The sequence below is a fragment of the Winogradskyella eximia genome, from assembly GCF_003386165.1.
GTDB lineage: Bacteria > Bacteroidota > Bacteroidia > Flavobacteriales > Flavobacteriaceae > Winogradskyella > Winogradskyella eximia.
On the sequence record NZ_QRDV01000001.1, the window covers coordinates 1,010,856 to 1,068,526 of the forward strand.

The 57,671-nt window shown below is 32.3% G+C and carries 50 protein-coding genes and 1 pseudogene; 29 read left to right on the plus strand and 22 right to left on the minus strand.

The genetic code is table 11. The features are described from left to right. From DFQ10_RS18655 to DFQ10_RS04240, 20 genes and pseudogenes are all read left to right on the plus strand, one after another. A pseudogene (locus DFQ10_RS18655) lies at positions 1 to 358 on the plus strand (MBOAT family O-acyltransferase); the annotation flags it as partial. A gap of 6 nt (positions 359 to 364) precedes the next feature. Then, a complete protein-coding gene (locus DFQ10_RS04150) occupies positions 365 to 1,315 on the plus strand; it encodes a hypothetical protein (RefSeq protein WP_115816102.1) in 951 nt (316 codons plus the stop codon). Positions 1,316 to 1,328: 13 nt separating this feature from the next. Then, positions 1,329 to 2,408, plus strand: a complete 1,080-nt coding sequence (locus DFQ10_RS04155; protein WP_115816103.1) for a sulfotransferase family protein — start codon at positions 1,329 to 1,331, stop codon at positions 2,406 to 2,408. Positions 2,409 to 2,421: 13 nt separating this feature from the next. Beyond that, on the plus strand, positions 2,422 to 3,564 hold the full coding sequence (locus tag DFQ10_RS04160; protein ID WP_115816104.1) for a glycosyltransferase family 4 protein: 1,143 nt from the start codon (positions 2,422 to 2,424) through the stop codon (positions 3,562 to 3,564). After that, positions 3,557 to 4,717 (plus strand): glycosyltransferase family 4 protein, encoded by a 1,161-nt coding sequence (locus DFQ10_RS04165; RefSeq protein WP_115816105.1) that lies wholly within the window; start codon positions 3,557 to 3,559, stop codon positions 4,715 to 4,717. Before DFQ10_RS04160 ends, DFQ10_RS04165 begins: the two co-directional genes overlap by 8 nt. After that, a complete protein-coding gene (locus tag DFQ10_RS04170; RefSeq protein WP_115816106.1) occupies positions 4,714 to 5,496 on the plus strand; it encodes a sulfotransferase domain-containing protein in 783 nt (260 codons plus the stop codon). The genes DFQ10_RS04165 and DFQ10_RS04170 overlap by 4 nt, the downstream gene beginning before the upstream one ends. Then, complete coding sequence (locus DFQ10_RS04175) at positions 5,486 to 6,493, plus strand: glycosyltransferase (RefSeq protein ID WP_115816107.1); 1,008 nt, start codon at positions 5,486 to 5,488, stop codon at positions 6,491 to 6,493. The genes DFQ10_RS04170 and DFQ10_RS04175 overlap by 11 nt, the downstream gene beginning before the upstream one ends. Continuing rightward, complete coding sequence (locus tag DFQ10_RS04180) at positions 6,493 to 7,584, plus strand: glycosyltransferase family 4 protein (RefSeq protein WP_115816108.1); 1,092 nt, start codon at positions 6,493 to 6,495, stop codon at positions 7,582 to 7,584. The genes DFQ10_RS04175 and DFQ10_RS04180 overlap by 1 nt, the downstream gene beginning before the upstream one ends. Continuing rightward, entirely contained in the window at positions 7,577 to 8,740 is a 1,164-nt protein-coding gene (locus tag DFQ10_RS04185; RefSeq protein ID WP_115816109.1) for a glycosyltransferase family 4 protein, read from the plus strand. The genes DFQ10_RS04180 and DFQ10_RS04185 overlap by 8 nt, the downstream gene beginning before the upstream one ends. An 85-nt stretch (positions 8,741 to 8,825) precedes the next feature. Beyond that, positions 8,826 to 9,284, plus strand: a complete 459-nt coding sequence (locus DFQ10_RS04190; protein WP_115816110.1) for an acyltransferase — start codon at positions 8,826 to 8,828, stop codon at positions 9,282 to 9,284. Between the two features lie 44 nt (positions 9,285 to 9,328). After that, the gene (locus DFQ10_RS04195; RefSeq protein ID WP_147299171.1) at positions 9,329 to 10,492 is read left to right on the plus strand and encodes a hypothetical protein; all 1,164 of its coding nucleotides are present in this window, start codon (positions 9,329 to 9,331) and stop codon (positions 10,490 to 10,492) included. After that, positions 10,489 to 11,457 (plus strand): acyltransferase family protein, encoded by a 969-nt coding sequence (locus tag DFQ10_RS04200; protein ID WP_115816112.1) that lies wholly within the window; start codon positions 10,489 to 10,491, stop codon positions 11,455 to 11,457. Before DFQ10_RS04195 ends, DFQ10_RS04200 begins: the two co-directional genes overlap by 4 nt. After that, positions 11,457 to 13,595, plus strand: coding sequence for a bi-domain-containing oxidoreductase (locus DFQ10_RS04205; RefSeq protein ID WP_115816113.1), 2,139 nt, complete (start codon positions 11,457 to 11,459; stop codon positions 13,593 to 13,595). Before DFQ10_RS04200 ends, DFQ10_RS04205 begins: the two co-directional genes overlap by 1 nt. Next, on the plus strand, positions 13,576 to 14,778 hold the full coding sequence (locus DFQ10_RS04210) for a delta-aminolevulinic acid dehydratase (RefSeq protein ID WP_115816114.1): 1,203 nt from the start codon (positions 13,576 to 13,578) through the stop codon (positions 14,776 to 14,778). The genes DFQ10_RS04205 and DFQ10_RS04210 overlap by 20 nt, the downstream gene beginning before the upstream one ends. A gap of 1 nt (position 14,779) precedes the next feature. Beyond that, positions 14,780 to 15,478 carry a WecB/TagA/CpsF family glycosyltransferase gene (locus DFQ10_RS04215; RefSeq protein WP_115816115.1) on the plus strand — a complete coding sequence of 233 codons (699 nt, stop codon included), beginning with the start codon at positions 14,780 to 14,782 and terminating at the stop codon, positions 15,476 to 15,478. Between the two features lie 259 nt (positions 15,479 to 15,737). Continuing rightward, complete coding sequence (gene wecB, locus DFQ10_RS04220) at positions 15,738 to 16,835, plus strand: non-hydrolyzing UDP-N-acetylglucosamine 2-epimerase (protein WP_115816116.1); 1,098 nt, start codon at positions 15,738 to 15,740, stop codon at positions 16,833 to 16,835. A 119-nt stretch (positions 16,836 to 16,954) separates the two neighbouring features. Beyond that, on the plus strand, positions 16,955 to 18,055 hold the full coding sequence (locus DFQ10_RS04225) for an MraY family glycosyltransferase (RefSeq protein WP_181897571.1): 1,101 nt from the start codon (positions 16,955 to 16,957) through the stop codon (positions 18,053 to 18,055). Between the two features lie 102 nt (positions 18,056 to 18,157). Further along, complete coding sequence (locus DFQ10_RS04230; RefSeq protein ID WP_115816118.1) at positions 18,158 to 18,919, plus strand: polysaccharide biosynthesis/export family protein; 762 nt, start codon at positions 18,158 to 18,160, stop codon at positions 18,917 to 18,919. 2 nt (positions 18,920 to 18,921) lie between these two features. After that, on the plus strand, positions 18,922 to 21,258 hold the full coding sequence (locus DFQ10_RS04235) for a GumC family protein (protein ID WP_115816119.1): 2,337 nt from the start codon (positions 18,922 to 18,924) through the stop codon (positions 21,256 to 21,258). Between the two features lie 99 nt (positions 21,259 to 21,357). Beyond that, the gene (locus DFQ10_RS04240) at positions 21,358 to 21,777 is read left to right on the plus strand and encodes a CBS domain-containing protein (RefSeq protein ID WP_115816120.1); all 420 of its coding nucleotides are present in this window, start codon (positions 21,358 to 21,360) and stop codon (positions 21,775 to 21,777) included. A 26-nt stretch (positions 21,778 to 21,803) separates the two neighbouring features. Here the strand turns inward: DFQ10_RS04240 and rpe are convergent, their stop codons facing one another. From rpe to rpsO, 6 genes are all read right to left on the minus strand, one after another. Then, positions 21,804 to 22,466, minus strand: a complete 663-nt coding sequence (gene rpe / locus DFQ10_RS04245; protein ID WP_115816121.1) for a ribulose-phosphate 3-epimerase — start codon at positions 22,464 to 22,466, stop codon at positions 21,804 to 21,806. Between the two features lie 331 nt (positions 22,467 to 22,797). Continuing rightward, entirely contained in the window at positions 22,798 to 23,661 is an 864-nt protein-coding gene (locus DFQ10_RS04250) for a sigma-70 family RNA polymerase sigma factor (RefSeq protein ID WP_092466645.1), read from the minus strand. Positions 23,662 to 23,756: 95 nt separating this feature from the next. Next, positions 23,757 to 24,131 (minus strand): hypothetical protein, encoded by a 375-nt coding sequence (locus DFQ10_RS04255; protein ID WP_115816122.1) that lies wholly within the window; start codon positions 24,129 to 24,131, stop codon positions 23,757 to 23,759. A 48-nt stretch (positions 24,132 to 24,179) separates the two neighbouring features. Next, positions 24,180 to 25,616 carry a glycosyltransferase gene (locus tag DFQ10_RS04260; RefSeq protein ID WP_115816123.1) on the minus strand — a complete coding sequence of 479 codons (1,437 nt, stop codon included), beginning with the start codon at positions 25,614 to 25,616 and terminating at the stop codon, positions 24,180 to 24,182. Positions 25,617 to 25,851: 235 nt separating this feature from the next. After that, positions 25,852 to 28,107: a polyribonucleotide nucleotidyltransferase gene (locus DFQ10_RS04265; RefSeq protein ID WP_115816124.1), complete on the minus strand. Its 2,256-nt coding sequence runs from the start codon at positions 28,105 to 28,107 to the stop codon at positions 25,852 to 25,854. A gap of 221 nt (positions 28,108 to 28,328) precedes the next feature. Continuing rightward, positions 28,329 to 28,598 carry a 30S ribosomal protein S15 gene (gene rpsO / locus DFQ10_RS04270; protein WP_115816125.1) on the minus strand — a complete coding sequence of 90 codons (270 nt, stop codon included), beginning with the start codon at positions 28,596 to 28,598 and terminating at the stop codon, positions 28,329 to 28,331. 194 nt (positions 28,599 to 28,792) lie between these two features. Between rpsO and DFQ10_RS04275 the strand changes: the two genes are divergently transcribed. Next, positions 28,793 to 29,899: a sensor histidine kinase gene (locus DFQ10_RS04275; protein WP_115816126.1), complete on the plus strand. Its 1,107-nt coding sequence runs from the start codon at positions 28,793 to 28,795 to the stop codon at positions 29,897 to 29,899. 113 nt (positions 29,900 to 30,012) lie between these two features. Here DFQ10_RS04275 and DFQ10_RS04280 read toward each other — a convergent pair whose 3' ends face one another. The 4 genes from DFQ10_RS04280 to tamL all read right to left on the minus strand — a co-directional run bounded on the left by DFQ10_RS04280 (position 30,013) and on the right by tamL (position 35,737). Then, positions 30,013 to 30,552, minus strand: coding sequence for a hypothetical protein (locus DFQ10_RS04280; RefSeq protein ID WP_147299172.1), 540 nt, complete (start codon positions 30,550 to 30,552; stop codon positions 30,013 to 30,015). Positions 30,553 to 30,681: 129 nt separating this feature from the next. After that, entirely contained in the window at positions 30,682 to 31,539 is an 858-nt protein-coding gene (gene accD / locus DFQ10_RS04285; RefSeq protein ID WP_115816128.1) for an acetyl-CoA carboxylase, carboxyltransferase subunit beta, read from the minus strand. Positions 31,540 to 31,790: 251 nt separating this feature from the next. Beyond that, entirely contained in the window at positions 31,791 to 32,858 is a 1,068-nt protein-coding gene (gene fbaA / locus DFQ10_RS04290; RefSeq protein WP_115816129.1) for a class II fructose-bisphosphate aldolase, read from the minus strand. A gap of 224 nt (positions 32,859 to 33,082) precedes the next feature. Further along, positions 33,083 to 35,737 carry a translocation and assembly module lipoprotein TamL gene (tamL, locus tag DFQ10_RS04295; protein ID WP_245940613.1) on the minus strand — a complete coding sequence of 885 codons (2,655 nt, stop codon included), beginning with the start codon at positions 35,735 to 35,737 and terminating at the stop codon, positions 33,083 to 33,085. An 89-nt stretch (positions 35,738 to 35,826) separates the two neighbouring features. On the opposite strand from tamL, the gene DFQ10_RS04300 reads away from it, so the two are divergent. Next, a complete protein-coding gene (locus DFQ10_RS04300; protein WP_115816131.1) occupies positions 35,827 to 36,561 on the plus strand; it encodes a TrmH family RNA methyltransferase in 735 nt (244 codons plus the stop codon). Here DFQ10_RS04300 and porT read toward each other — a convergent pair. Both porT and ubiE read right to left on the minus strand, forming a co-directional pair. Next, positions 36,548 to 37,264: a type IX secretion/gliding motility protein PorT/SprT gene (gene porT, locus DFQ10_RS04305; protein WP_115816132.1), complete on the minus strand. Its 717-nt coding sequence runs from the start codon at positions 37,262 to 37,264 to the stop codon at positions 36,548 to 36,550. The two genes, DFQ10_RS04300 and porT, sit on opposite strands and share 14 nt — an antisense overlap. Position 37,265: 1 nt before the next feature. Continuing rightward, positions 37,266 to 37,997, minus strand: coding sequence for a bifunctional demethylmenaquinone methyltransferase/2-methoxy-6-polyprenyl-1,4-benzoquinol methylase UbiE (gene ubiE, locus DFQ10_RS04310; RefSeq protein WP_115816133.1), 732 nt, complete (start codon positions 37,995 to 37,997; stop codon positions 37,266 to 37,268). A 291-nt stretch (positions 37,998 to 38,288) separates the two neighbouring features. Here ubiE and trkA point away from each other — a divergent pair, with 291 nt between their 5' ends. The 5 genes from trkA (at position 38,289) to DFQ10_RS04335 (ending at position 42,437) form a co-directional block, all read left to right on the plus strand. Next, positions 38,289 to 39,641, plus strand: a complete 1,353-nt coding sequence (gene trkA / locus DFQ10_RS04315; protein WP_115816134.1) for a Trk system potassium transporter TrkA — start codon at positions 38,289 to 38,291, stop codon at positions 39,639 to 39,641. Between the two features lie 14 nt (positions 39,642 to 39,655). Then, complete coding sequence (locus tag DFQ10_RS04320; RefSeq protein WP_115816135.1) at positions 39,656 to 41,158, plus strand: TrkH family potassium uptake protein; 1,503 nt, start codon at positions 39,656 to 39,658, stop codon at positions 41,156 to 41,158. Between the two features lie 334 nt (positions 41,159 to 41,492). Further along, positions 41,493 to 41,741 carry a hypothetical protein gene (locus DFQ10_RS04325; RefSeq protein WP_115816136.1) on the plus strand — a complete coding sequence of 83 codons (249 nt, stop codon included), beginning with the start codon at positions 41,493 to 41,495 and terminating at the stop codon, positions 41,739 to 41,741. A 188-nt stretch (positions 41,742 to 41,929) separates the two neighbouring features. Continuing rightward, a complete protein-coding gene (locus DFQ10_RS04330; RefSeq protein ID WP_147299173.1) occupies positions 41,930 to 42,148 on the plus strand; it encodes a hypothetical protein in 219 nt (72 codons plus the stop codon). 28 nt (positions 42,149 to 42,176) lie between these two features. Further along, complete coding sequence (locus DFQ10_RS04335) at positions 42,177 to 42,437, plus strand: hypothetical protein (protein ID WP_115816138.1); 261 nt, start codon at positions 42,177 to 42,179, stop codon at positions 42,435 to 42,437. Positions 42,438 to 42,498: 61 nt separating this feature from the next. Here the strand turns inward: DFQ10_RS04335 and DFQ10_RS04340 are convergent, their stop codons facing one another. Both DFQ10_RS04340 and DFQ10_RS04345 read right to left on the minus strand, forming a co-directional pair. Beyond that, positions 42,499 to 43,683, minus strand: a complete 1,185-nt coding sequence (locus tag DFQ10_RS04340; RefSeq protein ID WP_115816139.1) for a pyridoxal phosphate-dependent aminotransferase — start codon at positions 43,681 to 43,683, stop codon at positions 42,499 to 42,501. 32 nt (positions 43,684 to 43,715) lie between these two features. Further along, positions 43,716 to 44,813: a fatty acid desaturase family protein gene (locus DFQ10_RS04345; protein ID WP_115816140.1), complete on the minus strand. Its 1,098-nt coding sequence runs from the start codon at positions 44,811 to 44,813 to the stop codon at positions 43,716 to 43,718. 149 nt (positions 44,814 to 44,962) lie between these two features. Here DFQ10_RS04345 and rsmG point away from each other — a divergent pair, with 149 nt between their 5' ends. Beyond that, entirely contained in the window at positions 44,963 to 45,592 is a 630-nt protein-coding gene (gene rsmG / locus DFQ10_RS04350) for a 16S rRNA (guanine(527)-N(7))-methyltransferase RsmG (RefSeq protein WP_115816141.1), read from the plus strand. A gap of 80 nt (positions 45,593 to 45,672) precedes the next feature. Here rsmG and DFQ10_RS04355 read toward each other — a convergent pair whose 3' ends face one another. The 4 genes from DFQ10_RS04355 to DFQ10_RS04370 all read right to left on the minus strand — a co-directional run bounded on the left by DFQ10_RS04355 (position 45,673) and on the right by DFQ10_RS04370 (position 50,778). Further along, on the minus strand, positions 45,673 to 46,404 hold the full coding sequence (locus DFQ10_RS04355; RefSeq protein ID WP_115816142.1) for a T9SS type A sorting domain-containing protein: 732 nt from the start codon (positions 46,402 to 46,404) through the stop codon (positions 45,673 to 45,675). Positions 46,405 to 46,528: 124 nt separating this feature from the next. Next, positions 46,529 to 48,457, minus strand: coding sequence for a T9SS-dependent choice-of-anchor J family protein (locus tag DFQ10_RS04360; protein ID WP_115816143.1), 1,929 nt, complete (start codon positions 48,455 to 48,457; stop codon positions 46,529 to 46,531). A 140-nt stretch (positions 48,458 to 48,597) separates the two neighbouring features. After that, a complete protein-coding gene (locus tag DFQ10_RS04365; RefSeq protein ID WP_115816144.1) occupies positions 48,598 to 50,247 on the minus strand; it encodes a DUF6029 family protein in 1,650 nt (549 codons plus the stop codon). A gap of 45 nt (positions 50,248 to 50,292) precedes the next feature. Beyond that, a complete protein-coding gene (locus DFQ10_RS04370; protein ID WP_115816145.1) occupies positions 50,293 to 50,778 on the minus strand; it encodes a TlpA family protein disulfide reductase in 486 nt (161 codons plus the stop codon). A 101-nt stretch (positions 50,779 to 50,879) separates the two neighbouring features. Between DFQ10_RS04370 and DFQ10_RS04375 the strand changes: the two genes are divergently transcribed. After that, positions 50,880 to 51,935: an Omp28-related outer membrane protein gene (locus DFQ10_RS04375; RefSeq protein WP_115816146.1), complete on the plus strand. Its 1,056-nt coding sequence runs from the start codon at positions 50,880 to 50,882 to the stop codon at positions 51,933 to 51,935. 82 nt (positions 51,936 to 52,017) lie between these two features. On the opposite strand, the gene DFQ10_RS04380 is transcribed toward DFQ10_RS04375, so the two are convergent. From DFQ10_RS04380 to DFQ10_RS04395, 4 genes are all read right to left on the minus strand, one after another. Further along, entirely contained in the window at positions 52,018 to 53,691 is a 1,674-nt protein-coding gene (locus tag DFQ10_RS04380) for a T9SS type A sorting domain-containing protein (RefSeq protein WP_115816147.1), read from the minus strand. Between the two features lie 190 nt (positions 53,692 to 53,881). After that, the gene (gene pruA, locus DFQ10_RS04385) at positions 53,882 to 55,507 is read right to left on the minus strand and encodes an L-glutamate gamma-semialdehyde dehydrogenase (RefSeq protein ID WP_115816148.1); all 1,626 of its coding nucleotides are present in this window, start codon (positions 55,505 to 55,507) and stop codon (positions 53,882 to 53,884) included. A gap of 321 nt (positions 55,508 to 55,828) precedes the next feature. After that, positions 55,829 to 56,215, minus strand: coding sequence for a Co2+/Mg2+ efflux protein ApaG (apaG, locus tag DFQ10_RS04390; protein ID WP_115816149.1), 387 nt, complete (start codon positions 56,213 to 56,215; stop codon positions 55,829 to 55,831). Positions 56,216 to 56,387: 172 nt separating this feature from the next. After that, the gene (locus DFQ10_RS04395) at positions 56,388 to 57,641 is read right to left on the minus strand and encodes a type IX secretion system plug protein (protein ID WP_115816150.1); all 1,254 of its coding nucleotides are present in this window, start codon (positions 57,639 to 57,641) and stop codon (positions 56,388 to 56,390) included. Positions 57,642 to 57,671: the final 30 nt, after the last annotated feature.

Genomic DNA, 57,671 nt, shown 5'->3' on the forward strand with positions numbered 1-57,671 from the left:
TGTTGCTTCAAATAAAATGTTGCCAAGTATAAAAGAGATTTTTCAAATAGGTGTCACTTTTGTATTAACATGTTTTGCATGGATATTTTTTAGGGCAGACAACATTGCACATAGTATAGATTATATCAAAAATATTTTTTTAATTAATAAGGGACAATCAATAGTTCCTACGGTTTTGATAGTTTTAATATTTTTCTTAATTGGCATAGAGTGGTTTGGGAGAAAAGAGACTCATTCTTTAAGTAGATTAATTAAATTACCTTTCGTGTTTCGGTACATGTTATATGTCCTAGTGTTACTTTTAATAGTATTATTTATGCCAAACGAAGCTAATTCATTTATATATTTTCAATTTTAAGTTATAATGAAGTTATTTTTATATAAATCCGTTGCTCTTTTAATTGTTGTTACAATTCTTTTTAAATTGTTAGATGTCCTGGCTGTATCTGGTTTATCTAATTTGAAGGATGATGATTATAAAGATTTAGATTTACTCTATAATAATAAAATAGACGACGAGCTTTTGATTCTTGGTTCATCAAGAGCATGGAACCATTTTGATATAAAAGTAATAGAAGAGCAAACAGGAATAAAATCTAGAGTAATTGGTTTGTCTGGTGCAGATTTTAACATGCAAAGAGCGCTTTGGGAACAAGCCTTAAGTTCCGAGAATGATGTTAAGTATATTGTGCATGTTGTTGGCGCCTTAGAATTTTCTAGAAGAGAAGATGGCATTTTTAAGAAGTATAAATTTTTTCCATATTTTAATAACCAATATGTATATTCTAATTTATCGAACATTCAACCTGATCTTTGGAAAGATAAGTATGTGCCACTGTATAAGTTCCATGGGAACTATAAATATTTTTTAAAAGGGATAAAGTCTAAGTTCAAACCAAATACATCAAGTTTATATACTAAGTATAAGGGATATAGAGGTTTTGAAGATATATGGGACGGTGAGATTAAGGTAGACTCAAAAGTGATTTCTCAAGATGATATATCTTTAGCTACTAGTTTTATAAGAGATGAGGCTCAATTAGCCAATGAGAAAGGGAAAGTTTTGATTATAGTGTATGCTCCTGAGTTTAGTCAAACTAATGCCATTTTTAAAGGAAAACAGACTATTTTAAATAAATTAGAAAGTGTAGCGTCAGAAAATGATAATGTTTACTTTTTTAATTATAGTGAATGGGAAGGAAATACAGATGTTAAATTATTTCATAATGCAACACATTTAAATGCTGTTGGAGCAAAGATCTTTAGTCAATCATTTGTTAAGGATATGATTGAAGTCTTAGATATAAACAATTAAAATTATAATGTAAATGTCAATAAATACCTCTCACATAGTTTTCATTATTAGCAATGCGCGTTCGGGAAGCACAATGTTAAGACAGTTATTAAATACAAATCCGTCTATAGGAATTCCTGAACGAGAGTATGGATCATTACTTTCTATATTAAAAAAAATAGAGGTTTATGGTGATCTTAGTATTAAAGAGAATTTTGAGAAGTTTTATCTAGACAATGAAAATATTGCAGAATTAGACTTAAAAAAAGGAGGGTTTGAAAATGCTAATACATTTAAGCTAGAGGAGTCGTTGTGGTTTAATAGTCTTTCTGAATTTAGTTTTCAATCCGTTTATGCTAAGCTCTTATATCACCATTCAGAGATCTTTGGAAAATCGCAAGAAAATTTAAAATGGTTAGGGGATAAATCTCCACAACATATTAAGAATATAAATTTGCTTATAAAACATTTTCCTAATGCAAAGTATATTTTATTAACACGTAACCCAATAGACATAGCACTTTCTCAGGATAAATTTTCATTTAGGCACTATAAATTTATAAATAAGGAGTCCCTAAATAAAGCTTGGAAAAAGCTAAATAAGAAAGATAATACTGTATTGCTAAAGAGAATTGGTGCGTGTATTAAAAACATCACTAAGGCCAGGCAGATTTTTCAAGATAAAAATATTGATTATATAGAAGTGAATTATGAAGAGCTTTTAGGGGATTCTAATACCTTTTTTGATACGGTTTCCGAGTTCTTAAAAATTGATAATGAGTTTGATTTAAAAAAATTAAGAATCAAAGAAAGTCAGTCAGGAACAAAAAAAGGGACAAATGAATTACTTGTTAACAATATTGATAAATATAAATTACAATTATCCCCTAGTTTTATAAAGAAAATCGAATTAGTTTTTGGTAAAGAGTTATATAAAGCAACAGATAAAAAGGCCACTTATATAGACCTAAAAAGTCTTAATTTAAATTATAATTACTGGGACACTTTAAATTACATAAAAAATATATTTATGTCATTTGTACCAGTTGTAGGTGTTTTTAAAACCGTAAAACTTGTGTTTAAAAAATATGTTTCTAAAAAGAGGAACCTTTAAATTAAATTAATCAATGAAACTAGCCATACTAGCACAAGCTTATTTATTTGATAAAACAGCTCCAATTAATGGCACTTTAGTGCAGCTTTATAATTTGACGCAAGGGTTTAAATCAAAAAATATAGATGTTAACTATATCGCAGTTACCAAAGACACCACCAAACCAAAAGATGAGATTATAGAAGGCGTGCACTTTTATTGGATACAAGCGCGACCAGGCATGTTAGGTTGGAAAAAAACAATGAATGATTATAGGTCTATCCTCAACGAGGTAAAACCAGATGCTGTATATGTGAGAGGAAGAAATGTAATGCAATATGTGGCTGGTACTTATGCTAAAGCGCATAACATCACATATGTTTGGGGTACAAATGGAGATGATAGTGCCGAATTCAATAAAAATGTAAAACGCTTAAGAGAGTCTGGTAAATCAATATTAAAAAAAGCATTTTTATACCCTATTAAGGCTTACGAAGATAAGTATATCAATAAAGGTATGAAAATGGCGCAATCTGTTGTTAACCAATCTGAAGAGCAAAAATTAGCAACCAAAAAGCATTTAGGTAAATCTGGTACGGTAATATCGAGCTACTTTTTTATGCCTATTCAAAAAATTGAGACCAAAGAAAATGTAATATTATGGTTGGCTAATCTGTCTAAAGTTAAACAACCAGAACTTTTTGTTGAAATTATAAAGAAAATTAAGGTCTCCGATTGGAGTGCTGTTCTAGCAGGTGGAACAAATGTAGCATCATATCAAACACACATAGACGAGTTGTCTGCAGGAACAATAATCAAAACTCTTGGAAGAGTAGATTTTAAAGCATCGTTTCAATATTATAATCGCGCAAAAATTTATATCAATACAAGCCAACCAGATGCAGATGGTTTACCAAATGCCTACATTCAAAGTTGGTTGAGTGGAGCAATAGTATTATCATTGCATCATGACCCAAATCAATGGATGAAAACACATAATATTGGGTATTGTTCAAACGGAGATGTCAATAAATTAGCACTAAAATTACAAGAGTTAATTGAGAGCCCTGACATGTTATCCCAAATGAGTGCAAATGCAAAAACATTTGCAAAACAGCAATTCTCTAACGATAGTATCATTGAAAGCTATGTAAAGTTATTTCAACAAAATGCATAAAGAACATAAAATAACCTTTGTAATGCTTTGGCATATTAGTGAGCGTGGTGGTGGTGCAGAAGTGCAAGCCAATTATTTAGCACAAGAGCTTGCTGAGCGTGGTTATAATGTGTCTTACGTTTGCCAAACTACGAAAGCAAGTAAAGTCAATACAACGAGTATGGTTAATGGAGTAAATGTGCTTTGGCTTAAGCCTGCTAATAAGTTTGTATGGCTAAATTGTAAAGCGTATTTAAAGGCATTTAAGTCATTAACTCCAGATATTATTATTCAACGCAACTCATCTCCACTCTTATGGGCTTCTGCACAGTATAAAAAGAAGTCATCCGCTAAATTAATATGGGTATGCACCGATAATTTAGCTCCATTTAATAATTTTTTCACCAAGCGTTATAAGGCTAGAAATAACAAAAAAGAAGTGGGCTTAATAAAATATAGTATATTTTATATAAATGCAGTGATTAGTGATAAACTAAGAAATGCAGCCATGAAAGGAGTGAGTAGGGCCTTTTCTCAAAATGAATTTCAAAGACTTAATATTAAAAAGAATTTTGGTTTAGAGAGTTCTAAAATGATTTCAGGACATCCAACTCCAGAAAATAGGTCTCGAGAATTAAATGTGAAAGGGATTAAAAACATCTTGTGGTGTGCCAATTGGGGAAAGCATAAAAGACCAGAATTATTTGTAAATTTGGCGCGTAATATGGCAGACAGCAAGTACAATTTTATAATGATAGGTGGACATAGTGATAAAGGGTATGTGGATCAATTATTAAAAGATTGTCCTAAAAATTTAAAAGTTACTGGTCAGTTGCCTTTTGAGGAGGCTTTATCTTATTTTAATGAAGCATCACTGTTTGTAAACACATCAACTCCAGATGGAGATGGTTTTCCAAATACATTTATACAAAGTTGGTTAAGAGGAGTGCCTGTGCTAAGTTTTGGGTTTAATCCAGATGAGGTCATTACCAAAAATCAATTAGGATTTGTAGTACAGTCTGTTGAGGAGGCTAAAGATACTTGCATTCAATTATTAGAAAATGATAAAGCTTTTGTTGATCTTTCGAGTGGTGTATCTGACTATGCAAATAAAAATCATACCGTTACAGTAATGACGGACCATTTTATAAATACATTAAGTAAAAATTCATGAAATATTTTTTTATAACATCATTAGGGAGATCAGGAACCAAATTCTTTGCGAATATGTTAAATCATTCTAATGAGGTCATGTGTTTTCATGAACCGTATAGAGAGGATTATGTGAGTCTACCTTTATCTTATTATGCTAGTGACTTAAAAGTGTTAGAGAGCAATCTGCAAGAGCGGTTTAAAGATGTTGAGCTCAAAACGAGTGCAGAGTCTAGCTGTAATTATTATGGTGAAGTCAATTCATTATTGCGCTATAACACCACTTGGTTAAAGAATAACCTCAATGCTAAAGTAGCACACGTTGTAAGAGATCCTAAAAAAGTAGTGCCTTCTATTTATTCAAGAAATGTATATAAAAACGGAAGTTCACATTTAGAAATTGTGCCTCAAAATTCAGATCCTTATGCTAGCCAATGGGGAAAAATGAGTAGATTCGAAAAAATTTGTTGGTACTGGACGCATACAAACAATAGGCTTTCTGATGATTTAGATAGATGTTTCAAATTTGAAGACTTAATTTCAGACTACGGTAAATTTCAAGAACTCATTAACTACCTAGAGATTCCTATGATACCAGAATCCGTATGGAAAACGGAAGTTTCAAAGCCTAAAAACACGTCTAAAACAGCAATTTTCAGAGTAAAAGCAAAATCAATGCTGCAGTTTAAAGAGTCAGACGTTGAGCTTATTGGTGGCTATAACGAGTGGTCCGAAGATATGAAGAAGAGCTTTAATGCTATTTGTGGAGACACAGCAAAAAAAATGGGCTATGGCATCTAACATAAAGATCGAATGGCTTACCAAGTCTTTGGCCATGTACAATGCTTTTGTTTCAGAAAAAAGCGTAGCGCATGTTAGGGGAGGGCGAGTTTATGAGTTGTTAGCTATAGATGTTTTAAAGAAAAATTATGAGGTGGCTATTAATAAAGCGTTAATAAAAACCACGAATACAATAAACTATATTTTTCAAAATCATAAGTCAAAAATTAATGGAGATATATGTGTTATTGATCCATACCTTCTGGCTTTAGGGAAATTCAATGGTAAAAAAAAGAATATTGCAATTGTGCATCATATAGACGAAGACATTTTTAATAAAAATCTGATGTCTAAAATCTTTTACTTCAATTTAAAGAGAAATCTAAAAAAGATGAATGCCGTTGTGGTAGTGTCTGAAGTATGGAAGACTACACTTACCAACATAGGTGTTAATAATGTGAAAGTCATATACAATGCATTTGATATTAAAGATTATGAGTTTTCATATGACGAAAAAGAGATTTTTAAAAAGAAATACCATTTAGAAGGCATCAAACCAGTAGTTTATATAGGGCCAAATAGTCCAGGTAAGGGTATTAGTGAAATATTAGAGGTAATTGATCAAGATAAATACAACCTTGTAGCCACAGGCAAAGTAGATGTCAGTAATAAAAATGTAAAAACCTTCTTTTTTTCTGAAGAAGAGTTTCCGCTATTTTTAGCATGTTGCGATGTGGTATTATGTATGTCAACCATGACTGAAGGTTGGAACAGAATTGCCCACGAAGCCTTATTGTCTAAAACACCAGTAATTGGTTCTGGTACAGGTGGCATGCTAGAATTATTAGAGAATGCAGACCAAATTATGGTTAAGGATATAAATGAGTTAGATAAACATATAGCACGTAGTATAGAAAACACAGATCAATATACCACCGCAGGTCATAAATACGCTAGTAAATTTGATTTAAACTATTTTAAGTCAAGTTGGAACGCACTAATAGAAGAACTCGCATAATGAAAATACTCTGGCTCGCACCAAATTTTAATCACTATAAAGCACGTTTTCTTAATCATTTAGCAGAAGAGAATGGTATTAATCTTACCATTTTATCGGGTACGGGAAGAGATAACATGGGAGATGAAGAACTTCATACACAATGGAGTTTTAAGCAGCTTAAAGTCAATGTATCTAAAAAAGACTTCGGAAATTCAAAAGTGGTAAAACAGGAATTGAAAAACGTATTCGGTAATTTTGACTGGATTTTAATTCCTGCAGAAAAAAAGAACCTACCCTTATTTTTATATGCTAAAAATCTTAGAAAGAAAAACTCAGGCGTAAAGTTGTTTTCCTATAACCATCCTATTTTAAAATCAGGTAATGGGAAAATTACATTTATAGATAAAGTGTTGACGAAGTTTTATTATAAGAGTTTTGATCGCGTAATTTTTTATACACATAAAAGTTGTGATTGGGCTGTTGAGAATAAACTAATTAATTCTAAAAAAGCCTATTGGGCTAACAATACAATAGATAATACTGAGGTAGAAAAGTTTTATACATTTCAATTACCTCCAGAAAATGAAACCAGAATAGTTTTTATAGGACGACTCATTGCATCAAAAAAAATCGAAGTACTTATAGAATATATTCAAAAACTTAAAAGAACAATTCCAGATTTAAAACTAGATATTATTGGTGATGGTCCTGAGAAAGCTATTGTAGAACATGCTTTAAAAGAAAACGAAGACATATATTGGCATGGTACTTTGGTAGATGAAGCTAAAATTGCGCCAATTATGAAGAAGGCAAGTCTAGTGTTTATTCCAGGGCATTCAGGATTGTCTATTAACCATGCCTTTGCTTATGGTAGACCTTATGTCACTTTAGAAGGGCCTAGCCATGCGCCAGAGTTAGAGTATATTGAAGAAGGTAGTAATGGTTTTGTGCTTAAAGAGGATGTAGATGCCAATGTGAGCAAGATTGAAAATCTATTAGTAAATCGAGGTGTATTAGAACAATTCTGTGAAAATGCGAAACTAAAAGGTATGGACTTATCTGTACAAAACTGGGTACAACAAATAAAAACGAGTTTATTAGATGAGTAAAAAGCCAAAAATACTATTTATTGGACCGACACCTCCTCCATATTCTGGTCCCGAATTAAGTATGCAACAGTTTTTAGAGTCTGAAACGTTAAATACAGCCTTTGATATTAAGTTTCTTAAAACCAACTTTAGAACTGACAATACAAAGAAAGGAAAGTTAGATCTATCCATGCTGACTAACTTTTTTATTTACTTTTCTAAACTATTAAAGCTACTCATTACAAATAAACCTAAATGTGTATATTATCCCATTACACCAACACAAATTGGTTGGATTGGACGAGATGTATGGACCATTTTATTAAGTAAATTATTTGGAGCAAAAGTCATTATTCACTTAAGAGGTAGTCACTTTAAACTTAATTTTCAACAATTTAATGGGCTTATAAAAAAAATGGTTGGTATAAGTTTAAAAAAGGTGGATTGTGCTATAGTGCAAGCCAATTACTTAAAAGACCAATTTCAACCCTTTGTTCCGGAGCATAAGATGGCAGTGTTATATCAGGCTATGGATATAGAGCAATACGCTAAAAGTGATGATAGTCAGATAGAAGAAGGTAAAATATTGGTCATGGGTCATATGACGAAAGCCAAAGGTTATACGGATATTTTAAAAATAATTCCTCAAATTTGCCAAGAGTTTCCATGGGCAACCTTTTGTTTTGCAGGTAATATAAGAAAAGGGGAACGTGGTGTATTTTATAATCAGTTTACAGGCGAGAAAATCACGTATGAAGATCCGTTTGAAGCAGAGGCAAAAATTTTAAACTCAGAGTACAAAAAGAATTATGTGAACCTGGGCATTATTAGTGGTGAGGATAAAATGAAACATTTGCAGTCAACTGATATATTTTTAACAGCGTCTTACTCGGAAGGGTTTTCACGTTCACTTTTAGAAGCCATGTCTATGGGCAAACCAGTAGTGTTTACACCAGTAGGCGCACATAAAGAAGTGTTTAAGGATAAGGTGCATGGGTTTTCGTTTGTGCCAGGGGAATTAGAACAGTTAAAGAAGGCTTTGCAAGAGGCTTTAAGATATAATGAAAAGCGCAGAGCCATAGGAGAAGAAAATAGAGCGTATGTAGTTTCTAATTTCTCTATTGAAAAAATTGCGAATGATTTTAAAATTATTATTTCAAATACATTGACAGCATAATACATTCATAATTAAATTTCAATACCCAAAGAAATGATGATATGGATGTACCATGTGACCATTGAAAAACAATAAATATATACACATGAAAACTATAATTCGAAAATTAATACATTATTTAGGTAATGTGCTTCGTTTTTTTCAAATGTCGTTTTTAAAAGCATCTGGAGCTACCATTGGAAAAAATTCGATGATCAGTTTAGGGGCTAAAATAGATGTAAGACGTGGTAAAGTGACTATTGGTGATCATTGTTTAATTACGCATGGTTGTTACATACTATCACACGATGGTGCGGCACATATCATTAATCCAGAAGATAATGGTACAGGGTATGTAACTATTGGAGATCATGTGTTTATTGGTGTCAACTCAGTAGTGATGCGTAATGTTACTATCGGTAACCATGCCATCATTGGTGCAGGTTCCGTAGTGAATAAAGATATTCCTGAAGGAGTGGTTGCTGCAGGAAATCCAATTAAAATATTAAAAACCTTAGACAAGCCATATAGACCTTTACCTAAAAAGCATATGGACGTATCATGATAATCATACCAATATTAATACTCTTTGCTATAATCTTGGCCAAATTGAAAAAAGGCATATTTGCGGCCTTTTTGGTTTTGGTGGCTACGAAATCAATAGTAGATGCATTTTGGAATATTAGAATGGGACCGTTATCTTTTGGCTCCATAGGTGGTTTATTAATTCCTATTTTGTTTTACCCTACCCTTTTAAATAGAAAAAACTTCCCAAAATCATGGAGGTTAAATGCAACATTTTTATTTCTAGCCTTATCTTTGAGTTTTATTCTGGCATTGCCTGTAAAGCTTTCTGCGACTTTAGAGTTGTTGATTTTGAATCTCAATATTTACATGGGTTTTTTTTTAATTCCATCGTTAATTACTAATAAAAAGAGATTAAAGCAATTACTTTTGGCTATTATAATTTGTGGACTTTTCCCAATAGCAGTTAGTCTGTTTCAGTTTCAAACGGGTATTATTTTTTATGCCAGAGAAACGGTTGGTTTAACGAGATATGTGGGCTTTTATCATGATGCATTTCCAGTTCGGTTTTATGGTTTAATGACCTTATTGGCAATCTTGATGTATTTTCAGTTTTTCAAGCCTCAAAGATTTTTAAAATATTTTTTATACGGAGTCACATTTTCTGCTTTATTTTCAGTTTATCTGGTTTTTAGTAAAGCTGGGGTTGGGATTACTGGATTATGGATAGCGTTAATAATGTTTTTTTCTAAATCTAAAGTTAAGCAAACAATTGCAATTGCTGTTGCTCTAATAGTGGTGTCTGTAATGTTTGGAGATGTTATCTATGGGAATATTGAGCAGTTATTTAGTAAAGAAACAGGCTATCAGGCAGGAGAGATAAAAGATGCGAGATATACGTTGGCAGGTAGAGGTTATGTTTGGCAAGAATATTGGGATTTTTGGACAAACGAGCAGCCTTTGTTTTTTCAGATTTTTGGAGATGGACTTACACGACCAACGCATAATGAGTTTCTTAGACTTTTATTAATTAGTGGAGTAGTTGGAGTTGTAATATTTGTATTCTTTATAATAAGAATGTTTAATAGTGTTTTTAAAGCCAATCGCGAGTATAAATTATTTGGTCTAATGCTATTAACCATGTTTATAGTTGATTGTACGGGATTAATGCCAGGTAATTATTATTTCTATAATATTTTAGTTTGGGGATTAATCGGATTGACCACGTTAAATAAGTCCTTAGAATGAAAAATCCTAAATTAAAGCGTTTACTGGACGTCGATGTAGCTATCGGAATTTCTATTATCTTAGTAGTATATGGTCATTTGTATTTAGATGACAGTCTCCCGCAATGGTATATCAATTCTCGTAAAATCCTCTACAAATTTCATATGCCATTGTTTATGTTTTTTTCTGGGTTTTTAATGTCTTATTCCTATAAGAGAATAGAAACGTTATCAGCATATAACAATTATATTAAAAAAAGAATTAATAAATTTATTCCTGCCTATCTTTTGTTTTCATTTATTTTTATTGGGTTTGAATATATAGCAAATAATTATTCCCTGTCTAAGTTAAAGTTAGACATTATAGATATGTTAGTATATCCTTCAAAAGCACCTGCAGGTTTTTTGTGGTATATATATGTTTTATTTCAATACTATTTGATTTTTCCATTGTTAAAAAGGTTAGTACGCAAAAATTATATTTTAGCATTAGTTATTGCAATTGCTTTTCAGTTTTTAAACTTTACTAACGTATTGAATTTCGACCTATTTAGTTTTTACTTATTGTATATTGTTTTAGGCATTATTGCAACTCAGTATCTAGAGTTATATTATAAGTACTTAAAAAAAGTAGGTTGGTTGTTTATATTTATTTTTGCAACTTTGGTTGTGGTTGATAGTTATTATGCAATTCCTAAAGTTTTGTTTGGTATAGTGTCAATACCTCTAGTGCATTATTTAGCATTAAAGCTCGTTGTTTTTAAAATTGCAAACTATCTAGCAGACATAGGAAGACACTCTTACTACATCTATTTAATGAATACATTAGTGATGGGGTCTTTTTATCTTTTGATCATCAAAAAATTAAACTTCGAATTTTCTCTACCAATAATGCTCATTTTCTTTTTACTCGGTTTATTTTTGCCCATGTTTATATTTAAAAAGATAATTAAGCCAAATAGGTTTCTTAATAAAATTATAAAATAATGCAACAACTCACACAAAAGCTAGGTTCTGGCGATATGATTATTCAAGACGTACCTTATCCGCAATTAGGAAAAGGCATGGTGATCGTTAAAAATCACTATTCTATAATCAGTGCTGGTACAGAAGGTTCAACAGTCGTGGCAGCGCGTAAAAGTTTAATTGGTAAGGCAAAAGAGCGCCCACAACAAGTAAAGCAGGTCATCGACACCTTAAAAAAACAAGGGCCAATTCAAACCTATAGAGCTGTAATGAAAAAATTAGATGCATACTCTCCATTAGGATATAGTTGTGCAGGAGAAGTCATTGAAGTTGGTGAAGGTGTAACGGAATTTGAGGTGGGAGATAAAGTGGCTTGCGCTGGCGCAGGTTATGCTAATCATGCAGAAATTGTTGCGGTGCCAATTAACTTATGTGTAAAACTAGATAATAATACCAACCTAAAAGATGCAGCTTATAATACTTTAGGAGCTATTTCTATGCAAGGTGTGCGTCAAGCAGATTTACGTTTAGGAGAATCTTGTGTCATTATTGGTCTAGGTTTATTAGGCCAATTAGCAGCATTAATATTAAAAGCTTCTGGTGTAACGGTCATCGGAATCGATGTTTCTGAAGCTGCAGTAAAACAAGCAGTAGATAATAAAGTAGTTGATTTAGGCTTAACTAGAAATGCAGCAGGAGTAGAAGAACAAATACAAGCCGCAACAAATGGTTATGGAGCAGATGCTGTAATTATTGCAGCAGCAACAGCAAGTTTAGACCCTATTAATTTTGCAGGTGCTATTGCACGTAAAAAAGGAAAAGTGGTGGTGTTAGGTGCTGTGCCAACTGGTTTTGAACGCGACCCATTCTGGTATCGTAAAGAGCTAGAATTAAAAATGGCCTGTTCTTATGGTCCTGGACGTTATGATCTTAATTACGAAGAAAAAGGAATCGATTATCCGTTGCCTTATGTGCGTTGGACAGAAAAACGAAACATGGAAGCGTTTCAAAATTTAATCGCGACTGGTAAAATCAATATCGATTATTTAACCACGCACGAGTTTGAGTTTGATAATGCGAAAGAAGCATTCGATTTAGTAGTGTCTAAAGCGGAACCGTTTACAGGTATCGCTTTAAAATACAATACGGAAAAATCAGCTAATAAAACTAAAATTGCAACTTCAGAATCAGAGCAATTAGGAAAAATAAACATTTCATTTATAGGTGCTGGTAGTTATGCACAGGGAAATCTATTGCCAAATATACCAGAAACCAATGACGTTGCTAGAGTAGGAGTACTTACAAACACGGGTACAACTTCTAAGCGTGTTGCCGAGAAATTCAAGTTTCAATTCTGTGCTACAGAAGAAGCTGATGTGTTAGATGACAAAACCAATACGGTTTTTGTTGCGACGCGTCACGATTCTCATGGTCCTTACGTTTTAAAAAGTCTAAAGGCAAACAAAAATGTATTTGTTGAAAAACCAATATGTTTACTAGAATCAGAATTAGAAGAGATCATAGAAGCACAATCTGAAGCTAAAAAAGCAGTAATGATTGGTTTTAATAGACGTTTTTCACCATTAACAGATAAGCTTAAAAAGGCTGTAGGTAACAATCCTATGACCATGTTATATAGAATTAATGCAGGTGCTATTCCTGGTGATACTTGGATTCAAGATTTAGAAATTGGAGGTGGTCGCGTTTTAGGTGAGGTATGTCACTTTATCGATTACTTAACCCATCTTAATGGAAGTCTTCCTGTTAAAGTGTCGGCTTCAGCATTACCTGATGCCAATAAATTAAATGATACGTTGAATATTTTAATTCAATTCGAAAATGGATCATCAGGAGTAGTAGCGTATTATGCTAACGGCTCTAAGTCTATGACTAAAGAATATGTTGAGGTATTTTCTGCTGGAATTTCAGCAACCTTAAACGACTTTAAAGAATTAAAAATTTACGGTAAAGGAAAACCTAAAAAGGATAAGATTTTCAATCAAAATAAAGGTCAGAAAGAAATGGTTGAAGCTTTTGTTAATGGCTTATTAACCGATGGCAAAGCACCAATTCCTTTTGAAGACATTGTAGCGGTAACCAAAGCGTCATTTAAAGTTTTAGAATCTGTAAAACGTGGAGGTGAGCAAGTTGAAATCTAATATAGCATCAAGTTTTAAACATCTTAAAAGCTATTGTGAAGCCGAAAACTTTAAAGGTTGGGATCCTTATGATGGGATGAACTCTAAGGTTTTTCAAGCTTTACCATTAAAACATTGGGATTTAGCAAGATTAGCTTGGATACAAGGTTTTAAAAGAAGTCCAATTAATTTTAGGAAGCTGCTTTTAGTGCCAAAAGAACATAACACTAAAGGCTTAGCGTTATTTCTTTTAGGGTATTGTCGCTTATATAAACTAGCTGAAACTGGTAACGAAGATTTTGGAACTAAAGACCAGATTTTAGAACGTATCAATGAACTTTCAGAATTACTATTAGGCTTAAGGTCTAAAGGCTATTCGGGTTCGGCTTGGGGTTATAATTTCGATTGGCAAGCAAGACGTTTGTTTCTTTTTAAGAAGTATACTCCAACGGTTGTAGCCACTTGTTTTTGTGTAGAAGCTTTATTAGAAGCATACGAAATCACAAAAAATGAAACCGTTTTAAAAGAAACCTTAACTGCTGCCGATTTTGTGGTCAATGATTTATCGAGAACAAAACATCAGAGAGGAATTATTTTCTCATATAGTGTGCTAGATGGTAATAATACGGTTATTAACGCATCGTTATTAGGGGCTAAAATATTAAGTTATTCTTATAAGTATACCAAAAACCAACAACATGCTGATTTAGCAAAACAGGCTGTAATTGCGGCTTGCGATTTGCAAAGCGAAGATGGGTCTTGGATTTATGGCTTACTACCCATTCAATCTTGGATAGATTCTTTTCATACCGGATTTAATTTAGATGCTATTGAAACCTATCAACAAAATACGGGAGATCAAAGTTTTCAAAAGCATTTAGATTCAGGATTAAAATACTATCTAGAAAATTTCTTTGAAGCGGATGGTATGCCAAAATATTATCACGATAAAACATTTCCTATAGATATTCATTGTCCTGCTCAAGTTATAGTCACCTTATCTAAAATGAATGCTTTTCAGCCTAATGAAGTATTGCTTTCTAAGGTGTTACATTGGACGATTGATAACATGCAACATAAAAAAGGGTATTTTTATTACCAGTATAGACAAGGTATGAGTTCTAAAATTTCTTATATGCGCTGGAGCAATGCGTTTATGTTTAATGCAATGGCTCATTATTTACTAGAAACAAAACCAGAATAATATGGAGGCTAAGTCCTTAAACGGAGTAATGACTTTTGCTCCAACATCTCGAAAAGAATTAATGCAGTACGCTTTTGATAACCATAAAATTATGGTGGCAGTTAATGCAGAGAAAATTCTGCATGCTACAGATGAAAGTAGAGCGCTGATCAATAGAAATATGGGCTATCCAGATGGTATTGGTGCGGTTTGGGCTTTACAGAAAAAAGGTGCTGGTAAGGTGGTTAAAATTCCGGGTTGCGAACTTTGGTTAGATGTAGTAGCGAATTACTATACAACAAAATCGTTTTATTTAGTTGGTGGAAAACAAGAAATCATTGAGACTACAGTGTCAAAATTGAAGTCAGATTTTAATGGTATTAATATTTGTAACTATAGAAATGGGTATATAAAAACAGAAGCTGAAGAATTAGCTTTGATTGAAGATATTAAAAAACACAATCCAGATGTGGTTTTTGTGGCCATGGGTTCGCCAAAACAAGAATTATTAATGGAGCGCATTCAAAAAGAACACGAAGCCGTTTATCAAGGTTTAGGAGGGAGTTTTGATGTATTTACAGGCAATGTAAAACGCGCACCAGAATGGTGGGTGAAAAACAATATGGAATGGACCTATAGATTGTTAAGTCAGCCATCAAGAATTAAAAGACAGATACACTTAGTTCGATTTTTTGTTAATTTGCATTTAAATCGGTATTAAGACGATCCCGATAAGTTCATAAGACGTGTCCAATTAGTGTTTTAATAAACTTTTTTTGGGATTTTAAGCGTGTTTTTAAGGCGTTTTTGTCTAAAATAAATAACGCAACTGACATTATGAGCTCCTTCGGCTCTCCTTCGGCTCTCCTTCGGCTCTCCTTCGGGTATGATGCGGGTATGCTTCAGGTGTGCTTCGGATCTGGTTTGAAAATGATAATTAGAATAAGAGAGAGTATTAACACAAATTGTAAATAGTAAAAATGTACAAAGTCACAATAATCGCTGGTGCGCGTCCTAACTTTATGAAGATTGCGCCAATCATTCATGCCATTCAAAAAGCAAAACAAGAAAATTTTGAAATCGATTACCGCTTGGTACATACAGGCCAGCATTATGATAAAAATATGTCTGGTAGCTTTTTTGAGCAATTGGAGATTCCTGAGCCACACGTGAATCTAGAATGTAGTGGAGGTACTCAAGCTGAGCAGACGGCAGCAATTATGATTAATTTTGAAAAGGAATTAATGGCAAATCCTGCAGACCTAGTATTAGTGGTAGGTGATGTAACATCTACAATGGCATGTGCATTGGTCGCGCAGAAATTACATACTAAAGTAGCTCATGTTGAAGGTGGTATTCGTTCAGATGATTGGTCAATGCCAGAAGAAATTAACCGATTGGTAACTGATAGTATAACGAATTACTTTTTTACAACTTCTGAAACGGCAAACACCACTTTGAGAGCAAGTGGAGTGAAAGACGACCAGATATTTTTTGTAGGAAATACAATGATTGATACTTTGTTAAAGCAACGTCCTAATTTTACTGCACCTAAGGTTTGGGACGAGTTAGGATTAGAAAAAGGGAATTATATTGTGATGACACTGCATAGACCAGCCAATGTAGACGAAGAGTCGCAGTTAAAAGACATGATTGATGAAATTATAGAAAACACGCAAGATTTACCTTTGATTTTTCCTGTACACCCAAGAACGGCAAAAATTTTAGAACGACTTAATATTAGTCATTCAAGACTACATACCGTTGAACCTTTAAGCTATTTAGAATTTAATTATTTAGTAGAAAAGGCAAAAGCAGTAATTACAGATTCTGGAGGAATCACTGAAGAAGCTTCAATAATGCGTGTACCTTGTTTAACATTACGAGATAATACCGAACGTCCAGAAACCATTACATTAGGAACAAATGAATTAGTAGGAACTAATCCTAAAAATCTAAAACCTTATTTAGATACCTTATTCGCTGGTAATTGGAAAAAGGGGAATGATATTCCACTTTGGGATGGAAAAACAGCAGCTAGAATTGTAGAAAACTTGAAGATTAACATTAGTGAATAGTTATTTTTTTGTTAAATAGAATTTTATTCGTCTAAATATGTTTAAAGTAAAAGCAAGTAGCGCATTAATTTGTACCTTGCGGCCAAATAGCTGTCTTAGTTTAAGATGTTAATATGCTTATGATTAAAATACTACTAGATAACTTTAATCCAGAAAATAGACCCTTTGTTTGGTTAACCTCTGCCTTTGTTTTAGCCTTTATTATTGCTTATCAAACGTTTCCAACGATTTTATATGTGGCTAAAGAAAAACATTTGATGGATGAGCCGGACGGTAGAAGTATGCATTCAGACAGAACACCAACCTTAGGTGGTATTGGTATTTTTTTTAGTTTAGTAGTGGTAATGACCATTGTTGGTGCCATGCTAAACACTAAAGTATTGATGCTGGTAATGGGTGGATTAACAATACTATTCTTTTTAGGGTTAAAAGACGATTTAACAGTGCTTTCTGCACGAAAGAAATTTATAGGACAATTATTTGCAGCGCTGCTTTTAATAGTTTTTACAGATACAAGGATTATGGGCTTTTCTAAAATTCTCGACGTAGATGTTCTGCCATATTGGGTATCTATTGGTTTTACATTATTCGTGTATATTTTAATAATAAATGCTTACAATTTAATTGATGGTGTAGATGGTTTGGCTGGTAGTGTGGCTTTATTAATAAGTGTAGTGTTTAGTGTGCTTTTCTATAATTCTGGAGCACTGAGTTTGGCTACTATTGCTGTAGCTTTAATAGGTGCTTTATCAGCATTTTTAAGATATAACTTTTCAAACAGAAAAAAAATATTTATGGGAGATACGGGATCGATGATTGTAGGCTTTCTCTTGGCTTTTTTCTCTATCAGTTTTATATCTCAGTCTCAAATTAACCCCGAATCTTTATACCATAAAGCATCACCAGCTTTGGTTTTAGCAATGCTTTTTTACCCATTGATGGATACCTGCAGAATTTTCTTTATAAGAATTTTTATCTTAAAGAAAAGCCCGTTTGAAGCGGATAGAAATCACGTACATCATCGTTTTATTCTCTATGGGTTTTCACATTTACAAACCACTTTAACTGTTGTTTCCATAAACTTATTGATTATAGTGATAGCGTTTAATATGCTACACTTAAATTTAAATACTCAAATAGGGTTATTACTCATTTATGGTGCCGCTTTATTTTATGCTCCATTTATCGTTAAAAGAAAATTAAAGAAGAGTAAGGGATAGTTTTTTTATAAACTAACAATACAACTTTTTGTCGGTATGAGTATTGTTTTGTGATAACTATAAATATTTTATATTTGCCGTCGGTTAATAATAAATAAAAATATGAAAATTAGGGTTTTAGTCATTGTGCTATTATTGGTAATCACATCGTGCGCTTCCAGAAAAGACATTTTATACCTACAAGATGCAGATGCAAACTATAGTTCAAAAATTGAATATCAAAATGCTACAATTCAACCTAATGATATTTTAAAAATTACAATAGAAACTCTTGAACCCCTTGCAGCATTGCCTTATAATAGAGGTGTAAGTGGTGGTGCGTCAGCTAATTCACCAGAATTGATGCAGTTAACGGGTTATTTAGTATCTAATGAAGGTGAAATTAATTTCCCCGTTTTAGGACAAATATCGGTCTCTAACTTAACTACCAGACAGATTGAAGATAAAATAAAAGAATTATTAGTTGAGGGTGGTCACTTAAACAATCCCAACATAGTAGTGCGTCTTTTAAACGCAAAAATAACTATTTTGGGAGAGGTGAATGCACCTGGTACCTATACGTTTACCGAGCAAAATATTACTGTTTTACAAGCTTTAGGTTACGCTGGTGATTTAACCATAAATGGAAAACGTGATGATATTATTATAACTAGAGATGTTAATGGTGTTCGTCAAATTTCTCATATTGATTTAACATCAACAGAATTTATGAATAGTGAATATTACTACATTAAGCCAAATGATAATATAATTGTAAATCAAAATGACCCTAGAGTTAAGCAATCGGGTTATATTGGTAATGTTGGAACGGTATTAAGCGTTGTTTCTTTTGCACTTACTTTAACAATTTTATTGTCACGATAAATATGGATGATTCTTTTAATAATTTTAAATCGTTTGATGACGATAATAGTATAGATTTAAAACAAGAAGTTAGCAAATTCTTGAGGTATTGGCCTTGGTTTGTATTAGCATTGTTTATAGCATTAATTAGTGCTTACGTCTATTTAAGATTTGCACCAAGAATCTATCAGACCTCTGCTAAAATGAAAATTTTAGATGAGTCAGAAGGATTAGAACTTCCTACTTCAGCTTTCGTTTTTAAAAGAGTAAATATTAATTTAGAGAATGAAATTCAAATATTAACCTCATATCTAATTCTTGAAAAAGTCTCTAAAGAGTTAAATTTAAATACAAGCTTCTACGAGGAAGGCACCATTCAAACAGCGCAAATAGCTCAATTACCATTTAACTATGAGCAAATTATTCATCCAGATAGTATATCTACAGGCTTGTCCTATAGTGTTATCGTTAAAGAGAAAAATTTCGAAATTACCAATCTGAATACTGATAAAACTTTTAAACTTTCGAACAATGGGCTCGAAAACAGTAAATATAATTTACCTTTTAATTTAAAACTTGAAAATAGTGCATCCTTAAATAAAATTTTAGGTAAAAAATTTATTATAAAGTACGGACCATTGAAATCTTCAGCTTTAAAATTAAAATCTAGAATAAAAGTTGAGCCCGTGGGTGAGCAAAGTGATTTGTTAGAATTATCCATTAAAGGGGAAAGTAAAGAGCTTTCAGAGTTGATTTTGAATAAGTTGATGGATGTTTTCAATAAGGATGGTATTAATGACCGCCAATTGGTATCCAAAAATACATTAGAGTTTATAGATGAAAGATTTGTCTTTCTTGCTGAAGAATTAGATTCTATAGAAATAGATAGAAAGGATTTTAAACAACAGAATAATTTAGTGGATTTGGCTGCTGATGCAGAGTTAGGATTACAGCAAAGAACAAAATCTGATGAGGAGGTGTTTAAAATAGAAACACAAATCGCTTTAGCGCAACTTGTTCAACAAGCTCTAAAGTCAGATTCTGGAAAAGGCTTATTACCGTCTAATATCGGCATAGATAACAGCGGTATAAATGGGCTTATTGCTGAGTATAATTTGGTTATTTTAGAAAGAGATAAATTAACAGGAAGTGCAGGTGTAAATAATCCAACTGTAATGCTTATTGAATCTAAAATTGATGATTTAAGAACGAACCTTACCCAATCTCTAAATTCATATAACCAACAACTACAAGTTTCTCAAAATCAATTAAAGGGAAGAAATAGAAAGTTTGTGGGACAAGTAGCACAGATACCCGAGAAAGATAGATTGTTAAGAGCGATTGAGCGTCAACAAAAAATTAAAGAAAGCCTTTATATTTTATTATTACAGAAGCGTGAAGAGGCAGCTATTAATCTCGCAATCACAGAGCCATCTATAAAGGTCGTAGATTTTGCTATCTCCGGTTCAGGTCCTATTTCTCCAAAATCAAATATTGTATATGCTGGTGCTATTTTAGGTGGTTTACTAATTCCATTTGGTGTTTTGTATCTTATATTTATGTTAGACACCAAGTTGCATAGCAAAGAAGATATAAATAATATAAATCCTAAAATCCCAGTTATAGGGGAAATACCAGATGTAAAAAAGACTAAGGATATATTGTTTTCAGATCCAAATGCAAGAACAGCGCTAGCAGAATCCTTTAGAATATTAAGTTCTAATGTGGATTATATTTTACCAGTTAGAGATAATAAAAAGGCTAAGGTAATTTATTGTACTTCTACTATTAAAGGTGAGGGAAAAACGTATATAAGTGTTAATTTGTCATTGGCATTATCTAGCATTAATAAAAAAGTATTGTTAATTGGTGCCGATTTAAGAAATCCGCAGATTCATACACATATTCATCAAGAAAAACATAAGCCAGGATTATCAAATTACCTTCATGATATTAATTATGATTGGAAAGATTCTTTAATTCGTGGTTTTGATAAACACCCAAATCATCATATTATTTTATCAGGTAGCATTCCACCAAATCCAGCGCAGTTATTAACAAATGGTCGTTTTAAGAAGCTCATTGAAGAAGCTAAAGATGAGTATGACTATATTGTTGTTGATACGGCTCCTACCATTTTAGTTACAGATACCATGTTAATCTCTCAGTTAGCAGATGCGACTATATATCTAGCTCGTGCTAATTACACGGAGAAAAATCTGTTAAGATTCTCAAAAGATTTATCTGAATCTGGTAAGTTAAAAAATATGGCTTACGTTGTTAATAGCGTTGGTGCTAGTAAGTCTTATGGCTATGGTTACAATTACGGCTATAATTATGGCTATGGTAACAAGGAATAATTTTAAATTATAATTCTGTTTTTCAGTTATGTGATATTTGTCATACTTTTTAATGGTTTTATAAATTACTTTTAATAGTGAATTATAAAACTGATAGTCATGAAAAATATCGATCCAATTTCTTCAATTATGTCAACCAAAATTATCGCTCTTAATAGAGAAGATGATCTTGAAAAGGCAGAAATATTATTTAAAAGACATAAAATAAGACATATTCCTGTCGTAAAAGAGGACGTTGTTATTGGTATGTTAAGTTATACCGATTTGTTAAGAATTAGCTTTGCAGATGCTATTGACGACACTGATACTGAAGTTGAGACGTTGGTATATAATATGTTTACCATAGATCAAGTAATGGCTAAAAATGTGGTTACTGTACCTTCGGATGCGACTATTAAAGAGGTTGCCGAAATTTTATCGAAGAAAGAATTTCACGCTTTACCAGTAGTTGATGATGGGCGTTTAGTTGGTATTGTTACTACAACAGACTTAATAAATTATTTACTAAAACAATTATAAAAAAAAATGCGCTTTAAGCGCATTTTTTATGAATTAGCTAATTCTTTTAAAGCCTTAATTGTAGCAGTTGGGTTCGCACTTTTAAAAACATGGCTACCTGCCACAAAAGTGTCTGCACCAGCTTCAACTAATTTTTGAATGTTTTGATCTGTTACACCTCCGTCAACTTCGATACGCGTATCTAAACCTTGCTCATTTATCATTTTACGAAGGTTTTTTATGCGTTTATAAGTGATGTCTTCAAATTTTTGTCCACCAAATCCTGGATTTATAGACATTAATAATATCATATAACATTCAGGTAAAATATCTTCTAAAACATTTAGTGGTGTTGTAATGTTAAGAACAATACCAGCTTTACAACCTACATCTTTAATTTGCCTTAATGTACGATGTAAATGAACGGTAGATTCATAGTGTACAGTAATTATATCTGCACCTACTTTAGCAAATTCTTCAATATAACGTTCAGGTTTTTCAATCATTAAATGCACATCTAACGGCTTTGTTGCATGTTTTTTAATAGCAGCAATTACGGGCATTCCATAAGAAATGTTAGGCACAAAATGTCCGTCCATTACATCTATATGAAACCAGTCTGCTTCACTGTTATTAACCATTTCTGTATCGCGTTGAAGATTGCCAAAATCAGCAGCTAGCATTGATGGAGCAATAAATTTTGTAGCCATTTTATGTAATTCTTTTAGGTTTCTCCAAAGGTAATTAAAATGTGAGGATATTTTTATAATTTTAGATGTGAAACGGTACTTTAAGATAGGATATTAATGGATAATAGATTTACTTAAAAGCAACCAATTATAAGGCTGTTATAAGTAATTACCTCAGGTAGTTTAGAATAGACCGAAAGTGTATAAAAAAGTGAACCCACGGTAATCAGCCGTGGGTTCTTTCATCAATCAAAAAACGAACAGTTATGTTTGTAACTGTTGTTACCTTAATTAGGTTAGTCGTTTATGTTACTTATTACTTACATAATTGCAGGTAATTTCACATTTCTAATTAACCTAAATATGTCTTTAGAATTTTGCTTCTAGACGTATGTTTTAATCGTCTAATAGCTTTTTCTTTTATTTGTCTTACACGTTCTCTTGTTAAGTCGAATGTTTCTCCAATTTCTTCAAGCGTCATTGGGTGCTGACTCGCTAAACCAAAGTATAAACGAATAACATCTGCTTCTCGAGGTGTTAACGTTTCTAAAGCGCGTTCAATTTCAGTACGCAAAGACTCGTGCAATAAATCTCTATCTGGATTTGGTGATTCTCCACTTCTTAATACATCATACAAGTTTGAATCCTCTCCTTCAACTAAAGGAGCATCCATACTTACGTGACGGCCAGAATTTTTCATAGACTCTTTAACATCGTTAATCGTCATGTCTAATTCTTTAGCAATCTCTTCTGCAGAAGGTGGTCGCTCGTGGCTTTGTTCTAAAAAAGCAAAAGTTTTATTAATTTTATTTATCGATCCAATCTTATTCAGTGGTAAACGCACAATACGAGATTGCTCTGCTAATGCTTGTAAAATAGATTGTCTAATCCACCATACAGCATAAGAAATAAATTTAAAACCACGTGTTTCATCAAAACGTTGAGCCGCTTTAATTAAACCTAAGTTACCTTCGTTAATTAAATCTGGTAATGTTAGTCCTTGATTTTGGTACTGTTTTGCAACAGATACAACGAAACGTAAGTTAGCTTTAGTTAATTTTTCTAAAGCCAATTGATCTCCTGCTTTAATACGTTGAGCTAATTCTACCTCTTCGTCTGCGGTAATAAGATCTACTTTACCAATTTCTTGTAGGTATTTGTCTAATGATGCAGTTTCCCTATTGGTAACCTGCTTGGTAATTTTAAGTTGTCTCATCTAATTTTTAAGATTTGTGCAATTTACTACAACAACGTGTTGCTTTTATTATACGTACAAAAGCAATGAAATGTTACACAATAATAATAAAATTTTTAAATCTTTAGCAGTTTAACGGTATCAAGATTAATATCATCAATAGTTTGATTTGTAAATTTATAGTGTCCTCGAGTCGTAATTAACCTAAATCGATACGATTTTAGTTGACTTAGACTGTTAAGAAATAACCATTTTGATTTTAATAATCTTGGTTTTTTCGATTTTAAACTTAAATCAAATATATGTTTTCTGCCTTCTTTTTCTGCAACAATATCTGGTGTTACATTAATCTTACTTCCTTTTTTGAGATATGATTTTGGTGAATCATAACCCTTAATATCTGCTTTAATATTACTGTATCCTAAATTTTCTAGATAGGAAATAGACTGATTCAACTCTTCTGAATATTTTTCTTTGTCTTGTGGTATCATAGCTAATAATATAATAAATTCTTAGTAGAAAACCAAATTTATTGTCAGTTACTTCTTCTCAGGTAATCCACGTGTTAACCAACCTCTTCGGTTAGCGGTAACAATTGCGTATGGAGTAATCCAAAATAAACCAAATGTAAATAAGATACTATATGAATATGCCCAAAAACCTTGCGTTGTTTTATATTGACTAGCAAAAAATAGAACAGAGAATGTGGATATAACTAAAATACTAACTAGGGTAGAACCTAAAAATAATAATGGATGAACTAAAACAAAAAATAACATAGAAAATAATAAAGGGTAGCTCATTATTATTTTTATGAATTGACTTATAAATAAAATTCGTGTGCCAGATTTACCTTTAGCTCTAAAATTGGTAAATACGTATTTCGCCATTTCTAAATTCTCTCTCACATTGCTTCTTCCCCAACGAATAAACATTTTATATAGACCTAAATATTCTTCTGGTACATTAGTGTACGCCACAGCATTCTTTTGAAATAATACATGCTTGCCTTGTTTTAGAATCATATTGGTCATTGCTCTATCTTCTCCAATATCTGATGGTTGCCCCATAAACGTTTGGTTAATCCATTGTGGTAAGCATTTATGGACAGCAGTACTTCTGTATGCGGCAAGAGCTCCTGGTGTGCATAGTACTGATTTTAAGTTACTTTCTGCAGAACGTACAAATTCAAAACTTAAAACAAAACTGACATCTAGCATTTTAGGTAACATTTCCTTTTTGTTATTTAAAACTCGAATGTTTCCGGCAACTGCACCACAATTTTCATCTTTTATAAAAGGACTTACTAAATTTCTTAATGTGTCTTCTGTAACAATTGAGTCACTATCAACTGTTACATAGATATCTCCAGTGCCTAAATTAAATCCACGATAAAGGGCATGACGTTTTCCTTGGTTTTCAGATTGTTGATAGATTTCTAGTCGGTCGCCTAACTTGTTTTTAGCATCAAGCATCCAATCCCATGTGTCATCTTTACTTCCGTCGTCAATAGATATAATTTGAATTTTATGTTTAGGATAATTACTATTTGCTAAACTCATTAATGTATCCCAAATTTGTTTTCCTTCGTTGTAAGCAGGTACAATAACCGTACACGTTGGTAGTTCTTTATCTGATACTGATGCAATAGATTTGTATTTAAAGTAATTATAGGCTTTATAAATAAAGAAAGAAACTTTAAAAGCCATAAGTGTAGTAGCTAAAAATATGAAGGTAAGTCCTATGGTAGAACTCATTCTGTCTGCATTCAATTTTTCAAAATCACCATAAAAAACAGAAAGGAAATAAATGCCCAAAATCATAAGTAAAAACGTACTAAAAAGTACAATTTTGTTGTTAGGATTTTCTGTTTTTGATTTACTATTGAGAAACAAATTAAGATTGTTTGATAATTTTTTTCTTTTGTTTTTAGTGTTTGAAAGTATACTATTAGAGGTCGATTTTTCTGAAGCCATAGATTATGTTTATAGATTGATTAACTAAAACAGATGTACGTTGGCTTTTTTACTTTAGACTTTTTTTAATTTTTATTTAACACAGGGAACGCAAAGTTAAAAATTGTTTAATTGTTCATTTTAGTACATAAGAAAATTGGTTTTTATTGTGATGATTTAACTTCATTTTATTGTAAAAAGAAACCCTAAATAGAAAATTTCTATTTAGGGTTTTTATAAAGTTTAGAATTCAGAATTAATCTTCTTTCTTGTCTTCTCTAGGCTTACGATCATCACGTCTGTTATCACGTCCACGATTATCTCTTCCTCTGTTGTTATCACGTCCACCAGAACGTTTATCATCTCTTGGTGGTCTTGCTACATAACCTTCTGGTTTTGGTAACAATGCTTTACGAGATACTTTTTCTTTACGTGTTCTTGGGTCTTGTCCAAAGTACTTCACATCAAAAACATCTCCCATGTTTACAACATCAGAAACATTTTCTGTACGTTCCCAAGCTAACTCAGATACGTGTAATAATACTTCGTTTCCTGGTGCATCCATATACTCAACAACAGCACCAAAATCTAACATTTTGATTACTTTTACTTCGTAAACACTACCAACAACTGGCTTAAATAAAATAGCATCAATTTTTGCCATAACAGCATCAATACCTTTTTTACCTACACCTAAGATTTCAACAATACCTTCTTCAGTCACTGGATCTTCGTTAATAACGATAGTGGTCTCAGTTTCTTTTTGCATTTCTTGAATCACTTTTCCACCAGGTCCAATTAAGGCTCCAATAAATTCGTTAGGTACACGTCTTGTCACCATAGTTGGTGCGTGTTCTTTAACTTCTTTATTTGGAGTAGCGATAGTATCTGTTAATTTCCCTAAGATATGTAAACGACCAGCACGTGCTTGTTGTAAAGCGTTTACTAAAATCTCATAGCTTAATCCTTTAACTTTAATATCCATTTGGCAAGCTGTGATACCATCTGCAGTACCAGTTACTTTAAAATCCATATCTCCTAAGTGATCTTCATCACCTAAAATATCAGATAATACAGCATATTTTCCAGAATCTGCATCAGAAATTAATCCCATGGCAATACCAGAAACTGGTTTTGTCATTTGTACACCAGCATCCATTAATGCCATTGTACCAGCACAAACAGTTGCCATAGAAGAAGAACCGTTAGATTCTAAAACTTCAGAAACAACTCTTACTGTGTAAGGACTATCATCTGGCACCATTCCTTTTAAAGCACGTTGAGCCAAGTTACCATGTCCTACTTCTCTACGAGATGTTCCACGGATTGGTCTTGCTTCACCTGTACAGAAAGGAGGGAAGTTATAATGTAAATAGAAACGCTCTTCACCTTCTTGAGATGGCATATCTATTTGGTTTGCATCTCTAGAAGTACCTAAAGTTACTGTAGCTAATGCTTGAGTTTCTCCACGTGTAAAAATTGCAGAACCATGAGTTGACGGTAAATAATCTACCTCACACCAAATTGGTCTGATTTCGTCAGTCTTACGACCATCTAAACGCAAACCTTCATCTAAGGTTAAGTCTCTAATAGCCGCTTTTTCAGCTTTACGGTAATAGTCAGAAACTAAACCACCATAATCAGCTAATTCTTCTTCAGAAAAAGTAGCTTTAATATCTTCTTTTATTTGTTGAAAAGCAGCACTTCTTTCATGTTTAGCAGATCCGGCTTTTGCAATAGCATATACTTTATCATATGCCATGTCATATACTTTCTTCTCTAAATCTTTGTCTTCTCTTTCTGGTTCGTATTCACGAGTAGTTTTCTTTCCAAAGGCCTCAGCTAATCTAACTTGTGCAGCACATTGTACTTTAATTGCTTCGTGAGCAAATTTAATGGCATCTGCCATTTCTTCTTCAGAAATTTCATCCATTTCACCTTCTACCATCATTACTGAATCTGCAGAAGCTCCAATCATCATATCGATGTCAGACTCTTCTAATTGAGCAAATGTTGGGTTAATGATGAATTCTCCATTTACACGACCAACTCTAGCTTCAGAAATTGGGCATTCAAATGGGAAATCTGATAATTGAATAGCTGCCGAAGCTGCTAAACCTGCCATTGCATCTGGCATAACTTCTGGGTCATGAGACATTAATTGAATCATCACCTGAGTTTCAGAATGGTAATCTTTTGGAAATAATGGACGTAAAACACGATCCACTAAACGCATCGTTAATACTTCACCATCACTAGGTCTTGCTTCTCTTTTAAAGAAACCACCTGGATAACGACCTGCAGCAGCAAATTTTTCTCTGTAATCTACTGTTAACGGCAAAAAGTTAACATCTTTTTGCTCGTAGTTGGAAACAACTGTACATAATAACATACATTTTCCTGATTGCACCACAACGCTACCATGCGCTTGTTTTGCTAATTTTCCGGTTTCGATAGAAATTTCTCTACCATCCCCTAGGTCAATGACCTCTTTAAAAACTTTTGGAATCATAAATTTTTTAATTCTAATTCTAACGCATTATTGCTCGTTAGAATGATGTTAAACAATGGTCGTTGTGTTGTTGTGTAGTTGTTGTGTGACCAATGAAAAACCGTTAGACCTAAACTTCATTTAGAATCTAGCTTCTTCAATTTTGGGGATTATACTCGTCCAAAACCGAGTTATTATATATCAAAAAACCACGCTGTTAGGCGTGGTCTTTTATATTGAGATTATTTTCTTAATCCTAATTCTTTAACTATTGCACGATATCTCAAGATATCTTTCTTAGTTAAGTAATCTAGTAAGCTTCTTCTTTTACCTACCAATTTTACTAATGAACGCTCTGTGTTATAATCTTTACGATTTCGTTTTAAGTGTTCTGTTAAGTGATTAATTCTTGCAGTAAATAATGCAATCTGTCCTTCTGCAGAACCAGTATTTTTTGCATCACCACCATGTTTTTTAAAGATTTCCTCTTTTCCTTTTTGATCTAAATACATTCTAATATTATTGTAAATGATTGTTATGTACACGAAAGCTTCTCTTTCGAGCGGCAAATATACTATTTTTTTGTGATTTGATTTTTTTTTCGTAACTTTTTGATGTCAAAAATATTATTTATAATGATTTAACCTAGTTAACCCTTACTAACTAATAACTTTCAACAAAGATTAATCTATTTTAAACTTAATGAATGAAAGTCTCAAATCATCTGCGAAATTTCTCTAATGCCTACGACGTATTGGAGCGCACATTTAACAATACTTATAATGGTATTGCTATTGTAAATTTAGATGGAAATTGGTTAAAGGTTAATGAGAGTGTCTGTGATATTTTTGGATATACAAGATGGGAACTCTTCAATATGGACATTAATAACATTGTCTATGCCCAAGATCTTGGTGTGCACGAAGAAAAATACGAAAAACTTATTAATGGTGAAATTGATAAATACCGTGTAAAGCAACGCTATTTTCATAAAGATGGTACTATTAAGTGGATGCTGATTTCAGTTTCTCTTGTTTACTTTAAGGAAGGCAGACCACATATGATTTGGCAATTTAATGATATTACTAATCGAAAGAAAAGTGAAGACAAATTAAAAGCCATGCTCAGTGTTGCGAAAGAACAAAATGAGAGATTAACGTCCTTTGCTAATATTGTGACGCATAATTTACGAGCACATTCAGGGAATTTACTTTCACTTACGGATTTTTTAGAGGAGGATTTTTCAAAATTAAAACATAATGAAAGTTTTCAATTATTAAAGCAGGCTGTTGAGAATTTGCAAGAAACCGTTTCTCATTTAACAGAGGTGGCTAAGATTAGGAAAATTGATGACTCTAAAATGGAAGCGCTCAATTTATATGATTATGTAGAAAAAGCAACTTATAATATTATTGCATTGGCACAAAATGCGGAAGCTATTATTTATAACGAAATTGATGAGAATCTTACTGTAAAGGGTATACCTGCTTATCTCGATAGTATTATACTTAATTTTTTAACCAATGCCATTAAGTATAAGTCAGATGAAAGAAGGCCTATTATAGAATTATCGTCTGAAATAACAAATGAATTTGTTGTGCTTAAAATTAAAGATAATGGACTTGGTATAGATTTAGAAAAGTTTGGTGATACTATTTTTCAATTGTATAAAACTTTTCATCAAAATGAAGGAGCTATAGGTATTGGTCTTTTTATTACTAAAAATCATATTGAATCTTTAGGAGGAAAAGTTACTGTAACTAGTATTGTTAATGTGGGTACAGAGTTTTCGGTTTACTTTAAAAAAGTATAATTCAATACTTTAATGATTAAACTATAAACTGCTATAAAGAATGGTGCATAGAATAAAAAAAAGCCATCTAGTTATTTAGATAGCTTTTTTTTTATTTTAGACTTATATATCTGTTATAGAACATCTACTGTTGCTGTAACATCTAAATTTATTATAATATCAAATACTACAGGAGTAGCACTTACGGTTCCTGTTACAGAAGCATTAATTGCAATATTGTTCTCCAATGCATCAGCAATAGCATTTAATAAACTTGTATCGGCTATTTCATATATTGTATTATCAATATCAGATTGTTGAAGATTAATATTTGATATTGAAATGGAAACACTTCCAAAGTTTAATGTTGCTTCGGTTAATGTTGCATCTTGTGCGCCAGAGAAATTAGCTATTTCATAACTTAGAGAGTTAAGTGTAACATCTTGTAATAAATCTAAGTTATCTTGAATTTCTTCGTTTTCCGCAATATCTATAGTTGCAGATTCAGAAAAACTTTGAGGCATACCTTCAGAATCTTCAGGAACTGAAATGTTGTATGTCGTTGTAAAATCTTCGGTAATGTCAAATTCGGTTAATTCGTCAAGATCCTCGCAAGAAAATGCGGTAATCATTACAAGTAATAAGACACTAAGTTTTGTTTTAATTTTCATCATTTTGGGTTGTTTTAATTTATTTATAGTGATAAATAGCACAAAAAATAAATTAGGTTAAGGCCGAAATATATTAATTTTAAATTAAAACACAAAAAAAGAGGTGATTATCACCTCTTTAGATATTTTTTATTAAGCTCGTATAGGCTGATTTTTTATTAAATCAATATACAAATTCACTTTTGCTTTTAGATCTTTACGATGGGTTATAAAATCTAAGAAGCCATGTTCTAATAAGAATTCTGAAGTTTGAAACCCTTCTGGTAATTCCTTACCTGTTGTGTCTCTTACAATTCTTGGTCCTGCAAAACCGATTAAAGCTCCAGGTTCAGCAATGTTTATATCTCCTAACATAGCAAAGGAAGCGGTTGTTCCTCCTGTTGTTGGATCTGTACATAATGAAATGTATGGTATGCCTGCATCTGCTAATTGAGCTAATTTTACCGAAGTTTTAGCCAACTGCATTAAAGATAGTGCAGCTTCCATCATACGTGCTCCACCAGATTTACTAATAATCATTAATGGTGTTTTCTTTTTCATAGCATAATCTGCTGCTCTGGCAATTTTTTCACCAACAACACTTCCCATTGAGCCACCAATAAAACTAAAGTCCATACATGCAATTACCAAATCTTCACCATTAGATTTGCCAACAGCAGTACGTACGGCATCTTTAAGTTTTGTTTTTGCTTGTGCAGCTTTTAGGCGATCTGGATATTTTTTGGTGTCTTCAAACTTAAGTGGATCTTTAGAAGTTAAATTAGCATCTAATTCTTTAAACTTGTTATCATCAAACAGAATTTGAAAATACTCATTACTACCAATTCTTACGTGGTAACCATCTTCTGGACTTACATAAAAATTTTGCTCAAGTTCTTTAGTATCTATTATTTTTCCTGTTGGAGATTTATACCAAAGTCCTTTAGGAGTGTCTTTCTTTTCTTCTGTAGAGGTATGAATACCTTTTTCTTTTCTTTTAAACCAAGCCATATTTAGGTTACGATTTTGGATCCTTAGACTATGCTTAGGATAGGTTTATAATTTTAGATTTACTAATCTTAAATCTGTTATTTTAGTTAGTTATAGTTTGCAATTGCAAGGGGTACAAACTTACTATTTTATTAAATATAACTCAAAATTTGTGAAAAGTATCTCAAAATTAGAATATTTATAAGCCAACAAAACCCACTAAAACTCTGATTTTGAGTTTTAATGGGTCTTTAATAGTGATGTGTATATACTTATAAAGTATCTACATTATTTAAATCTTCAAAGGCTTTTTTAAGTCTTGCGATAAAAGCATCTTCACCTTTACGTAACCAAACACGTGGATCGTAGTATTTTTTATTAGGTAAATCATCGCCATCAGGATTACCAATTTGAGTTTGTAAGTAATCTTTTTTATCTTGAATATAATCTCTTACACCACTTAAGAATGCATATTGCATATCTGTATCGATGTTCATTTTAATTACACCATAACTAATACCTTCTCTAATTTCTTCTACAGTAGAACCAGATCCACCATGGAATACAAAATCGATGTGGTTATGCTCAACGCCATATTTTTTAGTAATATAGTCTTGAGAATTTTTTAAGATTTTTGGTGTTAATTTTACGTTTCCGGGTTTGTAAACACCATGAACATTACCAAATGCTGCAGCAATTGTAAATTGGTCACTTACTTTACTTAATTCTTCGTAAGCATATGCTACTTCCTCTGGTTGTGTGTATAATTTAGAATCATCTACATCAGAATTATCTACACCATCTTCTTCTCCACCTGTAATACCTAATTCTATCTCTAAAGTCATACCCATTTTGCTCATACGCGCAAGGTACTTTTTACTGATTTCTATATTTTCTTCAATTGGTTCTTCAGATAAATCTATCATATGAGAACTATAAAGAGGTTTTCCTGTTTCTTTAAAGTGTTGCTCACTTGCGTCTAATAAACCATCAATCCATGGTAATAATTTTTTAGCACAGTGATCTGTATGTAAAATAACAGGTACACCATAAGCTTCTGCTAATTGGTGAACATGTTTTGCGCCTGCAACAGCACCAGCGATAGCTGCTTTTTGACCTTCGTTGCTTAAACCTTTACCTGCATTAAATTGTGCACCACCATTTGAAAATTGAATAATCACAGGCGCATTTAAATCTCTCGCAGTTTCTAAAACACCGTTGATTGTGTTAGAACCAATGACATTTACTGCTGGTAAGGCAAAGCCTTTTTCTTTAGCATAATTGAAAATATTCTGTACTTCTTTACCTGTTGCTACGCCAGGTTTAATATTATGACTCATAATTTTTAGATTGAAAATTTAATACTCAAAAATACGTAATTTTTGAGTATTTATTACCTGAAAATTATTATTAAATGCCGAAAACGTTATCGTTTTTTAAAATAAGAAGATTGTATGTAACTGAAGAAAACAAAAGTGCAGTTTTAGAATTTATGGTTTTGTTTTTAATGGTTGTGCAACTCAAATTTAAAAGAGCATTAAAAGTTAAGACAGAAGATATGTTTTTAAAACGGATAGTTAATACCAATGTTATATACTGCATTTCTAAAGTTGTAATCTCTAAACCAACGCTTGTTGTCACTTTGAGATGGATCGTAAGTTTTAAGTCCGACATCAAATCGTAGTACAAAAAAATCAAAATCATAACGCAGACCAAAACCAGAACCTACTGCAATATCTTTTAATGAGCTAAAATTAGTGAGTGTAGCGGCTTCTTCTTCGACATTATCTAATACATTCCAAATATTACCAGCATCTATAAATAATGCTCCTTGAAATGCTCCAAACAAACTAAAACGTTGTTCTGCACTTAAATGAAGCTTAAAGTTAGCTTCATTAAATTCGTTAGTAGATTTAGAACTTCCTGGTCCTAGATTATAAGCAGACCAAGCTCTATTGTCATTTGGTCCTCCTGCAAAGAAACTTTCTGCAAAAGGAATACTGTTAGAATTACCGTACGGAATAGCGATACCTGCGTAACTGCGAAAAGCAAATACATTCTTTCTACCCAAATCTACGTATTTGACATAATCAAATTCGGTTTTGATATATTGAGAGAAAGCAACGCCAAAAACTTCATAGTTATCGACATCATTTTTAGTAGCTCCACTGAGGTTAGAGATTGTAGAAAGTAAATTACCAGCTAATTCAATTCTCCATTTAAAAACTGAAAAATTATTGTCAAAGATACTTTTACGTTTGTCCTTTTTGTAATCGAAACTTGTAGAAAAAATAAGATTATTTTCTGTTAGTCGTTCTTTACGTTCGTCAATAGTATTTACAGTATCATAATCATCACTTGATAAGGATACATTACCAGATAAAACATCATCAATAAATACATCCGCAGGAGAATATGGACTGGCTAAGCTAGAATTATATAAGCTTTCATCACTACCTATATAATTGTTGTCTTGGGCAATAGTATTTAAACTACTAAAGGAGTTTGTATATACACCGAAGTAATTACTAGTATTTAGATTTTTTACAAAATTTACATTAAACAATTCTAATGTGTTTGTAACGGTTGTAGAAGGATACCAGTTATAACTATAGTTACCAGATAGTGCTTGTTTGTCTAAACCTATGTTTTGCTGACTGGTCATAGATATATTCATAGCCGTACTTGGCGACATGTATTTTGGAATAATTTTATCTGTATTAAAAGGACTAAGGAGTCTTGGTATAGTTAAACGAATATTACCTCCAAATTCATTAATATCAAAAAAGGCAGCTTCAGGATCATTTCTAGTTTTAGATGCTCCAATGGCAGCAACACCAGATATTTCTAAGGTTTCTGCACCTCTAAAAATATTTCTAATTTTTAAACCAGAACTAAATGAAAACCCTATCGTTTGAATATTACTTTGGTTAATGTCAGAATCAAAACTTAAACCATATTTCTTTTTGGGTTCTAAATAGATGTTTGCTGTAAGTGTTGTGTCTTCTTCGTTTTCAACAAAATCAATGTTTGGGTATCTAAACATTTGCAAATCGTTAAGATGGCGAGATGTTCTACTTTGTGCTAAATAACTATAAGTATCTCCTTTATTAATAAATACAGCATCCGTTAGTGCTTTAGGCTTAAATCTTAATTTTTCCTTACTGTAAAGATTAAAATTGTTATAGGTAGTTGTATCAGAAATGGCTTTTTCTCGGTTATTGTAATTATCGTCCGTAAAAATATTAACCTCCTTTATTTTATATACTTTAAACGGTGTTGTTGTCGTAGAATCATCGCCTCTTATGGTTCTGTTTGCTATAATTATATCGGTATGTACTTTGTGATTGGTGTCTATAGTATCTATTTTAAAGCGGATGTAATCTTGTCCAAAATGATAAAAACCAGAATTTCTTAAAAATGTATTTATACGTTCGCGCTCATTTTCATAATTGAGTTCATTGTACTGTTCCCCTTTTATTAATAATGACGCTTTGCTAAATGTATTGTATAAAGAATCAATTGCCGGACTACTGATGCTAGGATGTATAGAGTCTAAAACATAGGGTTTGTGTTTTGTAACTTTATAGGTAACCTGTGCTAGTTGATTACTATCCTTAGCGACTTCGTAAGTTATATTGTTATTAAACCATCCATTACTATGATAGTATTTTCTTAGATTACTTGCTGTTTTAATAGTTTTATCTTCATTATAAATTACAGGAGCCTCACCTGTACGTTTTAACCAAGCATTAAAGTTACGTTTAGAGTCTATTTGTTTATCAAATTGCTTTTTTGAAAGCAATGCTGTTCTTCTTTTAACTTTAGAAGAATCACTTAAAATATTTGCATTTAATATGGAATCTATATTGGGTCTAGCAAGATTATAAATATGTAGTTTTAGAGGGAAGCTTAGAAACTTTCGCATACCAGAATTAGTGCGCTGTACAACAATATTATTAATACGTTCACTAGTAATTCTTTTGCCATCTTCTAAAATGGTATTGTTGGTGATAAGATGTTCATCTGTTTTTACACGTTTTACAATATTACAAGAGCTAAACATTAAAACACACAACATAAGCGCTACACTATAATGTAGCAATTTGCTGTTAGTCTGTGTGGTTATAGTAAAACGTTGTAAACTCAAAATGAGATCTCTTATTTTAAATGTATTGATGAAACAAAAATAATACCATTTCTTCATTAGAAATAGCATAGTCACTTTAATTTAGAAACGCTATTAAATCAAAAAACGTTTACTTTGTGTTTTTAGGTGTAACGTCTAAACAAATGTAAAGACATTTTATGTTATCAAAGAATCAAATAAAGTTAATTAAAAGTTTAGGTCAAAAAAAAGGTAGACAACAGGAAGGCATGTTTGTTGTTGAAGGTATAAAGGGGATTTCTGAGTTTTTAAATTCAAATTATAGGTTAAAAAACCTTTATACAACACAGCCAATTTTTGATGCTCCCGATGAATTAGTAATAGAAATTTCAGAGGCTGAATTAAAAAAAATATCAGCATTAAAAAACCCGAATACAGGATTAGCAATTTTTGAGATACCTGATCAAAAAAACACGCAAACAAGTGGTTTAATTGTGGCTTTAGACGATGTTAGAGATCCAGGGAATTTAGGAACCATAATTAGACTTTGCGATTGGTACGGTATTACAGATTTAATTTGTAGTCTTAATACGGTAGATTGCTATAATGCAAAAGTAGTACAGGCAACAATGGGATCTTTAACCCGTATAAATGTGCAGTATTTAGATTTGAATGCCTATTTAAAAACTCAAAAAACAACTGTTTTTGGAGCATTTCTAGATGGAGAAAATATCTATACTTCAGAGTTGCCAAATGAAGGTGTTATTGTTTTAGGTAATGAAGCCAATGGAATTTCTGAGAGTATTGAAGACCAAGTAACCAGAAAGGTGACCATTCCTCAATTTGGTAAAATTAAAAAGACGGAGAGTTTAAATGTTGCCAATGCAACTGCAATACTATTAAGCGAATTTAAACGGCGTTCTATTGAAAAGTAAAATTGATAAACACACCTCTAGTTTGCATTTTAGATACGTTACCTGTCCATGGGCTATTTGGATCAACATCTCTAATTAACTCATCATTCATGGCAAAAACTCCTCTTATAGAAGGCGTAAATTTAAAATAGAGTAGGTACATATCAATCCCAAATCCTATTTCGTAGAAATATGTGTTTTTAGACATTCTAAATTCACCAGAACTATTATCATTTGGGTTGTCTTGATTGCTCGAAAGGTTGAGTGCCGTTGAAATACCACCAATAATAAAAGGTTTAAAATTGTTAATACGCTTGGTAGAAACCTTTAGTAATAATGGAATATGTACATAAGTTGATTTTACTTCTCTTAGTAAATCAGAGTCATTATATTCCATGCCTTCAAAATAACTTTCATCATACTCTAAATTTCTAGTAGTAAAGAATACTCCTGGCTCTAGTCTTAAATTGAGATAATCATTAATTCGCATATCACCCACAAGACCTAAATGAAACCCAAATGATTTTTGTACAAGTATATCTTTTAGATCTTCATTATAATCGAAATTAAAATCATATTGGTTAAAGCCAATAAAATAGCCCCAAGACAAAAACTTTTGATCAATGTTGTCTGGGTTATTTGCTACTTTTTCTTTTGTAAAAAGTTGAGCAGATGAGCTTTGAAATGCTATTAAAAATACTAAAAGGACAAATATTTGCTTCATATTATGCTTTAGATGCTGTGTAAATTGTAGCCACTCCCATAGTTTGTGGATCATGTTTCACATTTATAAACCCAATTTTCGATAAAATATTGTTTAATGCTTCACCATAAGGAAAAACAGATGCTGATTCGCTTAAATAAGTATAAGCCACTTTATCTTTAGAAAACAGTTTTCCTATAGTAGGCATAATTAGTTTTGTGTGGAAATTGTATCCTGCTTTAAAAAATGGATTTGTAGGCACTGAAGTTTCAAGAATAACAAATATACCATTCGGTTTTAGTACTCTTAGAATTTCGGCAAGTCCTTTTTCGAGGTTTTCAAAATTACGAACACCAAAGGATACGGTTATTGCATCAAACGTATTATCTTCAAAAGGCAAATCTTCAGAATCGCCAATAACCATAGAGATGATATTGTCTAGATGGCTTGCCTTAATTTTTTTACGACCAACTTCTAACATGCCATCACTAATGTCTAAGCCAATGATTTCTTTAGCATTAGTAGAAACTAAGTTAATAGCCAAATCACCTGTTCCTGTAGCAATGTCTAAGATGTTTTCAGGATTGGTTTTAGCAACCAACTTCACAACCTTTTCTCTCCATTTTACATCAATTCCAAATGATATTACTCGATTTAGACCATCATATTCATTAGAAATGGTGTCGAACATTTTTGTAACCTGAACCTTTTTAGATTGGTCACTGTCCTTATATGGATTTACTTTTTCAGCCATAAAAATTTTTGGCAAATATACGGATTAGTTATAAGTTCATAAAGATGTAAGTATTTAAAGTTTAGATTACCATGGTCTTCATTTTTAAGAAAAAAGCAAATAAAATTAGAGAAGGAATATTAAATGTAAAATTACAAATAGAGTTTAAACATCATTTGTAGTTATATTGCTTTATGCACTAGATACTTAATAATTTGTAATTTTTAGTTATTCATATAAAGTAAAATACTTTAGGCACATATTAACTTGTAACTTATAAGTATATTTGCACCTTTATTTCAAGTATATAAAATGAAAATAATTATAGCAGGTGCAGGTGAGGTTGGATTTCATTTGGCAAAACTGTTGTCTTACGAGTCTCAAGAAATCACTTTAATAGACACAAAAAAAGATAGTTTAGCGTATGCAGGTGAGCACTTGGATATTAGGACTATAAAAGGAGATGCAACATCCATTGCTATCTTAAGAGATGCAAGGATTGATAAAGCAGCGCTTTTTATTGCAGTAACGTCTTCTGAAACTACAAATATTACAGCTTGTGTTTTAGCAAAACAATTAGGTGCTAGAAAGACTATTGCTCGAATATCTAATACCGAATTTATTGATAATAAAGAAACTGTAGGGTTTTCGAAATTTGGTATAGACGAGCTTATTTCTCCTGAATCTTTAGCAGCCTCTGAAATAGAATTATTATTAAATCAATATGGTGGTTTTAACGATACTTATCAGTTTGAAGAAGGTGCGTTAACCATGTTAGGTTTACGTTTGTCTAGAACAGCAACTTTTGTAGATAAGACAGTAAAAGAAGCTGCAGAAATATATCCTGAATTACATTTTATTCCAATAGCAATTCAACGTTTAGGGACCCAATATACTATAATCCCAAGAGGCGATACTATTTTTAAAGAAGGTGATAAAGTTGTTTTTATGACTTGTGAAGGTGGTGATCAAGAATTGTTTGATTTATCCGGAAAAGTGAAAGCCGAAATCAAAGATGTAATGATACTTGGTGGAAGTCAAATAGGGTATAAGACAGCTAAAGATCTTTGTGATAATAAGTTTAATGTAAAAATTATAGAAAGTAAACGAAACGTTGCAGAGGATTTAGCAGAGGATTTACCAAATGCTTTAGTAATTTTTGGTGATGGTAGAAATGTGGATATATTGGAAGAAGAAAATATTTCTGATATGGATGCTTTTATTGCTGTTACAGGTAATTCTGAAACTAACATTATGTCTTGTCTCTTAGCTAAATCTAAAGGTGTTAGAAAAACTATTGCTTTAGTGGAGAATATGGACTATTATCAATTGTCCCAATCTATAGGTATTGATACTTTAATTAATAAAAAGCTTTTAGCAGCAAATAATATCTTTAGGTACATAAGAAAAGGTGAGGTTGTTGCAATGACTAAGCTTACAAATATGAATGCTGAGCTATTAGAGTTTGTGGTAAAACCTAAATCTAAAATTACAAATAAGTTAATTAAGGATTTAAAATTCCCGAAATCGGCCATTTTTGGAGGTATAATTAGAGATGGAAATGGATTAATTCCATTAGGAAGCTTTAAAATAGAAGCAGGAGATCGCGTGGTTGTTTGTTGTTTGCCGCGATCTATTTCTGAAGTAGAAACATTTTTCTCTTAATTGAAACAGAAATTATGTCTCGTATAAAACTCAATTATAAAATCATCTTTCATTTTTTTGGATTACTACTATTGTTTAATGGTGGCTTTATACTTATCTCAACATTAATCAGTCTTATTTATAGTGATGGTGTAACCTTAGAATTATTATTAGCTGGTCTTACAACTCTTTTGTTAGGTGCATTTGCAATGTATAGAACCAAGGACCATCGCAAGGAAATGAATAAACGCGAAGGTTACATTGTGGTTGCTTTTGGTTGGATAGTGATGTCACTTTCTGGCACATTGCCTTATGTAGTCACTGAAGCTATTCCGTCTTTTACAGATGCTTTTTTTGAAACGATGTCTGGTTATACGACAACAGGTGCTAGTATTTTAAACGATATTGAAGTTATACCAGAAGGAGTTTTATTTTGGAGGAGTACAACCCATTGGATTGGTGGTATGGGAATTATTGTATTGGCGATCGCTATCCTACCTTTATTAGGTGTTGGTGGTATGCAATTATTTGCAGCTGAAGCTCCGGGTCCTGGAGGTGATAAGTTGCATCCAAGGATTACAGATACGGCAAAACGATTATGGTTAATTTATGTTGGTTACACTGTTGCTGAAACTATTCTATTACAACTAGCAGGTATGTCATTTTTTGATGCCATTAATCATGCTTTAAGTACCTTGTCAACGGGTGGTTTTTCTACTAAAAATGCAAGTGTGGCTTATTGGAATGATAATCCTGCAATACAATACATCATTATATTTTTTATGTTTTTAGCCGGTACAAATTTTGTATTAAGCTATTACTTGTTTAAAGGTAAGGTTTCTAAGATTTTAGAAGACGAAGAGTTTAAATTGTATTTTAAATTTATCGCAGTCTTTACTATAATTGCAGCAGCTTTAATCTATTTTAAGGCAGACGTGTCAATTTCTTCTATAGATCATCCAATGGTGTTAGGTGAAGGAGAGAGTGCGATAAGACATGCATTGTTCCAAGTGTTAAGCGTTATTACTACAACTGGTTTTGTGACTGCGGATTATACATTGTGGACTCCGTTTTTAACTGTATTCTTTTTCGGAATGATGTTTTTAGGTGGTTCCGCTGGTAGTACTTCTGGTGGTGTAAAAGTGATGCGTCAATTGATTTTAATTAAGAATAGTTTTATTGAATTTAAACGTGCTTTGCATCCCAATGCTATTCTGCCTGTACGTTACAACGGCAAATCAGTTTCTAAAGATATTGTATTCAATGTTCTTGGTTTCTTTATCTTATATATGCTATCGTTTATTGTAGGTGCCCTAGTATTTTCTATGTTCAATATGGATTTTACTTCGGCTATTGGTCTTTCTGCATCGAGTTTAGGAAATGTAGGGCCTGCTTTTGGTGATTTCGGACCAGTAAATAATTATTCTGCTTTACCTCCTTTAGGTAAATGGTGGGCTTCCTTTTTAATGCTTATAGGACGATTAGAATTGTTTACCGTTTTGATTTTATTAACTCCTTTTTTCTGGAGGAACCGATAATTGTTATAAAGGTATGGTTGTAAATAAAACTAAATTATTAGCAGCAATATTTATAATTGTAGGTTCTGTTCTGCTTTTTATAAATGATTTAAAGTTTAATCCATTAATTTTAATATTTAAAACTATAGGATTTGGACTTTTTATCTATGTATTAGTTAAAGAAAAAAAATAATTCTAGAATTTTTTTTAAGTATTTTAAATTTATATCTAGCCTATATTCTCATTAATATTTTCGTGATTTTTAAAATTTAGTTTTGTTGTTTCTGAACAAACAAGGTGTAACATTTGTAATGGTTTTACGTCTTATTTGTATAACCAATTAAAATCATCAATCATGGAATTAGTAATCAATCATCAATTAGAATTTGTACCAGAACCCATTGAGGTTAATCATTTTACAACTCAAGGCTTATTAAATTCTAATTACAAATCTGTTGTGAAGAATAGCTTTAGCAACTCATCTTCAAAATCTATATTCGGAATTAAACAGCGTTTAAAAGCTTCGCAATTTAATATGGTAAATCATACAGCTGCAATCTTAAAATTATCTGTTTTTGCCATAGCTTTAATCGCTTTGTTTTAAAATAGCGTATTAATATTCGTAACGTTCAACTGATACACTAATGTGTGCCTTTTATAGCTATCATAGCATTATAAATTTTACATAAATGCTATTTTGTTTTCATCCTTTAAACCTTAGAAACTATGTCTGCAAGTGCAATGAATACAAGTGTTAGAAATAACTTGAATTTACTTTCTAAACGTGATAGATTGAAAAATAGACTGGGTGGTTTTAATCGCGAAGAAAAAACGGAATATAATTTGCCAAAAGCAACAACCAAGCAGCTTAATCAAATTAGAAAGCGATTGAAAGAAGAACGTAAGGTTAGAATGTTAAAAGTTATTGCACTAACAGCAATTCTGTTTATGGGACTAGTATATGTGTTTTTGCAATCTGCAAAAGGAATAACGGAATTGTTAACTTATTAATTTCTTAGAACAATCTAAATTGTAAATTATGCCACTAGGAGAATCAATGATTAGTACTGTGAAAAGTAACAAGAGCATTATGCTTGATAAATCTAAACGATTTAGAAAAACACTTGGTGGCTATAATAAATGTAGAAAAGTTAAATATAGTTTTCCTGAAGCAACGCCAGAATATTTATTAGAAATAAAGAATAAGTTGAAAAAGGAAAATCAAATGATTTGGTTAAAAACAACCGTAGCCTTTTTTATTATATCAGGTGGTTTGCTTTTATATCTTTTAACTCAATAAAAAAACCTTTCGAGTTTTAATAACTTGAAAGGTTTTTTTTCTAAAACGATAAAATATTTTTTTAACTCAATGCAGTCTTAATACGTTTAATCGCTTCTTTAATGTCGTCTTGAGAAGCAGCATAAGAAATTCTTATACAATCTTTGTTTCCAAAAGCTTCTCCCGTAACCGTTGCAACTAAAGCTTCTTCAAGTAAGAATAAAGAAAAATCAGAGGCATTATTTATAGTTTTTCCTTTTATAGTTTTTCCAAAATAATAAGAAATATTAGGGAATACGTAAAACGCTCCTTCAGGTTCATTAGTTTTAAAACCTTCAATATCACTTAATAAATTCAAAATAAGTTGACGTCTTTCTTTAAATTCATCAACCATATACTTTATGCTAGATGGATCTGCTTCTAATGCTGTAATTGTAGCACGTTGTGCAATACAGTTTGCACCACTAGTAATTTGTCCTTGCATCTTATTGCAGGCTCTAGCAATCCAATCTGGTCCGCCAATGTATCCAATTCTCCAACCTGTCATAGCAAAAGCTTTAGATACGCCATTCACAGTAATCGTTCTATCGTACATGTCATCAAATTCAGCCATACTAAAATGACCACCTTTAAAATTGATATGTTCGTAAATTTCATCTGAAACTACATAAATATTAGGGTGTTTTTGTAAAACATCTGCTAATGCTCTTAATTCAGCTTTGCTATACACAGAACCACTTGGGTTACATGGTGAGCTGTACCAAATCATTTTGGTTTTTGGTGTTATGGCAGCTTCCAGTTGTTCTGCTGTCATTTTAAAATCGTTATCAATAGATGTTTGCACTTCTACAGGAACGCCATCACTTAATTGAACAATATCGCTATAACTCACCCAATAAGGGCAAGGTAAAATAACTTCGTCTCCAGGGTTTAACATTACAGCAGCAATATTAGCTAAGGCTTGTTTAGCGCCTGTAGAAACGACTATTTGTGGTAAGGTATAGCTAAGGTTATTGTCGCGTTTAAATTTTTTTATAATGGCTTCTTTCAATTCAACATAACCATCAACAGGAGTATAGCTATTATAATTTTGGTTAATGGCCTCAATAGCAGCCTCCTTAATAAAATCTGGAGTATTAAAATCTGGTTCACCCAAACTTAATCCGATTATATCTTTGCCTTCTGCACGGAGTTCTCTAGCTTTTGCAGCCATAGCAAGCGTTGCTGATGTAGCTAGCTTGTTAATTCTATCCGAAAGTTGATTCATGTGATTGTGTTGTTTTTATTCTGGGAAATGTACTAAGCCATGCTTGGCTTTTGTCCTAATTGTTTTAATTGCTGATAATGCTCTGTAATAGCTGTCCACATTGAGTTGTACTCATTATATGGTAGACTAAATTCATGAGCAGTTTCTCTTACTATTTTTGCTATATTTTTATAATGAACATGGCTAATGTTTGAAAACAAATGGTGTTCAACTTGTCTATTTAAGCCTCCTGTATAAAATTCAACAATCCAGCTCTTTGGTGAGAAGTTCGATGTAGTAAACAGTTGGTGAATTGCCCAAGTGTTTTTCATGTTTCCATTTTCATCTGGTAATGGCATTTCTGTATTAGGCATTACATGTGCTAATTGAAAAACAACACTTAAAATCATACCAGCCGTATAGTGCATAATTAGAAACCCAATTAATACTTGCCACCACGTATAACCTAACATTAAAGGTAATACAACCCAAATCGTATAGTATATTATTTTTCCAATAATTAGCTTAGTCCATTGCGTCGCAGGATTAGGGAAATCACCGTAAGATAATTTTCTTTTAAGGTATTGGTAGGTTTGTTTAAAATCTGTGGTAATTGCCCAGTTTACAGTTAATAAACCATATAATAAAAAGGCATAATATTTTTGGTATTTGTGGATTTTTAACCATTTAGCATGTTTAGAAAAACGGATAATTCTTCCTGCATCAATATCTTCATCATGTCCTTGGATATTGGTGTAAGTATGATGTAACACATTGTGTTGTACTTTCCAGTTATAATCGTTACCAGCTAATATGTGTATGCTACTTCCCATAAGTTTATTTACCCATTTTTTACTAGAAAAAGAGCCATGGTTAGCATCGTGCATAACATTCATACCTACTCCAGCCATACCAATACCAATAACCATCATAGATATAACTTGTAACCAAACAGGTAGATTGTCTACTGTTAACAATACTATTAACGGACCAAGTAACAATGTAAACATTACTACAGCCTTTATGTATAGTTTCCAGTTGCCTGTTTTTTTGATGTTATTTTCTTTAAAGTAGTTGTTAACGCGTTTGTTTAGGGTTCTAAAGAATTTTGCTGAATCTGTTCTAGAGAATTTTACTGTTTGTTGTGCCATTAGAATATGTATTATTTATTGTTATAACGTAAGGGATTTTAATTCATTACAACATTACAAAGATAGTTAATAAATAAAAAGCAACCATTATCGATTAAGGTTAAATTATACAGCTTAAATTTAAGTATTTTTGTTCAAACTTTTTAGCCATGGAATTAATCCTAAAATACTTCCCAGATTTAACTGAGACTCAAATTCAACAATTTGAAGCTTTAGAAGAATTATATAAAGATTGGAATAGCAAAATCAATGTAATTTCTCGTAAGGATATAGATGAACTCTATTTAAAACATGTTTTGCATTCTTTAGGGATTGCAAAAGTTATGAATTTTACTGATGGCTCTTCAATTTTAGACGTTGGTACAGGAGGAGGATTTCCTGGAGTACCATTGGCTATTTTGTATCCACAATGTCAATTTCATTTGGTAGATAGTATTAATAAAAAATTAAAAGTTATTAATGCTGTTTGTGAAGCCATTGAACTCACTAATGTAAAAACAACTCATAGCAGAGTAGAGGCTATTGATGAAACTTTCGATTTTATTGTTAGTAGAGCTGTTACCACCATGCCAGAGTTTACAACTTGGGTAAAAGGTAAAACTGCGAGAACTCAGAAAAACGAATTAAAAAATGGCATCTTGTATTTAAAAGGAGGAGATTTAACAGAAGAGTTAAAGCAGTATAAAACTGTAAAAGCTTTTTTACTTTCAGATTATTTTGAAGAACCTTTTTTTGAAACTAAAAAAGTAATTCATCTACCACTAAAATATAAAGTCTAGTTATAGATTTATTAGTCATAAAAAAAAGCCGTCACAATAAGTATTGCGACGGCTTTTTTTATGATAGAAAGTCAAATGATTTATTGCTTAACTATTTTTTTAGTAGTAGATTCACCTTCTTCGTTAGTAAAACGAACAATGTATGGTTGAGCAGATAAGTCTGAAATATTAATTTTATCTCCACCAGAAACAATGTTTGCTTGTTTTACATTTCTTCCTAAAAGGTCGAAAAAGTCAACCGTTAGATCTTCTGTAGAATTTACGCTTAGTTCGTTTTTTACACTTGTTGGATAAACTTCTAAAGTCGAAAGTTGTGAATCATCAATACTTAAAGCAGGAGTGTAATTATAAGTTACATTTAAAGGTGTACCTAAAGTATTGCCATTAACATCAAAAGCTTGAAATCTAAATGTCCAACTCATTGCAGTTGATGTGTCAATTGCATTTTGATTCCAAAAATTATTTCCTGCACTATTAGTTGTTCCAGGTGCAATCATAGCTGCAGTGCTTGGATAACCACTGTTTAAAGCGATATTATTTAAACATACACCGGCAAAACAAAGTTGAAAATTAGAACCATCTGTGCCAACTAGGTTGTCTACAAAAATTCTCATGTAAATAGCTTCACTAGAAGTGTTTGTAACTTTAAATTTCCAATTACACGGATCAAGATAATCACAACCTGCATCAGAAAAATTGATAGTTTGCCCTTCTGTTACAATACTATCGTCGCTTTTATCTCTAACTTCAAATTGAGCATTTGCTGCAAAAGAGGCTAAAATTAAGCCCATAAAAAGTAATGTTTTTTTCATAGTGTTTTATTTTGTGAATTTTAATATTAAAAAATGTCTTTTCAAAGATAAGGTTTTTTATAATTAATAAAAAAGGGAAGCCTTTTTTGAAGTACCTCCCTTAATATCATAGTAATACGTTGTGTTACTTACTCACTACAAATTTTGAACTGTATAAAGCATTTCCATCATTAATGTTCATTATATAATGACCAGCATTTAATTGAGACACTGGTAACTCTATAGTTTGATTACCGAATAGGCCTTCGTAATTTTTATTAATTACAGTTCTTCCTAACATATCTGTAACAGTGATATTGTAATCACCATTTCCAGCTTGAAAAGCAATATTAAGTTTGTCTGTTGTAGGATTCGGATATAGTTTTATTGTAGAGATTCCTGATACTTCTTCAACGCTTAAAGCTTGAGTAACACTGCTTTGTTTAGCGCTTACAATACTACCATCAACAGCATCTATTAATACTACAATAATATGCATATTGTTAACATCACTTGTTAAAGGAATATTATATGTGAAGTCATAGGATACAATATCTCCACCATTGATAACATTTGGGACAGATCCTGCTTGACCATTGAATCCACCAAGTAAAGCACGACCTACGTGGTTATATACCATCTGAGTAGCAGGAACAGGGTTTCCGTAACCTTCGTAACCTCCCATAGCGCCTTCTCCACCTCCAGCGTAATAATTTACTTGGTCATAATCTAGTTGATTAGTATTAGTTCCATCTCCTGTTCCAGTAACACCATCTTCTGATATGATAACACCTAACCTAAAGTTTGCAGAACTAAATGCTGTATAGAAATTTGCATTAGCAGAAATAGTTAAAGTATTACCTGATTGTGTTGCTCCAGATGATAAATCTACAGGGACTACTTCTGTAACTTGAATGTTATAAGCACCTAATAAAGATGTTTGTCCTGGGTCTACACCGTTGATTTTACGATCAACGGTAGCATTAGGCCAGCCACCTCCAGTTAAAGCAGTAATACCATTGTCATATGCAGTTACTGACATTGGGTCTGCATTGTGGACAGCAACTCCAACAACATTATTAGGATATGTTGAGGTCATATAATCTAAACCAACACTACCCCTTGGACACCAACCACACCATGTACCTGTAGCTTCTTCTATAAATACAGCTTTTGTACCAGCCTGTGTCATAGTATTAAATTGAACCGTTTGAGAATTATTAGTCATGTTAGTATCAGCTCCACCATTAATACCTGTTATTGTAGCTGAAATATCTACTGCAACAGAGCTACTGTAATTTACCATATCAGGATGAGAAACTGTTGCAGTTGCTCCGCCAGCAATATTAGTGGTTATTGTAGCAGAGTTTGTTGTTGAACCATCAGTCCATTCTACATCTAAAGACGTTAGCATATTACCACCTTCATTTGTAACTGTTATTTCAAAAGGGTAGTTTGTATTAACTAAACCATAGCGAGGAAGATTTATACTTGTTAAAGCTGCATCATCATCATTGAATTTTTTAACCTCAACATCATCAATATTTAAACGAAATTGATCTGAAACGTTATGGTGTCTGAAAGCAACATAGATAGTTTGTCCTATAAAAGAAGTTACTTCTAAATTTCGACTTTGATAACCATTAGAAGCTCCAATCACTTCATTGAAGTTAGTGGTAGAAGCGCCAAGTGTAGCAATATCTGAAGCTGTCGCTACATAGACAGTGTAATTTTCGTTAGCCCAAGCTTGATCTTGTCCGTAAGCTTTCCATTCTAGAAAAACGTTACCTGTTGCTCCAGATAAATCTATTGCAGGAGAAACCATCCAATTGTCAGGATTTAATGCCCCTGGAGGGGTTCCGGTAGCTGGATTCCAAGAGGCTGACGTTGCATGCTCAGCTTGTACAGCTTCAAGATTCGCAACATACCAATTATTATTATCTCCGTCAGAATCTGTTAAAGTCCAACTGTCAAGATTTCCAGAAGAGAAATCATCAGAAAAATAAGTTTGCGCCATAGTAAATTGTGTAAAAGCAAAACAAAGCACAAATGCGAGAGTAATTTTTTTAATCATAGTGTTAGTTGAATTAAGTTAATTGATATTTATTATTCTGCCTTGAAGATAACTAAATCACTAATTGCCACAAAAATATGGCATAAAAAAAACGGTATTTAATTTTAAATACCGTTTAAATGCTATTTTTTCGGATAAACTTAAAAGGCAACCGTTAGGTTTGCACTAAGACCTGTGTTTTCAGGTACAAATCTACAAACGCCGCCTATACATATCAAGCCACCTCGTTGTCTTCCGTAGTTAATTCCTAATCTAGTATTGCCTTTACTGTAACTTCCTCCAACACTGTAATAGTGAGTTTTGTTTTCTCCACCATAATTATAGTTATCAGCGGCATAAACTGCTAGACGTGTAGAAAAATTATATTCAATAACTCCTGCTGCCCAATTTTTACGATCGTCTTCACTCCATAAATGTTGTACAACAAAACGCGCAGCTTTACCATCATCAAATCTTCTAGTGGATTCAATAACACCAATGTTTGCTAAGATAGATTTGTTTCCTAAAGGACCACCTTCAACAATTCCTTTATCTACAATTACATTTTGGTATGTAAATGCAGAGCTCCAGTTTTTTGACCATTTCTTTTTTATTTCAAGATTTAAATCTCTAAATAGTTGATGACCTTTACCTATAAACTTAGCCTTGTACCAGCGGTTTTCAATATTGTATTCGGCATCTAATCCTCCCCAATAAGAAAAGTTCATGGCTAATTTTGTGCCATATTTACCACCTAAAGTACTACCTTTTTTAAAGGAGTAAAACAAATCGAATTGTGTGCCAACTTCACCAGCACGTTGGTCAAATGATTCTATGATTAATCTAGATTGTGGGTTGTAAACGTACAGATTGGTTAAAAGATAATCTTGTTGTTTGGTAAGGCCAGGTACATAATTAATAACTTGTTGGTTATATATGTTTCCTTCAGCAAAACGGTCTGAGAAAAAACTGAAATTTTCTAAACGTCTAAAGGTGGCGTTTATACCTAGTCCTTTTTTTGCATAACCTGCATTGACTTGTAAAGCTGTTCCGTCATATAATTTATTAGAAGATAATTGACCTTCATTAGCAATAGCATCTGGATCTTTTATAATCGCTTCAACACCTGCGTAAAAGTTGTCAATTATAAAATCTAAACGACCTCCATATGCGCCTACTGTAGTTGGTAATGCTTCGTTTCCTTCAGTATCTTGGTTTCTGCCAACATAACTTGCTCCTAATTGTATATCAATAGACTCAATATTTAAAGCTCCACTAAGACTTAAATCAGCATCGATACCTTGAATTGTACCTGCAGATTCCTCAAAACCATAGCGTTGTTTTCCAAAGACTGCTTTAAGGCTTAAGTCTTTGGTAGCGTTAAATCTAATGTTTAATCCTTTTAATGCATTATTTAATCCTAATTGTCTGTCTTCCCAAGATCGTAATATTAATCCACTACCAAATTGTTCATAAAAATAACCTGCTGTTATATCTAAATTTTCGTCCTTATAGTTAAAGTAGTAGGTAGCAACATTATTTTGATTATCATATATTGGACTGTACCCTAATAAGGCAGATGGTAAATAAGACTCATATTGGGCACCAGCAGTAAACTTACCAAGATTGTAATTCATTAAAATATAATTATTGGCTCTAAATTGATCTTCTGGTGCTAAGAAGTTAATGCCTTTGTCCGTTTGAAGCCATTGAGAATTAGATTCTAATCCTCCGTAAAAATAGCCAGTCTCTTGAGCGTTTATAAAGTAGAGGTTTGATAATAGCGTAGCTAGAATAACTAATTTTTTCATTGTAAGGTGGTTGTTAGTTGTAAGCGGTAAGTTCTAAAGTCTAAATTATTTAGACAATTCCTTTATTTTTTTATATAATTCTAATTCAGCACCTGGACTGTAGCCAGAGTGTTCGTAAACAATTTTGTTGTTTTTAACTAGAATTGTAAGCGGAATACTTGAAGCATTTAATGCGCGTTTAAGATCATTGTTGGTATCTAATAAAACAGTGTAATCCCAGTCTTTACCATTTACCATAGATTTTACGCGTTTAACAGTTCTACTGTCATCAACAGAAACAGCTAAAAGTTCAACACCTGTTTCTTCTTGCCATTCGTCATATAAGTCATTAATGGCATCTAGCTCTTTTAAGCAAGGTACACACCAAGTTGCCCAAAGCGAAATAATTGTTATTCCGTCTTTATTGGTAGCGTCTTTTAGTGTCACAGTTTTACCATCAATTGATGTTACATCAACATTAGGAAGGTCATTTTGAGCAATAGATGTTAGGCTAAATAGACCTAAGCAAAAAAATAAAATCAGGTTTTTCATAATTAAATTTTGAGATTTTGTTTCACAATATTAGTTAAATTATTTTCAAATGTAGGGTTGTTGTAAAAATTAATTAATTTAGCAAAAACAATACAATTGCTATGATTTCAAAAAAAGTGCCAAAGTTATTTTTATTATTTATTATTCTAATGAGTGTAGCTTGTAGTAAAACGGAAGAGAATGTACCGTTAACCACGCCAACTGCCCAGATTGTTGTTGATAAGCTAGTTAGAAAAGCATCCTTAATCAATCAAGAGATACCTTTTACAATTATAACTGAAGACGGTGAAGATGTTACCGCTGATGCTACTTTTTATGTTAATGGCGAACCTGTGAGTGTACTACCTTTTTCATCTGATGTCATTGGAGATTTTGAAGTGTATGGTGTTTATATGCAAGATGGTGTAGAAATTACTACGAATACAGAATCGTTTAGTGTTATCATACCTAAAAGAAAAGTTGTGGTTGAGGATTATACTGGTACATGGTGTGGCTTTTGTCCAAGAGTGGCAGGAGCAATTTATTCATTAAGTGAAGAAACGAATGATATTACGGTTGTTGCTATACATGAAACAAATAACAATTTTCCTGAGCCAATGCATTTTGGACAAGTACAACTGTTAAAAGATGCTTTTAATGTAGATGGTTTACCTGCAGCTAGATTAAATAGAACTGAAGATTGGGCAACACCACACCCAAATAGTGCTGTTACTAGTATGGCTGGTTTAGATACTAATTTGGCAATAGCAATAAATTCTGAGGTTGAAGAAGGGGAATTGCTAGTTCAAGTCAATGTCGTTTATGAGGAAGGCTCAGTTCAAGGAGATAAGTTAGTCGTTTATTTACTAGAAGATGGTATTATAAGTGATCAATTTAATTATTATAATGATGATACTACAAGTCCTTTTTATAATATGGGAGATATAATCCCAGATTTTGAACATAATGAGGTATTAAGAAATTCTTTATCTAGTGTTTTGGGAGATGCAATTCCTGTAACGGCAGAATTAACTGAGCATATTTGGTCAGATACAATTACGCTTCCTTCAAATTATGTTGTGGAAAATTTGAGTATTGTTGCCATGGTAGTTGGTGCAGATAATACTGCTAAGAACTCACAGCATGCTCATGTAAATGAAGATAAATCTTACGAATAAGGTTTTCTGAATTTTAAATTTAGAAAAAAACCTGAGCGATAATTTTATCACTCAGGTTTTTTTGTGCTTTAAATATTTGAGTTTAATTACTCACAATAAACTTTGTGGTAAATGTAGAGTTGTTCTCACCTAGCATATTTAAAATATAAAATCCAGAAGTTAAATTCAATGGAATTTTAGTTCTATTATCTAATCTTAAATTAGAACGGTATACCATTTTTCCTGTTATATCAGTGATACTAATATAGGTGTTCTTGTTAGTGTCTGAAAGGAGAACCAATTCGTTGTTTATAGGGTTTTTTTCTAATTGTACAGCAAACAATTCATTATTTGAAATACTTAAAGGAGGATTTAATATTTCGTCTAAAGCAAAATCTACATTACCTTGTGTAAGTTGTACGTGAGGTTCACTTTCAGTTGGTAAATAGATGTTAACAAATGGAGATGTTGTTAGATCTATTGCACTATGCCAATCAATTTCATCATTAGAAAATTCTAATGCCAATGCACTAACAGATGGGATAAAATTGAATTTATCAATATTTAATGCATTTACAAAATCACCACCAACGCCACCTGCGCCACCAATACCTGCTGTTATTCCGCCTAAATCGAATAATCCGCCAGGCGCTGCATCTATACCATCAGAATATGTATAGGCTTCACTTTCTGCAATGGAGCCATCGATTTCTGCACCAAATAATTGAATGGAAATACTACTAGCAGTATTTGTAACTCCAGCTGCTGGAGTGAAATTTACATTCATTAGAATACTTGCAGTAAATGGTCCTACTGGTACATCTAAAGTGGTACTTAGAACTGAGTAGTCATTTGTTACAGTTGGTCCAGAATTGCCTATTGCAAAGTATGGGTTGTTAGTGCCACTCCCATTAATGATGGAAACATTTCGAATGGTTTCTGGAAATCCACTTGGTGTTAATGCATTAATATTGGCTTCGAATATAGTTCTAAACGGATGTGCTGTTGGTAGTTTTATTGCAGGATCTACAGTGACTAAATCTGCACCAGATAAATGTGCTTCTATATGGTCTGTTAGTAATTGTCTAGCCGCAGGTGATTTTAATAAACCATTAATTATGGGTTGCACTTCTGTAACTCCATTTGTGGAATTAAATGCTAAAAAGTTTAATTGATGTTGCAGACCTATTGGTACGTTGGCTCCATGATGAGGTGAATCAAAGGAAATATAAAGTCTAGTATCTGCATCTATTGAGTTGGCTTGCATGTAATTTAAAGCATATCTAGAAATTATACCTCCCATACTCGGGCCAATAATTACATTTTGTTCTGGGTTATTGGCTGCTTTATCTAGATTTATGGTGTTAATTAGCTCTACTAAAATCATAGCATTACGTTCCATAAAATCAGCACCTCCGTCTATAGTTTCATTGTCGGCAGCTCTAACATATGTTGGGAAATTTAGAATCACAACATCAAAACCTTCAGCTCTAACTAAATCCGCTAAATTTTGACTTCCAGATGTTCCTACAAAGTCTAATGAATTGTAAAGACCATTAATGTCTCTTGTGTCACCTGGATCAAAACCATCAACAACTATAATGGGTTTGTCCAGAATATTATCAGCACTTAAAAATATTTGATATTCACCTTCGCCAGAGTGATTAGCAGTTTCGCCATATGCAGATAAATCTGGAGAAATACTAGAAGTGATACTGGTTTGACCAATAAGAAAAAATGGTAAGCTTAATAAAATAAAAAGGTAATATTTTTTCATGTATTAAAATTTTTTAAAGATCACATTGAGAATTCATTCAATGATGCTCTTTGGTTTTAAAATTAATTATGGATAATTCGTGTGGTTAAATGAATGTATTCGTACAATATACAAATTTTACTTTTGCAAAAAAAAATCCTTAAAAGCATTAAAGCTTCTAAGGATTTTATAATTAGAATATTATAGGTTGTTAACCTAAGAAAGGATATCTGTAATCTACTGGAGTTACAAATGTTTCTTTTATTAATCTTGGTGACACCCAACGTAATAAATTTTGAGCACTACCAGCTTTATCATTTGTTCCAGAAGCTCTAGCTCCTCCAAAAGGTTGTTGACCTACAACAGCACCTGTTGGTTTATCGTTAATATAGAAGTTACCAGCTGCATTTTGTAGTGCTTTAGTTGCTTCTTCTACAGCGTATCTGTCTTTAGCTATAATTGCTCCTGTTAAGGCGTATTCACTTGTTTCATCAACGAGTTTTAAAGTTTCTGAGAAGTCTTCATCTTCATATACATATATGGTCATTACTGGGCCAAATAACTCAGTACTCATCGTTGTATATTTTGGATTTGTAGTTACGATTATAGTAGGCTCAATAAAATAACCTTTTGATTTATCATAATTACCTCCAGCAATGATTTCAGCATCGCTATCTGCTTTGGCACCATCAATAAATTCAGCTAATTTATCAAAAGAACCTTCGTGAATAACAGCTGTAATAAAGTTGCTCATATCTTCTGGAGAGCCCATTTTAAAAGATTTTAAATCTTCTATTACATATTTTTTTACATCTGCCCATATACCTTTTGGTATGTACGCTCTAGATGCTGCACTACATTTTTGACCTTGAAATTCAAAAGCACCACGAGAAATCGCAGTAGCTACTTGTTTTGCGTCTGCTGTTTTATGTGCAACAATAAAATCTTTTCCACCTGTTTCACCAACAATTTTTGGATAGGTTTTGTAGTTGTGGATATTATTACCAATCTGTTTCCATAATTCTTTAAAAACGTGAGTAGAACCTGTAAAATGTAAACCTGAAAAATCAGGACTTGCCATCACAGTATCAGTAATCATTTCAGGATCTCCAAATACAACATTAATTACACCAGCTGGTACACCTGCTTCTTCAAAAATGTCCATAATTACTTTTGCAGAATATACTTGGCTGTCACTAGGTTTCCAAACGACTACATTACCCATTAGTGCCATACAAGCAGGTAAATTCCCAGCAATAGCTGTAAAGTTAAAAGGTGTTACTGCGTAAGTGAAACCTTCAAGAGGTCTGTATTCAACTCTGTTCCAGGCATCACTAGTACTTTCTGGTTGTTCCATGTAAATATCAGTCATAAACTGAACATTGAAACGTAAGAAATCAATCAACTCACAAGAAGCATCAATCTCAGCTTGATGAATTGTTTTAGACTGTGCAATCATAGTTGCAGCATTTATTTTTGCTCTATATGGACCAGCAATTAATTCTGCTGCTTTTAAGAAAATGCCAGCACGTTGTTCCCAAGGCATTTGTGACCAAGTTTTACGAGCTTCTAATGCTGTAGCAATAGCTTCCTCAACATGCTTTTTTTCGGCTAAATGATATTCGCCTACTATATGCTGATGATCGTGCGGAGGAGACATTGTTCTGGTATTACCAGTTTTAACGTCTTTTCCATTTATGTACATAGGAACTTCAACCTTTGAGTTAAACATTGATTTGTAAGCTTCAGCAACAGCTTTGCGTTCTGCTGAACCTGGTGCGTAAGACATAACAGGTTCGTTAACTGCTACTGGTACATTAAAGAATCCTTTTCCCATAATATATTTGTTTTTTTAGTTTGAATTTTGAAAGTGCAAAGGTACAATTTTTATGAGAGAATATTTCTTTCAATCCTTATAGTTGTTTGAGGCTAAGAAAATAGATTTTGTAGATAGTAAGTTAAAATAGTTAGACTTAGATGTGTTAAGAGGTACACTTATTATCTAGTAACTAAGAGTAGTCTTGCATTTTGTGGAGTGTAGTATTGCGCTTTGTAGTTTTTAATAAATTACAACAATTGTCTTCTACAAAAAATTATCGTTATAGTCTATGTAAAATAAAAACACTAATAAAAATGAAAAATGAAATTCTAGAGTAGCTTAATTGAGAGCAAACGGAGCGCTTAGTTTAAAAGAAGGAATATAAACCTTAAATTTATTAGTTTTAGAAAGATTGATCATGTTATAGTGTCCTTGCATAGCTCCAAACGGAGATGTTAATAAACACCCAGAATTATAGGTATGCGATTCTCCAGGTCTTAATACAGGCTTTTTACCAATGACACCTTCTCCTTCAATAATTTCTTCGTTATTTAAAGCATCTAGAATTCTCCAATGTCTAGAGTTTAATTGTACAGAATTTTTGCTTTGGTTTTCAATAGTTACTTTATAGCCAAAAGCAAAATGCACTTTATAATTTTTATAAAATGTTCCCTCAAAATTGGTTTCTACAGAAATTTTAATTCCACTTGTAACTTGTTGTACCATAGATTTAATAATTATTCTATGCTAAAGTAATATAATTTTTGAATGAAGCATGATTATTCGGTTAAGTGGTCATAAATTTAACAAATTGGTAATAATTATAGCTTTTAAATTTGGAATAGACAATGATAACTAGTTTTAAGGATATTGAATTAGAGGTTTCTAGAGATTGAATTTAATTAGAAATATCTAAAGAAGTAGCTTCTCCAAAACCAATTAAGCGATCATAACGTGATCCTAAATCTTTGTAATAAACCAAAACTTTGTAATTATTTTCTGTTTCCCAAAAGTTGCCACTTATAGCTCCTTCGTCTAATTCGCCTGTTTTTTTATCGACAGCGACAAACTTGTAGTTATAAAAACCTTGTTTTAACTCTATGACTGCTTCATAGCGATTACTTTCTGGATTATATTTCATTTTTGTTAAAGGTTCTATGGCAAAAGCATTGAAATTACCATAAACATGTACATCTTGGTCTATTAGTTCGTTATGTTGTAATGAAAAGTGAATCATAGCGTAATCAGCTTCAATATCTGGATTATCTCTATCTACAACTGTAACTAAAAAATTACCATTAATGTCAGGATTGTATGTATATGGTCTGTTTTTTCGGGATATGTTGGTGTATAGGTAGTTGTGATATAGTTCTTGCAAATCAATAAATTGTACACCAATATTGGCCGCTCTAATATCTTTGTTTTCGAAGAATATATATTCGTTTCCTCCCCAAAATGCAGATTCAGTATCATAGCGATAAATAAGTTCGTTGCCTAATGTATACTGTGGTTTTAAGTTTGAAATAGCTGTATTGAGGTTGTTATTCTGAATGATTAAGGCTTTAATAGTTTCTAAAGGGTTGTTAAGATTCATGCCGTTAGTGGTAATCACCAAGTCTACAGACTGTTTTTCTGCAATAGCTTTTACATCTCTAGAGCGTTTTACTTTTACACCAACGTTAGCTAAATCTTCATAAATCATAAATTTTCGGCTAAACATGAGTTCGTCATAATCATCATATATAGAGATCATATAATTTCCACTTTTAAGTAGGGCACGCGTTTGAGCGTTTGGTATACTTAAATTATAATGCGAATAAATTTGATACGTATTAAAAGAATTGTCATAGGTTAAGATTCTTTGGTTGTCTAAACCTTTTAAATATTCAGATTTTACTAAGTTAGAAGGAGTCCAATCAAAATTAAAATGCTCAATAACGTAGTAGAAGTCTTCTTCGTTGCCTGTTAATGCATCAAATTCTAACAATAATGATTCTCCAAGTTTTAAAATTGGCAGTTGCCCTTGGGTTGTATTACTTTTAAACGTAATTGTTTTAATAAAATCAGGAGGAACAACTTCTTCTGCCACTTGTGAAGCTGAAATTAAAGGCAATAATACGAGTAATAAAAGGTTGAAAATGTTCTTATCCATCATTAAAATTGTGTGTTGTGTAAAGATAAT

Excerpts from the sequence above, each read along its gene's own strand:
- DFQ10_RS04150 (WP_115816102.1), top strand. The coding sequence starts at position 365 with ATGAAGTTATTTTTATATAAATCCGTTGCTCTTTTAATTGTTGTTACA.
- DFQ10_RS04155 (WP_115816103.1), top strand. The coding sequence starts at position 1,329 with ATGTCAATAAATACCTCTCACATAGTTTTCATTATTAGCAATGCGCGT.
- DFQ10_RS04160 (WP_115816104.1), top strand. The coding sequence starts at position 2,422 with ATGAAACTAGCCATACTAGCACAAGCTTATTTATTTGATAAAACAGCT.
- DFQ10_RS04165 (WP_115816105.1), top strand. The coding sequence starts at position 3,557 with ATGCATAAAGAACATAAAATAACCTTTGTAATGCTTTGGCATATTAGT.
- DFQ10_RS04170 (WP_115816106.1), top strand. The coding sequence starts at position 4,714 with ATGAAATATTTTTTTATAACATCATTAGGGAGATCAGGAACCAAATTC.
- DFQ10_RS04175 (WP_115816107.1), top strand. The coding sequence starts at position 5,486 with ATGGCATCTAACATAAAGATCGAATGGCTTACCAAGTCTTTGGCCATG.
- DFQ10_RS04180 (WP_115816108.1), top strand. The coding sequence starts at position 6,493 with ATGAAAATACTCTGGCTCGCACCAAATTTTAATCACTATAAAGCACGT.
- DFQ10_RS04185 (WP_115816109.1), top strand. The coding sequence starts at position 7,577 with ATGAGTAAAAAGCCAAAAATACTATTTATTGGACCGACACCTCCTCCA.
- DFQ10_RS04190 (WP_115816110.1), top strand. The coding sequence starts at position 8,826 with ATGAAAACTATAATTCGAAAATTAATACATTATTTAGGTAATGTGCTT.
- DFQ10_RS04200 (WP_115816112.1), top strand. The coding sequence starts at position 10,489 with ATGAAAAATCCTAAATTAAAGCGTTTACTGGACGTCGATGTAGCTATC.
- DFQ10_RS04205 (WP_115816113.1), top strand. The coding sequence starts at position 11,457 with ATGCAACAACTCACACAAAAGCTAGGTTCTGGCGATATGATTATTCAA.
- DFQ10_RS04215 (WP_115816115.1), top strand. The coding sequence starts at position 14,780 with ATGGAGGCTAAGTCCTTAAACGGAGTAATGACTTTTGCTCCAACATCT.
- wecB (WP_115816116.1), top strand. The coding sequence starts at position 15,738 with ATGTACAAAGTCACAATAATCGCTGGTGCGCGTCCTAACTTTATGAAG.
- DFQ10_RS04225 (WP_181897571.1), top strand. The coding sequence starts at position 16,955 with ATGATTAAAATACTACTAGATAACTTTAATCCAGAAAATAGACCCTTT.
- DFQ10_RS04230 (WP_115816118.1), top strand. The coding sequence starts at position 18,158 with ATGAAAATTAGGGTTTTAGTCATTGTGCTATTATTGGTAATCACATCG.
- DFQ10_RS04235 (WP_115816119.1), top strand. The coding sequence starts at position 18,922 with ATGGATGATTCTTTTAATAATTTTAAATCGTTTGATGACGATAATAGT.
- DFQ10_RS04240 (WP_115816120.1), top strand. The coding sequence starts at position 21,358 with ATGAAAAATATCGATCCAATTTCTTCAATTATGTCAACCAAAATTATC.
- rpe (WP_115816121.1), bottom strand. The coding sequence starts at position 22,466 with ATGGCTACAAAATTTATTGCTCCATCAATGCTAGCTGCTGATTTTGGC.
- DFQ10_RS04250 (WP_092466645.1), bottom strand. The coding sequence starts at position 23,661 with ATGAGACAACTTAAAATTACCAAGCAGGTTACCAATAGGGAAACTGCA.
- DFQ10_RS04255 (WP_115816122.1), bottom strand. The coding sequence starts at position 24,131 with ATGATACCACAAGACAAAGAAAAATATTCAGAAGAGTTGAATCAGTCT.
- DFQ10_RS04260 (WP_115816123.1), bottom strand. The coding sequence starts at position 25,616 with ATGGCTTCAGAAAAATCGACCTCTAATAGTATACTTTCAAACACTAAA.
- DFQ10_RS04265 (WP_115816124.1), bottom strand. The coding sequence starts at position 28,107 with ATGATTCCAAAAGTTTTTAAAGAGGTCATTGACCTAGGGGATGGTAGA.
- rpsO (WP_115816125.1), bottom strand. The coding sequence starts at position 28,598 with ATGTATTTAGATCAAAAAGGAAAAGAGGAAATCTTTAAAAAACATGGT.
- DFQ10_RS04275 (WP_115816126.1), top strand. The coding sequence starts at position 28,793 with ATGAAAGTCTCAAATCATCTGCGAAATTTCTCTAATGCCTACGACGTA.
- DFQ10_RS04280 (WP_147299172.1), bottom strand. The coding sequence starts at position 30,552 with ATGATGAAAATTAAAACAAAACTTAGTGTCTTATTACTTGTAATGATT.
- accD (WP_115816128.1), bottom strand. The coding sequence starts at position 31,539 with ATGGCTTGGTTTAAAAGAAAAGAAAAAGGTATTCATACCTCTACAGAA.
- fbaA (WP_115816129.1), bottom strand. The coding sequence starts at position 32,858 with ATGAGTCATAATATTAAACCTGGCGTAGCAACAGGTAAAGAAGTACAG.
- tamL (WP_245940613.1), bottom strand. The coding sequence starts at position 35,737 with ATGCTATTTCTAATGAAGAAATGGTATTATTTTTGTTTCATCAATACA.
- DFQ10_RS04300 (WP_115816131.1), top strand. The coding sequence starts at position 35,827 with ATGTTATCAAAGAATCAAATAAAGTTAATTAAAAGTTTAGGTCAAAAA.
- porT (WP_115816132.1), bottom strand. The coding sequence starts at position 37,264 with ATGAAGCAAATATTTGTCCTTTTAGTATTTTTAATAGCATTTCAAAGC.
- ubiE (WP_115816133.1), bottom strand. The coding sequence starts at position 37,997 with ATGGCTGAAAAAGTAAATCCATATAAGGACAGTGACCAATCTAAAAAG.
- trkA (WP_115816134.1), top strand. The coding sequence starts at position 38,289 with ATGAAAATAATTATAGCAGGTGCAGGTGAGGTTGGATTTCATTTGGCA.
- DFQ10_RS04320 (WP_115816135.1), top strand. The coding sequence starts at position 39,656 with ATGTCTCGTATAAAACTCAATTATAAAATCATCTTTCATTTTTTTGGA.
- DFQ10_RS04325 (WP_115816136.1), top strand. The coding sequence starts at position 41,493 with ATGGAATTAGTAATCAATCATCAATTAGAATTTGTACCAGAACCCATT.
- DFQ10_RS04335 (WP_115816138.1), top strand. The coding sequence starts at position 42,177 with ATGCCACTAGGAGAATCAATGATTAGTACTGTGAAAAGTAACAAGAGC.
- DFQ10_RS04340 (WP_115816139.1), bottom strand. The coding sequence starts at position 43,683 with ATGAATCAACTTTCGGATAGAATTAACAAGCTAGCTACATCAGCAACG.
- DFQ10_RS04345 (WP_115816140.1), bottom strand. The coding sequence starts at position 44,813 with ATGGCACAACAAACAGTAAAATTCTCTAGAACAGATTCAGCAAAATTC.
- rsmG (WP_115816141.1), top strand. The coding sequence starts at position 44,963 with ATGGAATTAATCCTAAAATACTTCCCAGATTTAACTGAGACTCAAATT.
- DFQ10_RS04355 (WP_115816142.1), bottom strand. The coding sequence starts at position 46,404 with ATGAAAAAAACATTACTTTTTATGGGCTTAATTTTAGCCTCTTTTGCA.
- DFQ10_RS04360 (WP_115816143.1), bottom strand. The coding sequence starts at position 48,457 with ATGATTAAAAAAATTACTCTCGCATTTGTGCTTTGTTTTGCTTTTACA.
- DFQ10_RS04365 (WP_115816144.1), bottom strand. The coding sequence starts at position 50,247 with ATGAAAAAATTAGTTATTCTAGCTACGCTATTATCAAACCTCTACTTT.
- DFQ10_RS04370 (WP_115816145.1), bottom strand. The coding sequence starts at position 50,778 with ATGAAAAACCTGATTTTATTTTTTTGCTTAGGTCTATTTAGCCTAACA.
- DFQ10_RS04375 (WP_115816146.1), top strand. The coding sequence starts at position 50,880 with ATGATTTCAAAAAAAGTGCCAAAGTTATTTTTATTATTTATTATTCTA.
- DFQ10_RS04380 (WP_115816147.1), bottom strand. The coding sequence starts at position 53,691 with ATGAAAAAATATTACCTTTTTATTTTATTAAGCTTACCATTTTTTCTT.
- pruA (WP_115816148.1), bottom strand. The coding sequence starts at position 55,507 with ATGGGAAAAGGATTCTTTAATGTACCAGTAGCAGTTAACGAACCTGTT.
- apaG (WP_115816149.1), bottom strand. The coding sequence starts at position 56,215 with ATGGTACAACAAGTTACAAGTGGAATTAAAATTTCTGTAGAAACCAAT.
- DFQ10_RS04395 (WP_115816150.1), bottom strand. The coding sequence starts at position 57,641 with ATGGATAAGAACATTTTCAACCTTTTATTACTCGTATTATTGCCTTTA.